We start from the raw sequence: 57,671 nt of genomic DNA, 5'->3' as shown, positions 1-57,671 counted from the left end.
ACATATTATTTAGAATTTGAAAATATTGAACGCGTTGACGGTGAAACGTCTTGGTCATTCTGGGATTTATTACAATATTCAATTGATGGGATTATCTCTTTTTCTGAATTTCCACTAAAATTATCGACGATTTTAGGATTTATATCCTTCGTTGCTTCCATCTTCGCACTGATTTTTATTGTTATTCGTGCACTTATATTTGGTGACCCAACTTCTGGTTGGCCATCACTTGTCTGTATTGTTTTGGCTTTAGGCGGATTACAATTACTTTGTTTGGGTGTTGTAGGACAATATCTAGGGAAAACTTTTTTAGAAACAAAACAGCGTCCTATATACATCATAAAAGATAAAAAAATATCATCTTTAAAGGAGGATTGATGGTGCTACTGAGGTTTAAAAATATAGGAAAAAAATGTTTTCCTTTTATCACTATTGTACTAATTGCACTATTTATTTTGTCACCTCAAATTAATATTCGCTTCATTCCTATTGGTTCTGATATTTCCTTTCATTACAATCGATTCTATGATTTATCAGAACAAATAAGAAGTGGCAACTACAATTATTTCATGTCATTATATGGTTTCAATACTAGTGGGAGAATTATTAATGCCTTATATGGGTATGATATCGCCTTTTTAAATGGGCTAATACTTTTCTTTACACAGTCATGGTTAAAATTTCAACTCATCTCGTCCTTTATTTGCCTTGTGATTGCGGGGATAACCATGTATTTTTTAATGCGAACATTTGACTGTGACAAACGATTATCAACAGTTGGTTCAGTAATTTATATGGCATCTTCTCCTATTATGTATTACGTTAGAGCACTAGGTTTCTCTGGTTGGGGAGCGGCATTTCTTCCTTGTATTTTTATTCAAGCTATTCGCTCGATAAAAAATAAAGAAAAACCAATTAATCCCATTTTTTTGGGACTATCAATGAGTTTACTAGTGAATACACATATACTTAGTGCTGTATTAGCTATATTGGCTATTATCCCTTTTTATCTAGTTAGTTTTATTCAGTCAGATAAAAAGTTAAATTGGATAAAACAATTATCCCTATCTATCACTATTTTTACTCTACTATCTTTAAACACTTTAGCGGCTTACATTGATGTTTTTTTATCAAATAACATCTTACAACCTTTTATCCCAAATTCATTCATGAAAAATTCTACTTACATATCTATTACTGAAATGTATGGCAACCGAAATATTGGTATCTTTTTTGGGTTCATTTTTTTATTTCAACTCATTTACTTTATACGACATATAAAATATACAGATACACTAGATCGATTAATGACTACTATAGGCGGTGGATTTTTATTACTTTCAACTTCCTTATTTCCATGGGATAGTATCATAGATACCTTTCCTTTTTTATCAATCATTCAATTTCCATTTCGTTTTTCAGTTATCTCTTATATTTTATTAATTCCGGTTTTTTTAAAAACCATTCATTCTATCGAACAACATATTTCTATTAAACAATTTAAAGCTATTTCCCTTTCCTTGATGATTCTCGTTAGCTTTATTCTGTTTGAAGCAAACAGTATCATGGTAAAAAATGCTCAAAGGTGGCAAGATGATCCTGTGGCAATGGGGAATAATCGTCCCAATCTAATTGAAAAAGACCCTGATATGATTCGAAATAATCTTAGAGGAGCTGATTTGACAAAAATATTTGAGACGATTGAAAAAGGAACACCTGATTATCTCCCTATACCAAAAGAGACATCTAGCCAAGTTATTTATAGTGAAATGGACCCTTACGAAGTATATGAACAGGAAATCTTCAACAATCAAAAAAATATCACAACGACTGTACTGGAGAATGGATCCATAAAACTTACTTGGGATAATAAAAAAAATGTGACTACAAAGAAACAACTTCCTTTAATTGTTTATGATCATAGCATCATTGAACTAAACGGTAAATTATTAACTAAATCAGATTATGAAACGTCAGATATAGGAAGTTTGATTATCACACCTAAGAATGGAAAAAATACTGTCATTTTATCTTACAAACCATTTGTTAATATGACTTATGTTATCTTTATTAAAATAGCGGCAACATTGCTTGTTCTCCTATACTGTGCAAGATATAGCTATCAATATTTTACCGATAAAAAGAAAAGAGAGATCTTATGATTAAACTAAAACATTTTTTTACCCAAACGTTAGGTTTATCTGACACATTATTTGAATTATTTATGTATGTTGTGATGGGAGTCTTTACAACAATCATCAATATTGTCATCTTCTATATAATGGAAAATTTGCTTCATGTTAATTACATTATTTCCAACGTGATTGCGTGGGTTTTTTCCGTTTTATTTGCTTACTTATCAAACAAAAAATATGTCTTCGCTCATGAAGATAATACATCATTCATTAATATGAAAGAGATGATGTCCTTTTTTTCATTTCGCTTTCTATCACTTGGAATTGATACAGTTGTATTATTTGTACTAGTCCAATGGCTCAACCAACAACCACTTATCGCAAAAATTATTAGCAATATTGTCGTATTAATCGCCAATTATCTATTTAGTAAATTCATCATCTTTAAAAAACCATCCAACTAGGTCTTATAAACCTAATTGGATGGTTTTACTTTTTGGATGTTCTTTTTTTATATTCATCAACTAATTTTCTTGATTCTCGGATATTATCCATATTTTCATCATATTCTTCTAATACATAAACATGGAATAATAAATCAATTAAAATAAATTGAGACATCAACGAACTCGTCGCAGCGCTTCGAAGTTCTGCTTCTTTTGATTTCACTGTCTGCATAGAAACGTCCACATGCTTGCTTAATGTATTCATCCCAAATTGAGATATTCCAATCGTTTTTATCTCCTGCTCTTTTGCAATACGGTTTATCTCTAATACTTCAGAAGTTTCACCAGAATGCGATATGCCAATAAAAATCGAATCTGGTGCAGCAGATGTTAAACTGGCTATTAACAAATGAATATCTGCTATGCAAATACACACCTTCCCTATACGATTCCACTTTTGAGCGATATTTTCAGCTACAAGATAAGATGACCCTATCCCATAAACATATACGAACGGTGCTTTAGAAATCAATTTTATCGCTTCTTTTAAAGTTTCTTCATTCACTAATTGAATGGTTTCTTGCATAGATTGATAAGCATTTCCTAATAATTTTGCCTTCACATCAGCCATTTTTTCAGTTGGTAAAATATCTGAATATTCTTTTGGGACATCCCACTGTCTCTCTGCAGATAACGCAATTTTTAACTCAGGAAAACTTGGAACATTAATGGATTTACAAAATCGAATCACAGATGCAGGACTGGTCTGAGATTCTTTAGCCAGCTCACTAGCTGTCATTTTTGTGACATCTTCTGGTCTTTCTAACACTAAGTTGGCAATTTTTTTTTCTGATTGTGTTAAATCATTATAGATACTCTTGACTCTTTGATGAATATGTTTGCTTTTCATAAGTATCCCTCCAACCTACATAAGTTATTTACTTCTATTATACTATCATTAAATAGATAAAACTATCCAAACAAAAAACTAGATACTTGATGTTACCTAAGTATCTAGCAAATTATCTTATTTATATGCTGTTTCTACATCTTCCATCATGATTCTTGTTGACTCAATTCCACCTGCAGCTAAATACCAAACATCTGGTGTTAAACTAATCACTTTTCCTTCTTTGCCTGCTGTCGTTTCTTTTACTAAAGCATTTTCTGCTACATTATTTTTACTTGTATCCCCACCGATAGCTTTCGTACGGTCCACTACAAACAAAATATCTGGATTTTTTTCTAAAACATATTCATAGGATACTTCTTGTCCATGGGGAGACGGTTTTATGGTCTCATCTGCTGGTAACACACCAAAGCCTTCATAAACAATACCAAAACGTGATTCAGGTCCAAAAACTGATAATGATCCTTCATTCACTAGACTCATCAATCCTTTTTTACCACTTTCTTTTGCTGTTTTTTCTAATGCTTCACGTTGTTTATTTAATGCGTCGACTTTTTCTTTAGCCACATCTTCTTTATCAAATACTGTTCCTAATGTTTCAATATTCGTCATTGTCGATTCCCACGCTTTTTTACTATCTACAGCAAGATACAATGTTGGCGCGATTTTTTCTAATTCTTTTTGCATATCTTGTTGACGTCCAGAAATAATAATTAAATCTGGTTGCATAGCATTTATTTTTTCCATATCCGGTTCTTTAATACCACCTGATGATTCCACATTTTTGTAACTTGATAAATAACTAGGTAATGTTTTTAGTGGTGCACCTACAACAACGTCTGATTTTCCAAATTCTCTAATCGTATCTAATGCTCCCATATCAAACACAACCACTTTTTTAGGGTGTGACGCTAACTCTAATGCTTTTCCATTACTGTCTGTCACCTTAACAACTTCTTGTTTTTCACTGGAAGTGTTGGTTGTTGTATCGGATGTTTTGGATGTCCCACATGCCCCCAACATCACTAACCCTATTATGGCTAAACTAACTAAACGCCATTTTTTTAATCTCTTCATCCATCTATCTCCTTTTATCTATTCATTAAAATATAAACAAAATCGTTTTCCCTCTAATTCACACACACGCATGTTCATATCATATAAGTCATCTAATACTTCTTTTGTGATAATCTCAGCAGTTGGTCCTGCTTTAAATACCTTCCCAGATTTCATCGCCACAATGTTATCCGCATAACTCGCTGCAAAATTAATATCATGCAACACAATCACCACAGTCTTATTTGCTTCATCAACTAACCGACGAATAGTTTTCATCAACATAACAGCATGATTCATATCCAAATTATTTAGTGGCTCATCTAAAAAAATGTACTCTGTATCTTGAGCAAGCACCATCGCAATGTAAGCTCGTTGCAATTGACCACCCGATAATGTATCAATTGTATCACTTGCCAAATCATCTAATCCTAAATAAGACAAAGACTCATCTATTTTTTTTTCATCAATTTGTGTCAATCGACCCTTACTATGTGGAAATCGACCAAAGGCTACCAGTTCTCTAACTGTTAAACGTAACTGAATCCCATTTGCTTGTTTTAGTATTGATAACTTTTTAGCAAGTTCATGTTGATTCCACGCCTTCACCTCCTCTCCATCTAAATAAATGCCACCTTGATCTTTATCAAGAAGCCGACTCATCATACCTAATAGTGTACTTTTCCCAGCACCATTTGGCCCAATAAAAGCTGTCAACGTTTGTGGCACAATATCATAATCAACTGTATCAACCACACGTTTTTCACCATATTTTTTAACCACTTTTTCAATGTTCATTGTCGTGTTTTCCCCCTTTCAGAGAGCAATTTCCATATAAAGTACATGCCACCACTAAACTCAATCACAACACTCAACGTTGTGTTCATATGAAAGACATGTTCCACTAAAAACTGACCTAACACAAGCATTAATATACTAAGTAGAGCGGCTAATGTAAACAGCCAGTAATGTTTGTATACAGGCAACCATTGATACGTCATGTTAGCCACTATAAAACCTAAAAAAGTAATAGGACCAATTAAAGCAGTTGATAAAGCTACACTCAAACTAATTAAAACTAAAATAAACCAACGAAATTTTTGGACATTAACCCCTAAATTTATTGCCTGACAAGTCCCTAAATGAAAGACATCTAAAATAGGTGCTACTAACCAAAATAACAAAACAATTCCAATCACAATTGGAATGACAATATATAACAAAGACACGTCAACATTAGAAAAACTAGCAAATAATTTTCCTTGTAATTTATCGTATTCATTTGGATCCATTAATACTTGAAAAAACGTGCTAACACTTTTAAAAAATGTTCCTAAAACCATCCCTATCATGAGTAGTAAAAATAAATCTTGAGTTTCTTTCTTCAATAAAAAACCAAACAATGTAACACTAAAAATGACCATTAGGCTAACATTTACCGCAAACATTAATAAGGGATGTGATGGTGATTGACCAAAATAAAAGAATAAAATAGTTTGAACTAATACATACAATGAATCAAATCCTAAAATACTAGGCGTTAAAAAATGATTTTGTGTAATGGTTTGAAAACTAATAGTCGATAAACTGGTTAATAATCCCACTATAATAAAAGCTAGTAATTTTTTCCCTCTAATAGATAACGCAAATTGCCAATTACCATATGTTTGATAAGTCATAAAGAAAGCGATACTAATTAATACGATAATAACTAAGCAAATCACCCTTATATAAAGACTTTTTTGGCTCATCTCTTTGCCCCCTTAACAAGTAATACGACAAAGATGATACTCCCTAAAGCACCAACAATTAAACTAACAGGTATTTCATATGGCGGATAAACTACACGAGATAAAATATCTGCCATCACTAAAAAAATACTCCCCGTAATAGCCGTCAACCACAACGTCTCTTTCATATGATCACCTAGAAACACAGAAACAATATTTGGGATAATCACACCCAGAAATGGTAATCCACCAATTGTTACTAAAATTACACTACTAGCAATAGAAATTAATAATAGACCGATTAAATGAACAAATCTATAATTCATACCAACGGAAATAGAGAACTCTTCTCCCATTCCCACAATCGTAAATTGATAAGCATACGTATAACAAATCAAAAGAACTGGTACAGTGACATAAATCAATTCATAATTTCCTTTTGAAATAGTTGAAAAACTGCCTTGTAACCAAGATGTCATATTTTGAATCAATTGGTATTGATAAGCAAAAAAAGTGACAACTGATCCGATAATATTTCCAAACATAACCCCTATAAGTGGTACCATCAATTGATTTTTTCCTGGTAATATACGAATTAATTGTATAAACAACATCGTTCCTAAAAAAGCAAAAACAAAGGCTATTATCGATTTTGTCAAAATAGTGCCATTTGGAAAAAATAACATGGCCACTAACATACCTAGACGTGCACTATCCATTGTTCCAGCTGTCGTTGGAGACACGAATTTATTTTGAGTCAGATGTTGCATGATTAATCCCGACACGCTAATTGTTGCTCCTGCTATGATTAAACTAATTGTTCTAGGAACACGCGTGGTCCATAACACTAGTGACTGCATTTCACTTAGCTGAAAAATATCTTGAATAGGAATGCTTTGAACGCCAATAAACAAAGACAAGGTAGCTAGTAATAATAAACTAACTATCGGTATACATTTTTTCATCCAAAACCCTCCTAATTGATAATGATTTTCATTTACAGTTAATTTTATCCAAATTTTAACTTAATTGCAATATCTTTTCACAAATTTCCCATGAGATGATATGTTATACTAAAAGTAATTGGCCAATAAAGGAGTGAATAACGATGGGAAAAGATATTCAAGACTATTTAGATAAAGGACTATATGGTAGTCCCAAATTAAAACCTGATGAACAAAGGAAGTTTCTAGGTACTTTTAGAGAAAGAGTTGTCTTTATTTTATCCTTGTCTGATTTAACCTCTGCTTCTTACGAAAATTTTGCAATCAGTCAATTTCAAAAATATCCTGGTGGGACATTGCTTGTTAATGCGTTATTAAAACCAGCTATTCAAAAACAGTTAATCCATCTCACACAAACCAATCACGTATCTCTAAAATTAGTGGACACAGAAAACACCCTATTAGCTGATCAAGCTATCGTGGTGGTTTATACTCTCAATCATGCTGTTAATAAAGAAAATATTGAATTACCCTTACAAACTAAATTTTCAAACACCACTCACGATATAAAAAAAGCACCGACTACAACAAAATCTGAAAGTTTTTTTAAGTCCTTATTTTCAAAAAAATAAGATATTAGTTGCTTTATAAAAAAAGTAGTGTTAATACTACTAACAATAATAAAAACGAAAGGATGATCATCATGGTAGTAGCAAATCACACAAAAACATGGCAAAACTGGCAAAGATGAAGTTGTGTGTATGCTACATTTGGCATAGATGCAACTTTTAGATTACTTTCTAAAAGCATCTATGTCGGTGATTATCTTTAAAATAGATAAAAGACCACACCGTCAATACAAGGACGGTGTGGTCTTTTTTAGAAGTACTCTCTTAATGGAACAAGTAACAAAGTATTTAAATATAACTGTTTAAATATTTAAGTTAAACCAAACGTGATTTTTAAAAAAAATTCTTTAAAAAACTGTAAAATCCGTTTACTAGACAACGAATTTTACAGGATTTTTCATTTCAGAACACGCTTAATCCATTTTAAATGGTTAGTTGTGTAAGGTGGGTAAATAAACGGAGTATCTATTTTAGGGGAAGATAATATGGCTCGTTTATGTGAAAAAGTATCAAAACTATATTTTCCATGATAGTTTCCTATACCAGATTCTCCTACCCCACCAAAAGGCAAATGACCAGAGACAAGATGAAAAATGGTGTTATTAATACTAACACCACCTGATGAGGTATGAGATACTATTTTTTCTTGTTCCTTCTTATCTTGGCTAAATAAATAAAGTGCTAGCGGTTTAGGTCGAGTAGTTATCTGATGAATCACATCATCTAATGACTGATAAGAAATAATAGGTAAAAGTGGTCCAAAAATTTCATCGGTCATTAATGGTGATTCCCAAGTAGAATCATATAATGTCGGTTCAATATAACAAGAATTAACATCATACATCCCACCACTAATTAGATCGGCTTTTGATTCTTCCATTAAACGAATCAGACGGTTTGTATGTCGTTCGTTGACAATTCGTGAAAAGCTTTTACTTTGTTTAATATTCCTTCCATAAAATCGTGTCACTGTTTTTTGACACTCATGAATAAATTGATTTTTAACGGATTCATGCACTACCACATAATCAGGGGCGACACATGTTTGTCCTGCATTCATCATTTTTCCATAGATAATCCGTCTTGCCGCTAACGAAACGTCAGCTTTTTCTGTGACAATGGTCGGACTTTTCCCTCCAAGTTCTAGCGTTACAGGGATTAAATGATTTGATGCAGCTTTCATCACACTTTTTCCAACGGTGGTACTTCCTGTAAAAAAGATGTAATCAAATGGTTGAGCTAATAGTTCAATCGTGATTTCTTTTTCACCTAAAAAAATATCCACATAAGACGAAGGAAATAAATGATGAATCATTTTTTCTATCACTTGCGAAAAAGTTGGTACCAGTTCAGATGGTTTTAAAATAGCCGTATTACCTGCAGCTATCGCTCCTACTAATGGTTCTATTAGTAATTGAAATGGATAATTAAATGGACCAATAATCAAAGCGACACCATAAGGCTCACTAATAACTCGGCTTTTGGAAGGAAGTAAGAATAAAGGAGTTGGCTTTTTTTCTTCTTTCATCCATTTTTTTAATGACTTTTGAGTTGTACGAATACTATTTAAAACAAATCCTATTTCTGTCGCATAAGTCTCTAATGGATGTTTCCCTAAATCTTGTTGTAACGCTTCAATTATTTCTGTTTCATAAGATAATATAGCCAATCTTAATTTTTCTAATTGTTCTAGTCGAAAACTTAATTCTTTAGTTTGCTGTGAATAAAAAAAAGCACGTTGGTTTTGTAAGACTGCTTGAATCGTTTTAATCATCATTCTCATTCTCCTCATTTTATGATGCTTACTTACAGTGTAGCAAATAAAAAAGAAAAAAACGAAAAACAGTTTTTTTCTTTAAACGTTATTTAATTATAGCTGACCATTTCTCTTTAAGCTGTTTGCAATACCATCCTCATAGGCACTATCGGTAGAATTTAAATCACCTCATTTAAGAAATAAAAAAACACCAAACCAAAGTAGTTCTTCTACAATGGATTGATGGTGCCTGATCGTATCAGTTACACTCCGTCTGTTTTATAAATAAACTACAACACCATTAGAAAGCGATTTAGAATATAAAAGATAAAAAAATCTAGACTTGAATCTAGATTTTTTTGAAGATAGTAGTTATTTTTTTAGTTCTGGATATAATAACAACAACACATCCATCGTGAGTCGTTGTCCTGCACCGGCATAAGGGTAAATATGCATATGCATTGCTGGGTTGAAATTTGCTTCAATAATCCCATACGTTTGTCCATCTTCCTTATTCCCATTGATTGAACTATCAGGAATAATTAAATCAATACCACATATTTTAGCTCCTAATGCTTCTACAGCAGACTCAGCTATCTGTTTATAATGTTCATTCATCTCTTCTGTCACATCTAGTGAATCGCCACCTGTACTGACATTTGAATTTTCACGAAGGTAGACACGTTGATTTTTTTCAGGAATGCTTGATTTAGTCAATTTTTGTTCTTTTAACATCAGCTGTTCAATATCACCTAACTGAATTTTTTCTAAAGGCGCTCTATGGTGCGTCCCACGTAGACTATCTTTATTTTTTTCAGCTACCAATTCTTCAACAGTATGTTCCCCATCACCAAGGACATTAGCTGGTGTTCGCAACATAACCGCACGTGTTTTTCCATCTAATACAAAGAAACGATATTCAGTACCTGGAAGAAATTCTTCAACTAAAATGCTATTGTCTTCACTAAATGCAATTCGAACCGCTTCATCATAATCTTCCTTTGTCGCACCATCTTTGAAAATAGAAATACCTAAACCATAATTCGTTGTTTTAGGTTTGACAACAATCGCACTATCTTTAAAAATCGGATAAGAAATAAGCGCCTCATCTACTGTTGAGAATTCTTTTCCTAAAGGAACATGAAATCCTGCTTTATCTAATACTTTTTTAGTGACTGTTTTATTCTCCATCATAAGAGGGACAACATAAGAATCACGACTCGTCATATTCGCATTTTTAACATACTCAACTTGCCCGTTTAATGATAATTTTAAAAACTGATCTGTTCTATCTAACACATCAACTTTGACACCTTTTTGTATCGCATCAAACATAAAAATTTGTGTTGATAATTCCATGTCTCGGTAACCAGCTAACTGATATGGTTTAGCAAATGCTTCATCATAATATAAATCAGCAAAATAACGACCTAAGTCTTCGTTTGTCCAACTTTTTTCTGCCATTAATTCTAACATTTGTCCTGCTAATGTTTTAGTCGGATAATCCATAACATGTTTCATTTCATTAAGTAAATCCGTACAGTCAAATGGTGTCGTTAATTGCTCGTTTAATTCGGTCATTTTTTCTAGCAACCAAGACCCTTCTTCATGTAAAAAGGTCTTATCTAAAGGATGCTCTAATGACACTTTATTGTTATACTCAGTTCCTAAATCTAACATATGAGTCGCATCTGTTGATTCTTCATCTAAGAACAATAGTGTTAGTAAGAACAAGTGCAAGAACCTCAATGTTTCTTTTGAAATACCAATACGTTCAAATGGATCTAAATCAATATTTCGAATTTCAATATAACTTACACCACGAGTTAAAAGTTCCTCTACTTTATCACTGCCACGTAAACGAACAGACGAATAAAATTCTTTCGTTTCGATTAACTCACCCTTATCTACTAATTCTTCTAAATCAGATACATATTGATCAATTGTTTGATAGGACACAGCAATCTCTGGCCGATTTGTATAACCATACTCGCTATTTCTAATACTTCGAACAGGTTGTTCTGGTTCTTTATCTGTAAAATATCTTTTATCAGCAAACGGACTTGCACCAAATAAATAAGTAATTAGCCAACGATAGCGTAAATATTGACGAGATACTTTTAAGTAAACATCCGTTCTAAACGCCACAAAGTCAGTGTAATCTGTTTGCAATTGGAACAAACTCATTAATAAATCATGTGAGAACTCAAAATTATAATGAATACCACTCACCATTTGTTTTCTCTTACCATAGACTTTCGCTAAGTAACGACGGTAGTTAATATCTCCTTGATGTTCTAATTTTGCAATTTTAATATCACGATCATCTTCTGGTAAATCAGGTGGCATACTAATTGGCCACAATCTCTCGCCATCTTCCATCGAACGCATCACAACGTCATGTAAGGCTTCTAATTGCTCGATAGCACCTTGATCTGTATCAAACACTTGAGTGATTAATTCAGTTTGTGTTTCACTAAAATCAGTTTGGATGTATGGATGAAAACTACGACTTCCTAAAGAAGACGGATGATCAGTTGTTGCCAATTCGCCATTAGCATCGACACGCTGACTTTCTTTTTCTAATCCTATTTTAAAACCAGAAAGAACGGATTGGATTCTTTCATCTGTTAAATATGTTTGTAAACTTTTCATTGTTATTGACCTTTTCCCTTTGTCATTTCTATGAAATATTATATCATTCTATGTTTTGAAACCATAATTTTTTGTTTATCCCACATAAAAAAGCCAGCCATCAAATGTGATGACTGACTATAACATTAAGCATTTGCTTTTGCATGTTTTCTCTTAAGTAATGTTCCTAAAACAAGGGCACTAATGAACGCTCCTAAAATAATGAATAATAGATACATTAATGGATTACTTACTAATGCAATAACGAAGATACCACCATGTGGCGCCATTAATTTAATTCCTAATGACCCAACTAAACCACCTGTAACAGCAGCTCCAATCACAAAACTTGGAATCATACGTAATGGGTCAGATGCAGCAAATGGAATAGCTCCTTCAGTTATAAATGAGAATCCCATGATTAAGTTTGGTAATGCTGATTCTTGTTCTTTTTTAGTAAATTGATTTTTAAATAACATAATCGCAATAAAGATTGCTAACGGTGGAACCATACCACCCGCCATAACGGATGCCATCACCACACTACCACCACTTTCAACAGTTGCTGCAAGTGTTCCTGTACCAAATAAGTAAGCTGCTTTGTTGATTGGTCCACCCATATCAATAACCATCATACTTGCAAGTAACGCTCCTAATAACGCCGCATTTCCACCTGAAAGGTTAGCTAAGAAGTTGTTCAATCCATTATTAATAGCAGACATTGGAATATTAATAAATAACATTAAAAATCCGGTAATCAATAACCCAAACACTGGATAGAACAAGATAGATTTAATCCCATCTAATGCTTTTGGTAAGCCTTTAAAGATATATTTCAAGAAAACAATTACATAACCGGCAAGGAAACCACCAACTAAAGCTCCCAAGAAACCTGAAGGAATAGTGTCAGTTAATTGACCAAATGCCACCCCACTTGCTGACATAGCACCTGCAGCAAAACCAACAACCAAACCTGGTCGATCAGCAATACTTGACGCAATAAATCCAGCTAAAACTGGTAACATGAAACCAAATGCAGTGTCCCCAATAGTTTTAAAGTAAGCCGCAATTGGATGATACGTCCCTAATTGACTTAATTGATTTTGTGGCACACCCATCATTTGGTCGATTAGGAAGGCTAAAGCAATCGCAATCCCACCACCGATAACAAATGGTAACATGTGACTAACACCGTTCATTAAATCTTTGTAGATTTTAGCTCCAACTGAACCTGACGTTGTTTCTTCGCTGGATTCTTCATTTCTACTTGATGAGTGGTGATAAACAGAGGCACTACCGTCAGTTGCTAAACGAAGTAATTCTTCTGTTTTCTTGATTCCATCACTTACTGGACGGTTAACTAATTTTTTACCTTCAAAACGAGCCATTTCAACATTTTTGTCAGCTGCGACAATAACACCTGTTGCTCTTGCGATTTCTTCATCAGTTAATTTGTGTTTAACCCCTTCAGAACCGTTTGTCTCAACTTTAATGTTAATACCCATTTCTTTTGCTTTGTTTTTCAATGCATCTTCTGCCATATAAGTATGAGCAATACCTGTTGGACAAGCAGTAACAGCCACAACAAATGGGGCATCTTCTACTTCTTCAACGACTTCTTTTTCTTCTTCGTCTAATTTTTTCTCTGCTTTATCAACAATTGATAATACTTCATCAGGTGTATTGGCTTCTTTCAAATCAGCAATCATTCCTGGATTTAGTAATAAACGAGAAAGACTAGCTAATGCTTGTAAATGGGTATCATTTGCGCCTTCTGGAGCCGCAATCATAAAGAATAAATAAGTTGGTTGCCCATCTAATGCTTCATAATCTAAGCCTGCTTTGCTTCTAGCGAATAAAACAGTTGGTTTAACTACCGCTTTATTTTTAGCATGAGGCATGGCGATTCCGTCACCTAAACCTGTTGTTGTTTGTGCTTCTCTAGCTAGAATCCCTTCTTCAAACACTTCTTTATCATCAATACGGCCTGTTTCATACAATTTGTTTACCATCTCTGTGATGGCACTTTTTTTATCAGTGGCTTTTAAGTCCAAGATCATACAATCTTTAACTAACAAGTCATTAATTTTCATTTTATTTCCCCCTAGTATTCTTTTAAAACGTCAATTTCAACACGTGATAACTGGTGTTTAATTTCTTCAGCTGTCGCTAAATCGGCACTAAATGCTGTCGCGCTTCCACACGCAATCCCTGTTTTAAATGCCTCTACAGCATCACTACCTTGACTTAGCTGACTAACAAACCCTGCAACAACAGAATCTCCTGATCCTACTGAATTAACTAATGTTCCTGTTAATCCTTTGGCACGATAAATACCTGTTCCATTAAATAAGACAGCTCCATTGGCACCCATTGAGATAATCACATTTCTAGCACCTTGTTGAACTAATTTTTCCCCGTAAGGCAACATGTCTTCAAATGTTTTAAACTCAACATTGTATAAATCGGCTAATTCATGTTCGTTTGGCTTAATTAATGATGGTTTGTACTGTAATACATCGAACAGACTAGCATCACTAATATCTACTACAAATGGAACATTTTGTTCATGTGCCATTTTTGATAATGTGACATAAATATCTTTTGGCACGCCCATTGGTAAGCTGCCTGATAAAATCAACCAATCTTCTGGTGTTAAACTACTGATTTGGACATTCAAATCATCTAAATCTTCTTGTTTAATAGAAGGTCCTAAACCATTAATCTCAGTCTCTTCTTCACCTTTTAATTTGATGTTAATTCGTGTGTCACCTGATACATGGATAAAGTTATTTTGCAGACCATGATTGATTAACTGCTCTTCAATAAATTTACCTGTAAACCCACCAATAAAACCAAGATTTTGAGATTGGACACCTAGTTGTGACAATACTCTTGAGACATTAATTCCTTTACCACCTGGAAATTTGTACTCTTTCGTCGTTTTATTCAACTTACCTTCTTCAAATCCTGGTACGCTAATCACATAGTCAATAGCTGGATTTAATGTTAATGCATAAATCATTTTATTACCTCCTTTATTGTTGCAACCCCTTGATACCGTGAGCGTTGTTTCTTTGTTAACTGATTCGTTATGATAATCCCTGTATCAATTGACTCGATTTGAGAAAAATTTAGCTTATCAAACTTTGTATCATCAACTAAAAAATAAACTTGTTGTGCTTGATGAATCGCTGTTCGTTTCATCATGGCTTCTTCTGGGTCAGCTGTCGTTAATCCATAAACTGGGTGAACGCCATTCGCACCCATGAAAGCCTTATCAAAAAAATACCGTTTCAATTGCTCGCCACCAAGCTGACTCACTGATGCTGTTGTGTTCTTTCTAATATTTCCACCGATTATAATCGTGTCGAAACCTAAATCAGTCGAAACGCACGCATGATGCACGGAATTTGTTACGATTGACACATTTTTTACTTTTATAAGTGATAATAATTCCAAGGTTGTCGTGCCAGCATCAATATAAACAACATCGCCTTCTTTTATTAATGATGCCGCATACTGAACAATTTCTTGTTTCTTTTGAACGTTTCTGAAAGATTTTTCCTTCATCGTTAATTCTGGTTCTAAACGAAATGTTAACTTTGCCCCACCGTGAATTCGGATTAGCCAACCTTCTGCCTCTAATTCCTGTAAATCTCGACGAATTGTGGATTCAGACACCCCAAGTTCTTCAATTAATTCTCGAACTTTTATGACCTTTTTTGCTTTTAATTCATCTAAAATTTTTTCTTGTCTTTCTTCAGTCAACATAACTCTCACTCCATACCTGTATTATACAATCAAAAACTGTCAAAATCAATCAAAAACCGTCAAAAAAATCCATAAAAAAGAAGAGGTTTCCCTCTTCTTTTTTATTACATGTTATCTGGTGATTGAATACCAAGTAAACGCAATCCTTCTTTAAGTACAACGGATACTGAATAGACTAAAGCAAGGCGTGCATCTTTTTGACTGTTATCTTCTAAGATTTTTGTTTTTGAATAATACTTATTAAATTTTTGAGCTAAATCGATCACGTATTTAGCCACTACAGAAGGCTCATATTTACGATAAGCTTCTTGTACTTTATTTGGGAAATTATATAAAGCTTTCACAACTTCCCATGATTCATCATCTGATAGTGAGTAATTTGCCTCACTAGTTGGAGCGATCCAGTCGGCTTTTCTTAAAATACTTTCACATCTTGAACGAGTATACTGGACGTATGGTCCTGTTTCTCCCTCAAACTGGATAATATGGTCTAGGTTGAAGTCAAAATTATTTAGACGATCATTTTTAAGGTCATGGAACACAACTGCCCCAACACCCACTTGATGTGCTACTTCTTCTTTGTTTTCTAATGTTGGATTCTTTTCATTGATAATGTTTTGTGTTGCATTAATGGCTTCATTCAACACTTCTTCCAACAGAATAACATTTCCTTTACGTGTCGATAACTTTTTACCATTTGATGTAATCAAGCCAAATGGAATATGTTTAATGTCATCTGACCACTCGTAACCCATCTCTTTTAGCACAGCTTTTAATTGTTTAAAATGAATAGATTGCTCGTTTCCTACAACATAAATTGATTCGTCGAAATCATAATTTTCTTTACGATACATAGCTGCCGCTAAATCACGTGTAATATAAAGTGTTGCGCCGTCTGATTTTCTAATCAACGCTGGATTCAAGTCATATTTTTCAAGATTTACAATATCTGCACCATCATCAGAAACTAATAATTCTTTCTCAAGTAACCTATCTATAACTGGTTGCATTTTATCATTGTAGAAGGCTTCACCATTATATGAATCAAACTCAATCCCTAACATATCATATACTTTTTGGAATTCTTTTAGTGATTCTTCACGGAACCATGTCCATAATTCGATAGCTTCAGTATCACCATCTTCTAGCTTTTTAAACCATTCACGTGCTTGGTCATCAAGTTCAGGGTATTTTTCGGCTTCTTCATGGAAATGAACATATAAAGCAAGTAACTCACTAATTGGGTTTTCTTTGACTTTTGCTTCGTCTCCCCATTTTTTATAAGCCACAATTAATTTACCAAATTGTGTTCCCCAGTCACCAACGTGATTGATTTTAACAGGTGTATAACCCACTTTGTCAGCTAATTCGGCTAATGAATTTCCAATAACTGTTGAACGTAAATGCCCCATTGACATTGGTTTCGCAATATTTGGTGAAGACATATCAATGACAACATTTTTCTCTTGACCCAAAGTTGAATCACCATAATGATTTTTTTCAGATACTACTTCATTTAACACTGCGTTACTCACTTCTGATTTTTTAAGGAAGAAGTTGATATACCCTCCCATTGGAGTAATTTGTTCGTAATTTTTTGTGTCAATTTCTTTTGATAATTCTTCTGCAATGACATTTGGTGCTTTCCTTTGAATTTTAGATAAAGAAAACACTGGGAAAGAATAATCCCCATGGCTACTCATTTTAGGTTTTTCAATTAGGTTTAAGATTTCCTCATAACTCAATTGCTCACCTAGTACTGCTGCTAAATCTTTAGCAATCATTTCTTTAAAATCCATAAATAAACCCCCTCGTTTTAATAAAAAAACGTCTCCTATTAAGTTAATATCTTAATAGGAGACGTCATAAATATTCATAAATCAAGTTTTTTATTCAATATAGTATCCTTAAAAACAGTCTACGATTCGATTGACTAAAACTTATTTTATTATCATTTATAGTTATTAATGAACATCATTCCTACTGTGTTCATTGTATCAAGAATTATCATAAAAATCTAACTAAAAATAAGCATTGCCCCAATTAAAATAATTAGATTTATAATCGTCATAATTATCAATGGTTTTGTTATAAATTTCACCCAAGTTGCATAATTAACTTTAGAGATTTCCAATCCTCCCATAACAACACCTGATGTTGGTGTGATTAAGTTAACCAACCCACACCCTGAAGCAAAAATCATTACCATAACATCTGGGCTTAATCCAACTTCTTTAGCTAACGCTCCCATAACTGGAATTGATACATACGCTAATCCTGAGGTAGATGGAATAAGGAATGACAAGAATAAGTACAATACAAATGCCCCAATGACAAATAATACTGGAGATAAATCTTTTAACATATTTGCCGCACGGTCTAAAATTAATAAATCTAGGTGGGTAGTAGACATCAATACTGACGCTCCACGAGCAACAACGATGATTAATACAACAGATAACATGTCTGCACACCCTGCAACAAATTCGTTAACAATATCTTTTTCTGGAATTTTATTAACAACAGCAATGATGACTGCCATAATAAAGAACCACATTGCCAAATCACCAAAGTACCATTCACCAAAACTATTACCTGTAAGAACCGCTGTCCAACCATCAAAAATCTTAATACCAAAGTCTTGCCAAGGAATTAATGATACAATCATGACAACAAACGTTACAGCAAATAACATCAAAACAGTTTTATGTTTTTTGGTAAATTCTAATTCAGTAGTTCCTTTTTGACCATAAGTTTCTTCCATTTCTTCTCGTTCTTGAAGAGATAAAATGGAAGAACCTTTATCTGCTTTTACTTTTTTCGCATAACCAGTCACAATATAGATAGAAAACGCAGTAGTTGTAATCCACAAAACAGTACCCACGCCTAGGATAACACCGACATTCGGTTGAATGCCTATCCCTTTTAACGCATCCATCGCTGTACCGGTTGAGAATGGGTTGACAGTTGATCCAATTACTCCTGAGCCAGATCCTAAAAGAATCGTTCCTACTGTCACAATGGAGTCAAACCCCGAAGCAACCATCGTTGCTCCAAGCAAAGCATAAAATGGAATCGTTTCTTCACTCATACCATAAGTTGATCCACCGATTGAGAATAATATCATCAAAATAACAATAATAACGATTTCATTACCTTTTAATTTTTTTACAACATTTTGAATTCCGGCTTCAAGAGCCCCTGTTGATGTTACAATATTTAAAAAACCACCCAATACTAAAATAAACACGCAAATGTCAATTGCTTCTTTAAATCCATTAAATGGTGCCATGACAACATCTGACACTGTTGCCCCAACAACATGATCAATCATTTCTTTTCCGCCATCAATCATTTGTGGCGTAAATGTTTGGCCATTTAATAACTTTGTGATAATACCTAATACAATGATAATAATAAACAAAATACTAAATGAAGTTAGTTGTTTTTTTTGCTTTTTCTGTTTTGTCTCAGCCATGTCTTTTTATGTATAACAGCTTGTCGTTGTTATACCTCTCCTCTCCATAAATTATTATTAATCGGTTAGAATCTTTTTGAAGAAATCAATATCTAAGAAACTAAAATACTTTCTGTTATATTTTATTTTTTTTTCTTTTATCAATTGTTTAATGACACCACTGGCTGTTTCTCTGGTCGTTCCACTTGACTTTGCTATATCACTAATTGTAATAGGATAAGGAACAGTCACTATTTTTATAGGGTACTGAACCTCACCTAAATTTTTAAAAATAATAGCCAGTGTAGTAACTACTCTGTAATACGAATTACTCATGTTACTTTTTTGTACCTTAATTATTTGAAGTTTCATAATTTCTGATTGATCATTTACTAATTGGATAAGTTGCGAACTATTTTTCCCAATAATCTCTTCATAAGTTTTAGTTGGAATCAAGACAATATCAATATCTGAATAGGCGACACAGGACAAAAAATATTTTGCATCGCTAAATAAACCAATCTTAGGGATTATGGTTTTAGGCTTCACAAAATCTAAACAAGAAAAAGAATCTGTGTTATCTATTTTTTCTAACCGTATAACACCTGATTTTAAGAAGAAAACATGATTACGTTCATCGCCTGGATAAAATAAAACTTGTCCTTTTTTATAATGGCGAACTAAACAGACATCATTTAATTTCGTTATATCTTGTGCTGATAAGTATTGAAATTCTCTATATTGCGTACTAATTTCTTTTTCTACACTCATCTAACCAACCTTTACAAATATTATAGTGTAACGATTGTTCCGACAGAATTTGATCCATTAAACTCGCCTAAGCATTCTAATGAGGTAATCACTGCTTGTTTACCTGGATTATTTTTTGCAAATTGAATAGCCGCTTCAATTTTTGGTAACATACTACCCGGTGCAAAATGACCTTCTAATTTGTATTTTTCTAAATCAGCAACAGTGACATTCGTTAATTTTTCTTCATTTTCTTTACCATAGTTAATATAAACATTATCGACACCTGTCAAAATAACAAACATGTCAGCTTCGACAAGATGTGCTAATTTTTCTGATGCAAAATCTTTATCGATAACTGCTTCAACTCCTTTTAAGTTGCTTCCAACAACTGGAATTCCTCCACCACCACAAGAAATTGTGATAACATCATTATTTACTAAAGTGTTGATTGAGTCTGCTTCACAAATATCAATAGGTTTCGGACTAGCAACCACTTTACGCCAACCTCTACCAGCATCTTCTTTGAATACTGAACCAGTTTTTTCCTCTTCTTCTTTTGCTTGTTCTTCTGTTAAGAAGGGGCCAATTGGTTTTGTTGGGTTTTTAAATGCTGGATCATTTTCATCTACAACAACTTGAGTTAATAATGCTGCCACATCTTTTTGAATATTTGCATCTCTTAATTCATTTGCCATAGCATTTGACAACCAATATCCAATACTTCCTTGAGTCATTGCCACACATGTATCAAGTGGTAATGCAGGATTACTTGGTGAATCTGCTGCTTGTTGTTGTAATAACAGATTTCCTACTTGTGGACCATTACCATGTGAGATAATTAATTTAAAACCTTGCTTAACTAAAGCTACTAGGTATTTTGATGTTTGAATCAATGCTTGTTGTTGTGCTTGTGCACTAGCATCATCGGATAGAATCGCATTGCCTCCTAAAGCTACAACGATTTTTTGTTCCATAAAGAAAAACTCCTCTCCATCAATTAAATTTACTTTTAAAAAAAGCAGCATGTAAAACATGCTGCTTAAACGTTTTTTATACTCGTGGTATGAATAGATTACCTAGAGTAGCAGCCATAATAGCTTTAATTGAATGCATTCTATTTTCTGCTTCTTCAAATTGACGTCCATATTTACTTCTGAATACTTCGTCAGTAATCTCCATCTCAGAGATTCCAAATTTTTCTGCAACCATCTGTCCATATTCAGTTTCTGTGTCATGGAATGCTGGTAAACAATGAAGAACAATTAATTCACCATCTGTATTACCTGTTTTATTTACCATATCCATATTAATTTGGTATGGAGTTAATAAGTTAACACGTTCTTCAAACTTATCTTCTTCACCCATAGATACCCATACGTCTGTGTATAAAACATTCGCATCTTTTACTGCTTTATCTACGTCATCAGTAATCATTAATTGACTTCCTGATTTTTCAGCAAATTTCGTTGCATAGTTTACCACATCATCAGCTGGGAATAATGATTCTGGTGCACAGATTCTTACGTTAACACCTAAGATAGCTCCAGTTACTAATAAACTGTTTGCCATGTTGTTACGTCCGTCTCCAACATATACTAATGTTATACCTTCTAAACGACCGAAATTTTCTTTTATTGTCATAAAATCTGCGATCATTTGTGTAGGATGCCATTCATCTGTTAAACCGTTCCATACTGGGACACCAGAATATTTAGCTAGTCCTTCTACTACTTCTTGGCTAAAACCACGAAATTCGATTCCATCGAACATGCTTCCTAAAACAATTGCCGTATCTTCAACTGATTCTTTTTTACCTAATTGAATATCATTTTTTCCTAAATACTCAGGATGAGCCCCTAAATCAATTGCAGCTGTTGTAAACGCCGATCTAGTTCTTGTTGAAGTTTTTTCAAATAATAATGCAATATTTTTTCCTTCTAAGTAATGATGAGGGATATTACGTTTTTTCAAATCTTTTAAATGAATTCCAAAGTCAATTAGATATTCTAATTCTGCTTTCGTAAAGTCCTTTTCAGCTAATAAGCTACGTCCTTGAAATACTGATGATGTCATTTTAGTTCTCCCCTTTAATTTAATTTTTTTAAATTTCTTCTCTTTCTAATGGCATGCTCATACATCTTGGGCCACCACGACCACGGACTAATTCACTTCCTGGTACATAATTCAACTTAACGCCTGCTTCTTCTAATAATTTATTTGTAATTAGGTTTCTATCATAAACAACTACTTCACCTGGTGCGATAGCTAATGTGTTCGAACCATCATTCCACTGTTCTCTAGCAGCAGCAGTTAAGTTACCGCCACCACAACGGATTAAATGTACTTTCCCTAATCCTAAATATTTACATAAAATATTTTCTAATGTATCTTCTTCTTTAACTATTTGCATTTCACCATTATCATCTTGTGAAATAGAGTAAACTGTCAATTCCCCCTCAATTTCTGGGTGAATTGAAAATTTATCATAATCAACCATTGTAAACACTGTATCTAAATGCATAAATTTACGATACTCACCGATATTAAACGCTAAAATATGTTTGAATCCAATATTTTCATCAAAAATATTTTTTGCCATTTTTTGGATAGACGCTGCATCTGTTCTTTGAGAAATACCTATCGCTAACACATCTTTACTTAAAACTAATTCATCTCCACCCTCGATACGAGTTGTTTCTGTTCTATTGTATACTCGAGGAACATTTTTTCCTGCAAATCTTGGATGATAATCAAATATATACTGAGCGAATATTGTTTCGCGATTCCGTGTTTCTGCATACATATGGTTAATTGATACTCCGTTACCAATAGTAGCAAATGGATCACGAGTGAAATACAAGTTAGGCATTGGATCAATAACAAATGGATAAGATGATTCAACCATGTCTGTTAAGTTATTCATTTCAAAATCTGGCAACTCAACTTTTTGCATACCTGCCATTGCTTTGTCAATTAAATCGCGATTAGTTGGTAATGATAATAGAATTTCTTTTGCTTTTTCTTTAGCAGTTGTGCTCTTAATGTCTGCTTCTTCTAGGTATTGATCAACAAATTTCATTTTAACTTCATCATTAATCAACGCCTCCGCCGCTAAATCTTCTAAATAAACTACCTCCACGTCTTTGGATCTTAACAAGTCAGTAAATGCATCATGTTCTTTTTGTGCTTGTTCCAAATAAGGAATATCATCAAATAATAACCTTTCTAAATAATCAGGCATTAAATTTTCTAATTCTCCACCTGGTCGATGCACCAAAACCGTTTTCAATTTACCGATTTCTGAAAAAACTTTGATTGGACTTTCCATGTCAAAAACCTCCTTACGTTGTTTACATTCATAGATTAACAAATAGTTTATTTTTGAACAATCTTGAAGTTAGAATTATAAATGCGAAGTATGCATCATTATGTCAATCACTGGATATAAAATACACAAAAACCTATTAAACACCACTAACTTCCCATTATAGATAAATATTTACCCATATTTATTTTTTTTATTCATAAAAAATATCAAAAAATGTAAGCGCTTGTTTTTTTAATTTTATACAACACTTTTTTCATTAATACATTTACATAAATTGTTAATCTATATATATGTCGTTAATATAGTTATAGTAAAATAAATAAGCCGATATTATTTAAAAGTAACATAACATCAGCTTATTTTAAAAAATATGTGAATCTTTTATCAATTGACGCTTAATTATTAAAAATACTATGCTGGAAAAAGGAAGCGTTCAAAATATTCATTTACAACTGCTGCATCTTCTGGGGACTTCGATAAAATCAAAATCGTATCATCTCCTGCAATACATCCCACAATTTCATCAAATGATTGTCTAACACTATCGATCAGCACACCAATTAGTTGTCCATTACCAGGTAAAACTGTTAAGACATTTGTAAATTCAATCTGATTTAGCGAGACACCTGTTTCAGAAACGGCGCTAATCAAACGTTCCTCATTGGTTAATTTCTTAGAAGTCAGAACCGAGTTGTTTAGCAGACGATAGTAAGAACTGCCATTGGTATTATGACTTTTTATTATATTTAACTCTCTCATATCTCTAGATATCGTTGATTGCGTAGCATTTACATCGTGTTGTTTCAATAAATTAATTAAATCTGATTGTTTTTCTATGTTATGTTCGGAGATAATTTTTTTTAAAACGGCTTGACGTGTTTGCTTATTCACCTTTATCCTCCTTGATGATTAGTTTTTCCAAATAACAGTTCAAATATTTTTATAAAAATCTCATACTAAGATAACTTAACCCAGTTACAATACTAATCTTACTAGATAAAATTTAAGTCATCAATCTTTATTTAAAGGTTATTTTCAATTAAGCCTATACCTTCAATTTATTTGTTAATTTATCTGTATTTAAAAAATCATATTGTGAGAAGAATGAAGACAATTTTTCTAATACTAATTGATTTTTTCCAACTTCATCATTTTCAACTTGAAGAACTAATAATGGTTCATGTAAACTCATACGTAATAAAAACCATCCTAGACCAAATTTTCCACTCACATTGACGCGAATTCCTTCTTCATTATCCATATCAATACTAAAACCTTGCGTTTCTGACACCAAATCATGCATCGCAGCAATAACCGATTCTCCTGATATTCGGTAATCTTCACCGCTAATTTTAAATCGAATTTCAGTTGTTTCTTCAGGTTGTTTTAAGTTGGCAATCAGGTTACTCAATTCTTGATTGTTTTCTTTTAATTTTGGTAATAACATCAAGATTTTTGCTACAACATAAGCTCCATCATCTAAGAAATAATTTTCTTTAAACGCAGCATGGCCACTTGTTTCAATAGATAGCGGTACATTGATTCCTTGATTATTTAATTCAATTCCTTTATTAATAACATTACGATACCCACATAAGTAACGAACTTGTTTTCCATCTAAACTTTCAATAAAATCTTTTAAGTGGCTAGACGTCGGTGAATTCGTTACAATTGTTGCCCCAGGAGACTCTTCTAACACAATATGAGATAATACCGCTATTAAATTATTACGATTAATCACTTCACCTGTTTTGTCCACTACAGCTGCTCTATCAACATCCGTATCAAAAATCACACCTAAATCAGCTTGTTGATTTAAAACAGCTTGTTTAATACTCTCCATAGCTTCTTTGTTATCTGGATTTGGGATATGATTAGGAAAATGACCATCAGGATTTAAAAATTGACTACCTGTTGTGTCTGCTCCTAATACTTCTAATACTTTTTCAGCAAAAAAACCTCCCGCCCCATTTCCAGCATCTAAGACAATGCGAAATCCTTTAAGCGGCTCTTTGCTTCCAGTTTCTTTTTGTATTTTCTCTACTAAATCATTTGCATACGCTGATATCACTTCTCGTTTTTCAAGTGTTCCTTTTATCTCATTGTCTTCCATATGTGCGAGAGCATGTTCTAAAATGAACGCGATATCTTCATGCTCTGCTCCACCATCTTTGGTAAATAATTTAATCCCATTATAATAAAAAGGCAAGTGACTTGCTGTGATCATGATACCAGCGTCTGCATTGAATGAGTCAAATTGCGTAGCCATAAACATAGCTGGAGTTGTTGATAATCCTGTATCTATCACATGAACATCTTCTGTTAATAACGACTGAATCAGTCCCTCTTTTATCAAGTCTCCAGACAAACGGCTATCTTGTCCGATAGCAATCCTAATAGGTGAATGTGTCACTTTTTTCTCTGTTCTTAACCAAACAACTATTCCTTTAGCAATTTGTTTTGCTTGCTTTGCTTCTAAATTAGCTTCAAACCCCTCAGCAGAAATTGCTATACCTCGAATATCAGAACCATTTTGTAATCGTTTTAACTCTGTCATATAGACATCCTCCTAGTTAGATACTTATTTCACCTTAACACTATATCTATGATTTATATAGTTATGTGTCATACAAACATTATATCAAAAAAACACCTAACTTTTCCTTTTTACTTTATTTTCATAAACGTTTAAAAAGACAATAAATTTTGTTTTAACAAACCTTATCGTCTTTATTATTATTTATCGATAAAAATATTATCATAAACTTGATTAAATTGGGTCTCATCAACATAACCTGTCGTTTCCTCCATTGCAGTCAACATTCATAAAGTCATTTCATACTTTAAAATGTCTTCTATGGATAACTATTTAGCTAACCCAATCGTAAGCCCCGATAAATTTAAATCGCCACTTCCTGCCGGATTTGTTAGGAATTTTAACTCGGTAAAATGAGTCTTCGTATTTCACAAACGCCCCACTTTTACCTAGTGACAAAGTGATTAACATCACAGCCTTAAATAAGGGATGCCTTAACCTGGTACATTGGCATAATCTTCTGTTACTTTTTCTCCAATTAAAGCCTGTAATTCATCATTATGAGATTTGATGGCATGAGGTTTATATTTCCTTGTTAAATACTATCTCCTGACGTGTCTAAGATTACTTTTATTTGACTGTCAGATAATAGCATCCAACAATTGTGAATAGTAATATTCTGACACACCTTTTGGTAAGCTTCCTGATAATGTCACAACATGTCTTAGTTAAGTTTAAAAAATGGTTTCAAACGCGACAAGGTCTTATTCAGTGATAATCGGACCAAAATCCAACATTTCTGTTTGTTTATGGTTATCATGCCATATTGCAATACAATTTCGTGTGTCACCTTGTATATTGGAAAAATCATGCTTAATCCCTTCCTTGGAGAGTTTCTCTCGAATAAAATCACCTCACACACCACCTAACAGTCCAGTACTAATAACTTCTTCTTCCATTTGATGAATCACTCGTGTCACCTTTAATCCTTTACCACCCGCTGTTTTTTTACCTGATCACAACGATTGACATCGTCAATTATCAATGTACTTAATGGATACGAAATGTCGACTGATGGGTTCATCGTAACTGATACAATCATTTTTTCACCCACTATGATAATTTATTATGCCAAGATGAAGCTGTCGCATTTAGAGCATCATTTAGCTCATCCATATTTTGTTTACCTTGTGTGTTTAACCACTCAATAGCGGCTTTTTTTCCTTCTTTGACAAATACTTCGACACTGTCTTTCCATGTTGCACGGCCACACAGAACCCCATTAAATGTTGACTCTGCCTCTTTTGCAAAATACAACGTGTCTTGGAATAATTTCGCACTCACGCCTGCACTTAAAAAGATAAACGGCAAGTGTGTGCTGTCACTTTGTTCTTTGAAATAGTTTAACGCTTCTTCTTTTGTATATACTACATCAGTTGCCTCTTTAGCGAATCCTTCCACATAATTCATGTTCACTGGCACTTCTACTTTTAATACATCCACTTGATAACGATTTTGTGAGAATTCTTTCATCATCTCATTGACTTTATGCGGTTTAACTTTTGCGTAATCTTTTCCTTTTGCATCATCTATTAGAGCATCATAAGTTAATAATTCAAGATAAAACGGCATATCTTCAGCCACGCATTCTGACCCGATACGTTCCACAAATGCTTGTTTACGCTCATTAATCTCATCAGACTCATCCACATCATAATAAAGCAAGAATTTCACCGCATCAGCTCCAGCTTCTTTCAATCGTAGCGCTGACCATTCAGGTAATAAATCAGGGAAACGTCCTGGTTCAGTCGCATCATATCCTGTTTTTTCATAAGCTAATAACAATCCTGCATCATCTACTTTTACTTTTGAAGCAGGCAAACCGTATTCTGGATCTAATAAAATCGAAGAGGAGTAAGGGGTTAAATATTCAGAAATAAGTTCTTTAAACTCGACAATCGCCGATTTAACATCTCCATTAAATCCTTGTTCTGACAACATACGTTTCAATGCCCCACGTTGGTCAATAGCAAGAGCCGCGATGATGCCGTCTTTTGTCGATAAATGAGTCATACGCGCTAATTTGTTTTCACTGATTTTTTTCATGATAATAATCCCTCTTTCGTATTAGTTAAATGGATGAATCGTAACACCTTGAACAACGCGATTAACTGTTCCTGTGGGTGATGGTGTGTCTGGTTTATTCTTAACTTTCACTGATGTTAATAAGGCAATGATTTGTGCAATCATCACTAAAGGCAACGCTAAAAATCCGTCTGCCAATTGATAATCATTTGTGAGCGATATATTTTTTCCGCTATATTGTGTTTTATTTTGTGATAAAGCAATTGTTTCGACTGCTATAGCGTTTCCATTAATTTCTTCCAAAATATCCACATCATACTGACTAGTGTATGTGTCATTGCTAATGAACCCAAATAATACTGTTTTATCATCCACAAATGATTTAGGGCCATGTCTAAACCCTAATGAAGAATCAAATACTGTTGCGATTTTTCCTGCTGTTAATTCTAGTAATTTCAACTGAGCTTCTCTTGTTAAGCCTGATAGACTCTCAGATCCTAAATAAACAACTCGATTGAAATCTTGCGCTACAATATTAGACAGCGTATCTTCCATCGTGACTACTTGTTCTCCCATATTTACTATCGTCGATACAATCGTTTCGTGATCAGTGTGAACCAAATCAAAGATTAATAAAGCAGCCAAGGTCATACAAGAAAAACTTCCTGTCATAGCAAACCCTTGATCATTCGAACGAGTTGGCATTAACATAACAAAAGAATTTTTATCATCTTTAGCATTAACTGCAAGTTTTCCCTCAGGAGCACAACTAATAATCAAATGCTTCACATTTTTTACAACTTGATTGGCTAAATCTATCGTCGCGACACTTTCAGGACTATTCCCACTTCTTGCAAAAGACACAAGTAACGTTGGAGAATCTTCTTTAAAATAATTTAAAGGCGCTGACACGATATCAGTTGTTGGGATAGCTTCAAAAATAAAATCAGATGTATTCCCATAACGTGTTAAATGGGGTTTAACAAGATCTCCCACGTATGCAGACGTTCCTGCTCCCGTAAAAATCACACGAATTTTTTCAGTTGTTTCTTTTTTAAACCCTTCTAAAAAAGCCTCTAAACTTTCTTTATGAGAATTAAAAATTTCAAGTGTTTCATTCCATAATTCTGGTTGTTGCTTAATTTCATTTGTTGTAATCACTGCACCTATCTCTTCTAACTGTTGGTTAGTCCAATCTAACATGTAAAGCACTCCTTCTCATTTAATTTTTATGGTGTAATACTTTGTATCTAAATTGATCGGCTCTTGCCACACTTAATGTGTATTCAATGATTTCATTTTCTTGATTCACTGTTTTTCTGACTAAGTTTAAAGCAGCTGAACCTATTGGGACTTCAATGTATTCGGCATCTTTATCACTCACAATGCTGGCATAAAATTCTTCTTCCGCGTATTTTATTCGTTGATTATATGTGTCATAAAACACATCATACATTGGCTTTTCTTCCAACATCTCACTTGTTAACCCTTCAAAACGTTTGTATGGTAAATACGTTCTTTCTAACATCATTGGCTCCCTATCGGCTAATCTTAATCGTTTAATTTTAATTAACTGACTTCCCTTATGTACTCCCAGTTGTTCACTTAAATAGTTATTACTTTCAACAACTAAAAATTCTAAAATTTTTGTTGAGGGTTCTTTTCCTAAAGACTTCATTTGTTCTGTAAAACTGTAGGCTCCTGTTAGGTTTAAAATGCTATCTGATACACCAGAAACAAACGTTCCTTTGCCATGTTTTTTATAGATAAACCCTAAATTTTCCAATTCTTGTAAAGCTAATCTAACGGTTGTTCGACTAACACCGTGAATCTCTGCTAACTCTCTTTCTGATGGTAATAAATCATGCGCTTGATGTTCTTTTTCAATAGATTCTTTTAATTCATCAACTAGTTGACCATATAATGGTTGCTTCTTATTTTTCATATTCTTCTCCTAATACCACTTTTAATACCAACTGGTAGTAACCACTTATATTATCAATTATTTGTTATTAAATGTCAAGGGTGACATGGATTTAAAACAGACTTATTTACTCTAAATAGGGGATAAAACTGGTTATTCTGCTATAATATAACCATGAAAAGGAGTGTTTTAATGACGTACTTTAAACATCTATTTACCACAAGAAAAACAAATGATTCCTTTCTCCGTCTTTTAGGAGCTGGATTGGCCATGTTTATCACACTTTTATTTGCTATCGTATTAGATAATACTTTGATTGCGACAATTGGCATTATAGGGGCCTTCTCTTATTTGTATTTTCAATATACATTGGTTAAACAAAATTTTATTTATATATTAGGACACGGTGTTAGCTTGTACTTAGCATTTACACTAGGCATACTATCTAGTTATAAAACGGAAATGATTCCCTTCTTAATAAGCAATATCTCTTTTATCTGTTTCATTACAACGAAATTATTTAATGTTCCAAAACCTGATTACTTTTTTATTTTAATGTTATTTGCTACAGGAACTAACTTAAAGAATACTCATAATGTATTACAAACAAGTCATTATTTATGATACGGTATTTTAGGAGCTATTATTTCTGGTATCATTATTTCGTTATTATTAAAATTACCATTCAACCAACAATTAAAAACTAATAATAAACTGAGTGTACAAGACAAGTATTATATTATGATCTATAAAGACCCTGATATTATATTAAAAGCATTGCAATTTTCTTCTATCATTTTCTATTCAGCTTACCTTTCAACTCTGTATAATGAGCAAAACGGCTATTGGATTTTAATTACTTCTGTCGCTATTTTAGGTGGAGAAAACATGGGTGATATCAAAATCTGTTCTCACCAAAGATTAATTGGTAGTATTGTCGGTTTAGTACTAGGTGTTATTTTAATTAACTTATATTTACCAAAAATCATTATCTATTTATCGGTTGTGTTACTAAATATTGGTGTTGTATTTTTCATACCAAGAAATTATGCCATCGCCAATTTTTTTACTAATCCACAAATCTTATTATTAAGTACCTTGAACTCTACCTCTGTCAACCTATTAATCGTACCTTACCGTTTACTTACTACTCTTATCAGTGTCTTCATTGTGTTAATACCCATGTATTTATTTGATTACGGGCTATCTATTTCAAAAAAACAATACTAAAAACCACCACTTTACGGCTTAAAGCATAGTAAAGTGGTGACTTCATTTTTAAAACAATCTCATATAATTCTCTTCATTGTTTCTATCTATTTTCACAACACCGAATTGTCCATAGACTGGATGTCCATCTATTTTATATAATTTGTGGCCTGAATAAGTATCTTCAATCATCGAATAAATCAACCACTCTTGTCCATCTATTGTGATTGCCATTCCGTAACATTTTTCCTCTGAGCATAACTTATTATCAGTTTTTTGTACTGTGGTTTCTTTGACTACAACATTACTGTATTTAGTCAGAACAGTATATTGAGTTGGTTGACTACTTGTTGCCATAATTTTTTCATTAACAACTAAATCATTGTATGTTGGGGCAAAAAAACTTTCTTCTACATGTATTGATTCTTCACTGAAATAGGCATAATATCGCTTATTTTTTATATCCAAGCTAACATGATCCTGTTCTTGTCGTGCTTTTATCTTTGGATTTAAATTAAAATAGCGCGTCATATTAGAAAATGCATTATCTCCTATATCAACAACCTGATCTAAAATGATAAAACTATCTAATTCTTTTATATATAATACTGTCCGCACGACTTTAAAATCTCCATTAACTTGAGTGTCGATGTACGCACTTCTTACGGACCAAAAACGATCATCTTCATAGACACGGTTAGATAAACTTGTTGGAACAGCTTCAAATCCCCATGAATCCACGACCTCACCAAATGGATGACTATTTATCACAACGGTATTGTGTTGCGGTGCTTCTTTTAATAAATATCTAAGCGGTGACTCGACGTAAGTTAAACGTCCGCTATCTACCAAGATATTATCACCACCAAGTGTGACATCAATGTGGCATAAACTAAGATGCCCATGCCCGCTCCCTAATGGGCCATTGTATAAATGGGCGTACGATGACATAGAATCCCAATCATTGTGGTAATAATAATTCCCTGTAAAATCATCCGTCATTGTCTTAGGAAATTCCTCATCTACACACTGAATTATATTTTTTTCCCATGTTGAATAATCTATCTCACGGTGACTAAAGTAAAGAAGTAAATAATCAACCGTTACATGATTGGCAAAAAGCGGCGGCAAAGATTGTTGGTAGAGTAGCGATAAAGTTTGCATCACATCATCTATTCTCATCTCATCTGTGTCCCCTTGTAGAATAGTCGTCCCTTCTGGTGTCACAAAATGTGGCATAAAATGATACATAGACAAAATCTTTTCTTCTAATAATATTTGTACGGGATAATCTTTTAGTACATCACTTTGGTGGATACACACAATACTTCGTAGCACTTCCATAAAATATAATGGCGACTGTTCCCAGTGATTACCAGATGGTTGGATTTGTAGGTGTAATTGATGTGTTAAACGACTAAGCATGCGTCGGTACACACTTGACTCACACATGTCACTCGCACGATGAGAAATGATAAAAAATCCAGCAACAATCAATATCCCCCAATTACTCAAATCATACTTCTCGATATAGTCATCATCCAAATAGTTTAATTGTTGATAGATACTCTGTTTTATTTTTTCATTATCAGGTACACTGAGTAACAATTCTTGGTCCAAATAGCGAATCATAATCTCCCAATACATCAAACGAATTCCTGTATCAATGGTTCGCCAATTTTCGGACGTTTGATTTTGAGTAATCCAATCTAGCAATAAATTTTTCCCTTTTTGTAAATAAATACTGTCCCTTGTGATATCAAAACTTAGACACAAATCTAGTAAATATTCTTGACGATTAAGCATATAATTCCACTCTTCATCTTCAAATGGGACATGTGTCCAGTCAATGCCATCAACAAACGCAATAATGTCACGGCATGGTTCCATATCATATGGGTGAATAAATTGAAATTTGTTTTCTAGTAATAACTGACTATTCGTATGCATCAACATGATATTTGCCTCTTGTTTATCAAAAAATGTCCTCTTCATTCTCTCGTCTCCTCTAACAAAAAGAAGCCACGTTCATCTATATAATAGAGTTATCGTGACTTCTTTACTTGATTATTTTTCTTCGTTGTATCGACCAATGAGTGAGTGTTTATCCACTCGAATAATGGTATCTTTAGCTATTTTTAGATGAACAATATGTTCGTCAATTCGACTAATTTTTCCAATAATCCCACTATTCATCATGACTTGGTCACCAACTGATAATTCATTTAAAAAAGATTGCATATCAACTAATTGCTTTTGTTGATATTTTTTCTTTGCAAGGGGTAAAACAACAACATAAAGTATGACAAGCAGTATGAGTAAGATAATCCCGAATGTTTTCATATTTTAGATACCTTCTTCTTCAGTAACCGATACATCTTCCACTTTTTCTTCAGAAATATCAGGCATTACCATCAACATTTCTTTGCTTTCAGCCATACTATTTGACAGCTCAACAGAAACATTATCTGTCGTTAAAATACCCATGCTGTTTTTCATATATAAATCTAAAATTAGATTTAAGGACACACTAGATAAGATAAATTGATTTTTTTTGCCTAGTTCTAATAACAAACGTGTTGCGATTTGATGAGGCGCGCCCCCTGTCATATCAGCAAAAATCAAGACATTGTCATTTTCTGTTAAAAAGGCTGTTAATTGTTGTTCGTACTCTCCATGAGTTAAATTGTGATCTAAATCAAAATAGTGTAACTGTTCATTACTTCCTGATAATAATTTTAAAGCTGAACAAATACCTGACGGGAAATTCCCATGACCGACTATGCATACTTTAAACATTTTTATTCCACCCTACTATTTTAAGATTCCTAGCATTGATAAAGCGATACCTAATACAATAAGCAATGCAATCAAACGGTATGTTGACCATTTGTATTTTCTGATTAAGACATATACCCCTGCTGTAACTAAAACTGGTAAAAGATTTGGTGCAATTTTATCAAACACTGTTTGAAGAGCCACTACTTGATCTTTACCTTCAACTTTTGTCACATATTCAAGTGCTAAATTAGCTTTAACAAATGATACAGATAATCCTGAGATAACCGTTACACCAATTGTTGTCGCAATTTTTGCGATACTTGCCATTTTTTCACTCAATGTATCAATGACATTTGTTCCTAGTTTATAACCTAAGTAACCCATCAACATACGTAAACCAAATGTGATACCAAACATACACACGATGAAGAAGATAGGACCAGCTATTAAGCCATCTAATGCCATACCTGCTGCAATGGTTGAGAATAATGGTGCTAAACCAAATTGAGATAATGAATCCCCAATCCCTGATAAAGGTCCCATCAACGCAAACTTAATGGCACGTGTGTCTTCTTCATTTTGTCCACTATCATACATGGCTAATTGCATGCTTGTAATAAATGGAACTAACTGAGGGTTTGTGTTATAAAACTCTAAGTTAGAAATGGTAACGTCTTTTAATTTTTCTTCGTCATCTTTGTAAATTTTTCTAAGAGAAGGGAAAAGAATATTAGCATATCCTGTTCCTTGATAATTTCCATAGTTAAATCCATTTTGTAACACATATGAACGTAAACTTGCTTTAAAATAATCTTTTTTCGTTAATACTGGTTGTTGGTTAGATGCCATCTTCGATTACCTCCTCTTGTTCGTCTGCTTGTCCATTGCCTTTGTTATAGAAGTTGTTTAATGCAAGAATTGCGCCGGCAAATGCTAACCCAATAACTGGCATTGCTAAATAAGAAATACATACATAACCTAATAAAATAGCTGGAATGAATTCTTTTTTCACCATAACGTTTAAAATCATCGCAAAACCAATAGCTGGTAACAAGCCACCTGCAACAGATAATCCTGAAATAAGTGCTTGAGGAATAATGTTAACAAAAGCACGTAATACTTCAATACTCATTGTTGCAACTAAACCAATGATAAATCCAAATACTCCAAAACCGATAAATGTTAAGTTTGATGTTAATTTAAATGATTTGTAATTTCCTTCTTGGATAGATTTTGTTGCCCAAGAAAGTGATCCGGCATTTAATGAATAGATAAATGTAATCACAAATTGAATCATCACAGCAAATGGGAATGATAAAGACAATGCTGTTGGCACGTCCATTCCTGTGTCTTTTAAAGCAATTGCCATAATAGTCCCAACAACACCTGGTCCGATTGGGTTAGGTGGAACAGTTCCTCCAGCCCCAACACCAAATCCCATAAAGGCTAATTCAGCTGTCGCTCCCATTAATAACCCCGTTTGAACATCACCTAAAATAAGTCCGACACCAAATGATAAAAAGATTGCACGGTTAGTATAAATACCAATTAACTGACCGATTAAACAAAATGAAACAAATAACCCTACTAATAATGCCTGTACGAATGTTGCATCCATTTATTTTACCTCCAACGATTAATTTTCTTCAACGTATTTGTTTAGATCTAATCCACCACCAGCGTCGCCGCCCATTGGTGTTGTTTGTGTATTGAAATGTATCCCGTGTTCATTGTGTAATGTTTTCAAGGCAGCTAAATCCTCTTCACCAAGTGAAATGTAATTAGTTAATTGTTTTTTACCTTCTGTAAAGTGAATGTTTCCAACGTTTAATTCTTTGATTGGCACGCCTCCTTCAACTAAACGTAAAACATCTTTAGGATTTTTAGCTACTAGGAAAATCGATTGTTTAGGTGATGCTTTATGGATTTTGTCACATGTTTCTTCTATGCTGAAAAAACGCATCCCAATTGATTTTGAAATTAGTGATTTCATTAATGTTTGTTGAATACTACTTGTTGATACCTCATCATTGGCTACAATTACTAAGTTTGCTCCAAGTGAATTAATCCATAATTGTCCTTGTCCATGAATCAAGCGTTCGTCAATTCTCACCATTTTAATATTTGGTTCTGTCATTGTTTTTTCCTCCTACCAGTATAATGTCCAATCTTTATAAAAACGAAGAAGTGCTTCCATGTAGAAATAATCTCCCCAGATATTTGCCTCATCCACACCTTTTCCTGAATGCCATGAGTAAACACCATGAGTTAATAACCCATTTTCTTTTGCTAAATCAGTGTACGTGTAGTTCTTAATCAAACTACCTAATATAGCGTGAGAAGCGTAACGATACGTCATTGCCAATTCATCTGACTCTGGTAAATATTTCAACATCTCATTCATACCACATACCGCAATCGCTCCAGATGATGAATCTCTTGATTGACCACTGCCATCAGTAAAGATTAAATCCCAATATGGAACTAAATCCTCTGGTAAACGATTTAATAAATAGTTTGTAACAGCTTTAAAATCTTCTACAATGTAATCATTGTGTGTTTGATAATATTGAAGTGCCATACCATACACAATCCATGCCTGTCCTCGTGCCCAACTTGAATCGTCTGAATACCCTTGACGAGTCACGCCTTTTAATGGTTCACCTGTTTTAGGGTCGAAGTAGAATGTATGGAAACTTGAAGCATTTTCTCGAATCGCTGTTTTTAATGTTGTTTGATAGTGCTTGTCCGCAATATCTGAATACGTCATATCTCCCGTTTCTTCTGATGCCCAGTAAAGAAGTGGGATGTTTAACATGCAATCAACGATTAAACGGTAATTATCTTCTGCACCTAACTCGCCCCAAGCTTGAATGAATTCACCTTTTTCTTGGTATCTAGAAATCAGTTGGTCTGCTGCTAAAATGCTAGCTTTTTTAGCCTCTTCATTTCCTGTTAATTTGTATGCGCTCACACAAGACGGGATGTAAAGAAACCCTAAATCATGATGGTCAACTTCTATTTTTTCTTCAATACGATGTAAAAAATCTGTGACATGTTTGTCAGCTAATTGACGATATTTTTCATCACCGGTGTATTCATAAGCCAGCCATAACATTCCAGTCCAAAAGCCATTTGTCCACTCAATGTTTTTCATTTTCTCATAAAAACCATTTTTAGTAGCAGGACTTGGATACGTCTCACCAAATTTTTTAATATTCTCATCTACTAAAGCCACTGCATGATCCAGTGCATCGGTAATGTCTTTTTTAGATAGTAATCCTGATCCATAATAACGTTGTGCATTTAATAAATCTTCTTTTATCATCGCCACTTCTCTCCTTTATTAGTCTCACTTTATATAAAGCAAGTCACGTGCCAACTTTTTAAAACGCTTTATTTATAACGTTTTAAAAACGATAAATTGGATGTATAACCAAAAAAATTGGATTTACTTTATTAAAAAGTAAATCCAATTAGATTTGCTTGAAACAATTGATGCAAGTAGGATATTTCCCCTAAATCAACCGAGACATGATAGACTGACTCAAACTTTTCCAACCCTTGTTTAATAACATTTATAAAATAGGAGTGATTTTTACTAAACTCTTCTTCATCCATTAAAGTGTTTTGAACATACTCTCTAGTAATCACACGCTCAATCATACAACTGATATGAATATATAACGCTGTCTTCAAATTATTGGGAATTTTTATATCAAAAGCTTGTTCCCAATAATCAATCATCTCTGAAATTAACTCAATGGTTTTTTCTGGATTTAAAATACTTAACATTGTAACCAAATTCTCTAATGACAAGGTCTTCATGACACCATTATTCAAATATTGAATGTCCAGTGGGTCTAAATAACGCTCAAATATGGTTGCCAAATGCTTGTACCCATCTTCAGATACCACATCATCAATCCCAATATATTTCACACCGTCAACTTGTGGATCAGCTGTGCCTAAAATGCCAATAATATCATAACGATTAAACATCGTAGTATTGGTTTTCATTTTTTTCAGATGTGCATAATCGGATAAAACAAGTTGAATTGGCGTATTTTTAGGTAAATTTTCAGAAATGACTTCTTGTAATTTCTTGGCTGTCCCCATACCTGATTGGCACGAAATAATTAACGCTGGGACTTTTTTCTTATCCGGTTGGAACATAGAATAAGTTGAAAAATGCTGACGAGAAGATTCTTTTCCAATCATTTCAATATGTTCATTATTCACAATTCTAAAACCAACATCTAGCGCTAGTTGAGTTGAGACATTGTTGATAATCACAATTGATCCGTCCACACGATGCTCGAGCGCTTCTTTTAAGTCTTGTGTATGACCAATATCAATCAATATAATCGTGCCATTGGCTGTTTCATGCAAGGAAAGATAACGTTGCAGCTTCACGATAATCTCATTAAAACTCACATCTAATGACATATCAATTCCTTGATACACCTTTTGACCAATCATAGCGTTCGTTGTTTCCGCTAGACTAGATGCCGTGCTTTTTCCATGGCAAATTATCACACCATTGATTTGTTCTTTATGTTTCAAACGACGATAATAAGTAAAAATCATATTTAAAATCAAATAGTCCCACTCATTTAATTCAATATGGCCGATATTTGACATCTCTTTAAACAAATAAACAAATAAATCAACGGTATTCGTAACATACTCTAGCTTTTCTTTAAACAATTGATTGTACTGTTTTGCTCTATCGACTGCATACTCACTGTCTGATTCTCTAGCTAACAACAGCTCGATAAATAATAATAAAATGTCACGTGTTTCTGGCAATACTTCGATTTGATGCGTTTCATACATCACACGACAAACCTCATCAATCATGGAGACTAACTTGATTTTTAATGGCTTGTCTATCAACACTCGGTTATTAATTGATTTAAACTGTTCCTCTATTTTTTCAAACGACACATTAATCCAGTAATGCGAGTTAAGTTCTTCTCTCAAATATTGCTTACCAATGCTATCAAGCTCTCCATATAACACATCAAAAAACGTCGCAATCGATCGATAACTTGGGTCAATTACCGTCCCAGTCGGTGTGATTTTTATTTTATCTTTTGGCGTTAAATCAATTGCTCGAAACGCTTCTTTTTTCATATTATCAGGTAAATCACTAATCGAAACCGTTAATTCTTCCCCTAACCCTTGACGAACAAAGGCATTACCACAAATGTAACGGATTAAATTTTGTAATTCTCCTACGTTTCCAACAAATTTATAAGCTAATAAAAAATGAAACAGGGCATCTTCAATTAAAATATCTTTTTTCAGTAACAAAGCTTCTTGTCTAAAAAAATGATACAAGAATTCACGTTTTTCTCTAATACCACGACTTTCTAGTGACGGTACTTTCGCTACTATCGGAATACGTCTTGTGAATGTATCAAGCAAGTAATCATCCAATGTTTCAGTTGTCGCAAACATTAATCTCACATCTGCATGTGACCATGTTTCATTTTCTCCTACTGGCTTGTATTTTCCCTCATCAATAAAATAAAATAATTTCTCTTGATTTTCTGGTGTTAAACGATGGACTTCATCTATGAATAACACACCTTTATCAGCTAATGCTAATAGTCCCTTACTATCCTCATCGGCCCCTGTGAAACTTCCCTTTTTGTGTCCAAATAATTTAGAAGATAATAATTCTGGATTATCTGCATATTCTGCACAGTTAAACGTAATTAATGGGGCTGTGTCATCTAATAAATCCATTTGTTTTGCATAATCATAAAAGCGCTTAACTAAATATGTTTTCCCAGAACCTGTTGGCCCAGTTAAAAGAAACGGCATTCCTTTTGGTGGATAACTTAAAGCAATTTTCCCTTGCTTAATCACATGATTCAAACTACTTTGACTGCCAATCAACTGATCAAATACGTCGGTTTTATCTGCCAATAATTCCTCAAAAGAGTCATAAACAGATTTGGATAATTCTTGATTTAAAAAATCTGAGACCAATTGTTTTGGTAAATAATAGACTGGTTTAGAATTAATTTTGATTAATTCACCTTCTTTAAATAAATTATTTAAGTGGTGATTGACAATATTTGTTTTCTTTCCGGTCACCTCAGATATATGATGAGTTGTTGCAAAGTCACATGATTCTTCATTTAATATATCGACTAATTCAAATCCTTGTTCTAAAAGCAGTAAATAATTTACTTTATTCATCCCTATCATCCTATACTCTGACTTTCTAGTGAAAAAATCCACAAGATGGTTATCTTGCGGATATAACATTAGGTAAAAAAATTATAGTTCATCTCAATCTATTTGTAAATTACAAATCAAACTCTTGACTATATTCTTTTCCAAATACTTCAATTTGTGTTAACGCTGGAAACGGTGAGTCATCCTCATGTTTGATGAGATTTTTTAATGTCACACTCGTCACAGCAGTTGATGGAATGTCAAAGAACTGACGATCAAGAGCATTCGTTGTTTCAAGCACATACTCATCCCCTGTCGATAACTCTAAAGTCACACGTGTCCAGTAACTATCATGTGGATAATCTCCACGTAACACAAGTGCTACTTTATCAATTAATACTTCACGCGCAAAATCAATGGTAATTTGAGCGTCGACACGTTGATTGATGCCCCATGACTGGTACGGATATGACCCATGATTTTCATTAGCAACTATGCCATCAATCGCATTTCTAGCAAAGAAAGTTGAATCATTTCGTGTTTCAACATTTGCATAGGCATGAGGATAGCCTTTTGAATCATCTTTCTGATCGTGCGAATTTTTAGCTAAATTTCTGTAGGCGTTAATTTCATCTATTGTCGGTAACCAGGCTTTAACAAAATGTCTGGTTCCTTTAAACACGTTTGGCGAATAAGCTAAACCTAACTTTTCATCTAAAATCACTTGATAGCGCCACGTGGTACCCTCTACATAAATCAAACTAGGCTCAATTGCTGCATCCATCTGTACCCACACTAGTTGATTTGGCTCACTTAAAGTCAACTCAAAATAATCTCCTAATTGATAGGGATAATTCTTAAAAACTAAGTACGTCTCACCTTCTCTAGAACGTTCTTGTTTTATTGTTTCTTTATTTTTTAACGATAAAGTTAACATGTTCTCATCCTTTCGATTAACGATTTATTTTACTTGAATCACTATTGATAAACTGCTCGACTTCGTCTTTTGAAATATATAGCGAATCTCCTGAATAAGTATGCTTTAATACAGACATACCCGTAGCCAACTCTATACTGTGTTGTGGGTCATCTTGTGTGAGTAACCCATGTAACATACCAGAAGAAAATGCATCTCCCCCACCAATTCGGTCAACAATATATGGTATATGGAAATTTCTTGATTGATACAGCTGACCATCGTGCCACAAATTACCTTGAAGATAGTTTTCATCAGTTGATACCACGTCACGTGTTGTCGAATAAATCACTGAAATATTTGGATACATCTCTTGCATTTTTTGACTATAATAAGTCAATTCATCGACAGTTGAAGCTGCGTTCTCAAGCGGTGTGACACCGAGTAGATTAATGGCATCTAATTTACCTGCAGAAAAAATATCAACAAATGGTAAGATTTTTTTATAAACATCTGATGCTTTTTCTAACGACCATAATTTTGCACGATAATTGCTGTCAAAAGAAACTGTTACCCCTCGTTCTTTTGCTCGTTTCATCAAATCACATGTTATAGTCACTAGATCCTCACTTAAAGCAGGTGTGATACCAGACACATGGAACAAGTCTACTCCGTCAAATATCGTATCATCTGCCCACATCGTTTCTTTTAGTTCTGCTAAACTTGAGTGCTTTCTGTCATATACCACACTTGTTGCTCTAGGACCTGCTCCTACTTCAACAAAATAAGCACCTAGTCTGTCTCCAGAATAATAAACATCTGAGGTAACCACACCATATTTACGAAAATGCTGTAATGCTCCTTGACCTAATGGGTTTTTGGGAACCACCGACAAAAGTGACACATCATGAGATAACCCACTTAGACCAATACTCACATTGGCTTCACTGCCACCATAATGGAAAAAAAGGCGTGAACTATCTTCTAAGTGTTGACCTTTCTCAGTTGAATAACGAATTAATATTTCACCTAATGTGACAACTTTTCCCATGCTAGTTCCCTCTTATTTCATTTAGTTTTCTCACGTAAGTCTGAGCATTCTCAGTCACCACGTCATAATTATCTCCAGTTAATCCTTTAGTTAAATTGCTGCCAATTCCAACTGCAATCACACCATTATCAAACCATTCTTGCATGTTATCTAAACTCACACCACCAGTTGGCATTAAATTCACATGAGGAAGTGGTCCTTTCACGTCTTTAATAAAGCGTGGTCCCACAATATCTCCAGGAAACACTTTAATAATATCAACTCCATAAGCTAATGCTGTATTAATTTCAGTAATAGACATACATCCAGGTAAATAAGGTATCTGATACAAATTACATATTTGAGCTACATCGGCATCAAATGATGGACTCACGATAAAATCGGCACCTGATAAAATAGCTAATCTAGCTGTCGTCACATCTAAAACGGTACCAGCACCAATTACAACCGAATCATCTTCTTTGTATTCTTGTGCTAAGTCTTCAATCACACCACTCGCATTTGGTGTCGTATACGCCACTTCAATAGCTTTAATATTACCTGCAACTGTTGCTTTTGAAATATTAACACCATCTTCTTTTGAGTTTCCACGAATCACGGCTACTAACCCACATTGTTGTAATTTTGATAATACTTGTACTTTTTTCATCAAATTTCCTCTTTTCTTTGATTAACAAATTGGTACCAAAAGACACCTAATAACATCATAAAAATGGCCAATATAATGGCTACCATGCCCCAGAATATGGTAAATGTTTGGGCAAGATACCCTGTAACGATTGGCATAGTGATACCACCTAATCCACCAATCACTAATATCCAACCTAGTGACATTGGATGTTTTTTAATGGATGAGCCTGCTATTGTCATAGCTGTTGGGTAAATCCCACCCATTGAAATACCTAAACCTAATACTGATACTAAAATCATGGTGATACTGTTACTGGCAAGTAATAGCCCATAAAAAATGGCACTACCAATACTAATAAGAGTAATCAATGTTCCCCGTGACAGGCGACTACCTGAGAAAACACAACCTAATCGACCAATTAAAATTCCTACCCATAATAACGACGAAATCATTTGAGATTGTTGGATAGTTAATAAATCAGACTGAATAAAATATGTCACCAACCAACCTGTGATAGCAGATTCTGCACACAGATAGAAAAAAATAATGATAATCGTATTCCAAAACAGTGAATCTTTAAAAAACGTATAATCTTTTTCTTTAGTTGTTTGATCTTTTGCTAAGCTGTCTCCTTCAATTGGCATATTAAAAAACATCATTTGAGAGACTACAATCAATCCTATAATTCCGACTAATAACCAACGCCATCCATTTAACCCAAATAACTGACCAAATAGCATCACTAAAAATGGCGATAACAATGCCCCAATTGCAAATAAACTATGTAAAAAATTTAATGCTGAAGGGTTACTATCTGTAATATCATTGACCGTCTTATTGTTAAAATTTGAAATACTTCCTCGACTAATTCCGGTAAAGAAAAAAGCAAATAAAAGTATCCACGGTGTTCCTACACCAATTATTAATAAAAAACCAATAATTACAAAACTACTTAAAAACAAAATCGATTTTTTCCGGCCATAATACAGCGGTAATATTCCGGCCACAAAACCTGCAATCAAATTTCCAGCCTGATGACTTGATAACAACATCCCACTGACTGTTTCGTTTACTGAATAAGCGTCACTCAATAACGGTAAAATCGAACCAAATACCATTGAGTACAATCCATTAACAAAAAATATAAAGAAACAACACCATAAAATATATTTATCTACTGCATTTAATTGTTTATAAAACGACATTTTTTCTACTCTCTACCATCTTTCTATTTAAAATAAAAAAGTAGCACGAGAATCGTGCTACTCGCGTGATTAAGGTTGTTTTCCTATATACGCTAAAATTCCACCGTCTACATATAAAATGTGTCCGTTAACAAAATCAGATGCTTCAGATGCTAAGAAGACTGCTGATCCTTGTAAATCTTCAACCGTTCCCCAACGCGCAGCTGGAGTTTTGGCAATAATAAAGTCATTAAATGGATGACCTTCTTCACGTAATGGAGCTGTTTGAGGTGTTGCAATATAACCAGGGCCAATTCCATTACATTGAATGTTATGTTCACCAAACTCGGCACAGATATTTTTCGTTAACATTTTTAGTCCGCCTTTAGCGGCTGCATAAGCACTAACTGTTTCACGTCCTAATTCACTCATCATTGAGCAAATGTTAATAATTTTTCCATGACCTTTTTCAATCATGCCCGGTAACACAGCTTTCGACATAATAAATGGGCCATTTAAGTCAATATCAATAACTTGTCTAAAGTCTTCTACTGACATATCTAACATTGGCATACGTTTGATGATTCCAGCATTATTTACTAGGATATCAATTGTTCCAACCTCTTCTTCTATTTGTTTAACTGCTGCATTTACGGCTTGTTCATCCGTTACATCAAACACATATCCTTTAGCGTCAATTCCTGCTGCTTTATAATTTTCTGCTCCTTGAGCCACTGATTCTTCATTAATACTATTGTAGACAATCGTTGCTCCAGCTTCATGCAACGCTTGAGCAATACCAAAGCCAATACCATAAATCCCACCAGTTATTAATGCCACTTTGCCATCTAATCTAAATGAATCCATTGAAAATTTTGTCATTTTCTTACACCCCTATTATTTTAAGTCATCCATAGCGACCATATCCATGTCACCGTATGTGATGTTTTCGCCACACATTGCCCAGATAAATGTATAATCTGCTGTTCCCACACCTGTATGGATTGACCAACTTGGTGAGATGGTTGCTTGTTCATTTCCCATAACTAAATGTTTTGTTTCATCAGGTTTACCCATAAAATGGAAAACTTTTGTATCTGGATCCATATCAAAGTATAGGTAAGTTTCCATACGACGCTCATGTGTGTGACATGGCATTGTATTCCATGAAGAACCTTCTGCTAAAATAGTGTATCCCATTTGTAATTGACAGCTTTCACAAACGTTTGGATGAATATATTGATAGATTTTACGTTTGTTTAATGTTGTTGATTCACCAGTTTCCATCGGTGTGATATTATCAATGCTGATTTTCACATTTGGATAAATTTTATGTGCTGGTACTGACACACAATAGAATTTAGCTGGATTGCTGGCATCATCTGATTTGAATTGAATTTGTTTTGTTTCTTTTCCAATATAGTAACCATCTTGTTTCTTCATAGGTTCTTCTGTTCCATTGATAATAATAGAACCAGGTCCACCAATATTAATGACACCTAACTCACGACGTTCTAAGAAGTAATCAACACCTAATTCTGTTGATAATTTAATTTCTAATGCTTCATTGGTTGGTGTTACCCCACCAAAAATCATACGATCATTATGTGTGTAAGTTAATAATACTTCTCCTGGGACAAATAACTTTTCAACTAAAAATTCATCTCTTAATTGTTCTGTTGAAAAATGACGAATCATTTCTGGACTGCTTCCGTATCTTGTTTCCATCTTCATGCCAAATTACCCCTTTTCTTATTTGGAAATAATATTTCTTATTAAGAAATCTATAACCTGATTATAGCGACTTCACCAAAAAAATGCAACCATTTTCATCAAGAATATGTATTCATGAACTCTTTATGCTAATATAAATCGAAAAAAGATATACAAAATGGCTGATTCTTCTGCTTCAACAGATAAACAATGGTACACAAAAGAAAACAGATAAACTTTATAAACAAAGAAAAATTGATATAGAACCAGCCATTAGAAATCTGAAGACTAATTTGCCGTTCACTCGTTTCTCTGTTAGAGGAAAAGACAAGGTAGTTAATGAATTAGTTTTTACATTAATGACAATAAACATAAGAAAATCAACTAGCTATAGGTAGTTGAAAAGTATGAATGAACTCAGAAGGGGCTTCCTCAAAAGTATTAGAATAAAAAAAGTCCCATGAAATCCGTTAATTACAACGTTGGTTTCATGGGATTTTTATTTTTATAGTTAAGTAATTTTTATTAAAAAGTTACTTTTGAGTTAGCCTATTTCTCAATGGGAGGAAATTGAAAATCTGCTTAAAACAGCATAGACCATTACACAAAATCAGAATGTGTCTGTCTATTGTTTTAACATTGCAACAGAATCGTATAAAGCAAAAAAATCTTTTAAACTTAGCTAAAAATAAAAAGGGATTTTTTATTTTATAGCATTGATTTGTTTTTAAAACGGTTTTTTATTGTATTTTTTTATAAACGCTGATTATAAAATTAAGCTAGACAACTAAAAAAAATCATTTGTGATACACTCAAATTGGATTTCCAACCAAAGTGAACAAGGAGAGTGATCACAATGACCTATACACATCTGACTACAGACGAGCTAGTTTTGATAGATTCTTATTACCATCAAAAGTTGAAATTTAATCAAAACAAACTACTAGGCTATTAATATAGCTAACAGCTTTTGACTTCCGTATTTTGATGAAGTAGGTTGACAGATTAACGAGATTTTATCTAGTTTTTAGATTTGCAACACATCCATACTATCTATGTTGGATAAGGGAAAAATTTTAATTCGCCAGAAACATATTCACCAACAAATATTTGATTAATATTTTTCAATCCAGCCTTATTTACTTCTGAGTTTAGCCAATCTAGATCTTTATGAATCATTTCAAGTATATCCATATCAGGTTGTCCATCAATAATCACAGGATATCTAGTTGATTCATCACCGTATTCTGTAATTGTTAATTGTCCATTTTGCTCTATAATTGCTCGTTTAACTTGAGACACGTCACTAATCCCATTTTCTCTCAACTTTAACATCAATTCACGCCCCTGTATTCCCTGCTTCATACATTGACCTACATTAATCATCCCATCTTTAATTAGTACTGAGGTCTTTCCATCAACAATTACTTTCATAAAATGAAAATTTTCTTTTAAATATTTAACTATCATAACCAGTATTGTCCAAATTAATAAAACAACTAGAAATTGTAGTACTGTAACAGATTCATTATAAATAACGCCTCCTATAATCCCCCCCAATACATAATTTTGAATCTGATCCATTGGAGATGATGGAGCTAAGTTACTTTTTCCCATAAGATTAATCTGAAATACAAGACAAATAATGCCTAAAATAAACTTAATAACAATTCCATTCACATTCATTTATTTTCAACTCCCTAATTTTTTTTGATAATTTCTCCGTTTAACAACGTAACTTTTTTCAAACTAAATGCAGACTTATCAGCATTTAGTTCAACCGAATAATAGGATTCATTCAATTTTATAATCGTGTTATCATTTAATTGATATGAATTTATGTATATATTATCTTTATCAATTTTTTCCTTTTCTGATAAAACATTAATAAAATTTAGAACTTCAGAAACTTGATGTTTTTGATTTAAGGATTGAGAATAATCCATGTATTGCATACAAGAAATTAATAATAGTGACAAAAAAGCTATAACTGCTAGATCTCTATACTTTGTTTCAAATCTTTTTTTTAAGAATACAATAATAAGAATAATAAGGCCAAATAGCAAAAACATACCTATGTATCGAATAATGTTATTTATACTTACTTGATTTTCAAGAATATCAACACTGTAAAAATCCATAAAAATTTCCCTCCTTCATAAAATTAACTTATTTCTAAAAATTGTTCATGATGCATGGGCACTTATTTTAAAACATAGTCTTTCCACTAATTTATTATCCTCTCAATTCTCTAGTATGCTCTGCACATTTGATTCAAGTTGAATCTTTAATAGTTACTTTGATATGAATATTTTTTAAAGGATGATCTATGAATAAAAGCAGTAATAGCAATATCCAAATTCCTTGTACAACATCTGTTAAAATCATTGGTCACTTTTTTACGAAGCGTTCTACAAATGAGTTAGCGAACATTCCTCCCAACAATTTAGTTAGTAAAATGGACACGCAGCTAAGAATGAAAGTAACACACGTCTTTTTTCTTAATATATCCAATTTTAGATTGTAAAACTAGACATTTTACTACCAAAAGACGCAATAAGTTGATGATTGTCCTTTTGTCATTCCTAGTGTGCTATTCTAATCAACATGATATTATTTCCTTTTCCCTACCTACATCCGTTAGTTTAAGTTTAGAATTATATATACCTAAATTGTACTAGTAATTTTAAAAACGCCCCTGTCAATACCCCAAAGGCTAGCGAAAAATATGGTTATGTTGCAAAGGTTAATGAAGTGTGATTTTTCGATATAATGACTTTAACTAAAATGATTGGAGGAACGATGGTGAAATAATATTTTAAGAGAAAACCATACAACTATCGAAATATTATTGAGCCCGTTGACGTATACTGTCATTTTCCTTTAAATTATCGTGATTGTTCTATTATAATAATGAAGTTAGCCACACAACGATTAAAGAAATTGAGGTTGTTTCGGCACTATATAAAGAAAGTCGAAGAGAAATTAACCTCTTCGACTTTTCACGTGGGATAAAATTGAGCTCTGCTTAAAGCAGCATAGCCCATTAAACAAATTTGGGATGCGTCTGTCTAATTTTTTAACTTTGCAACACAAATACTATCAATTTATTGACACTTCTACTTAGCTTTAATTTATTTGTTATCAAACTTTTCTTTAACGTCACCAATAACTTCTTCTGTTTTGTCTTTTATATCAGAACCAACTTCTGTAATTTTACCTTCAACTTGTTTTAAAACACCTTCACCTTTTAATTCTTCATTGTCTGTAACATCACCAGCAGTTTCTTTTGCTTTGCCAACTAATTTATCTGTTTTTCCATTATTTGTCATAATAATAACCTCCTGTTCTTAATTCAATATCGTTATACTATCTTCTAATTCTTACTACTTGCTGAAGTTAATCATCTACTTTACTCTTGAACCCATAACATTATCCTCAATATTTGATACTTGATCGCTTAATTTATCTCTAACATCTGAAGTAGCTTCTTTTACGTTATCTGTCTTTTTAGAAACAAAATTACTCGTATTTTCTGCAGCTTCTGATAACTTATCTTGTACTGTTGTATTCTCTTCTTCGTATTGTTCTTTGGATTTTACATCCACAACATTTACATTTACCTCTACAACATTTAGACCTGTCATCTTTTTGACTTCTCTAGTAGTAATTTCTTTTATGCTATCATAAATGTTATTCATATTTCGACCGTATTCACAAACAACATCTAAATCGACAGCGACTTGTTCTTTACCAACCTCTACATCAATACCCGATGTAACATCATCTGTATTGACAATTTTTCCTGCTAAATTAGATAAAAAACCGCCATCAACAGTTAATAACCCCTCAATTTCTTCCAAAGCAATACCTATTATTTTTTGTATTACTTTATCATCAAACGTCAAATCTCCTTTTATTGTTTGATTTTGATTCTGTCCTTTAGTATCTGTTACTTTACTTTTTTTGTCTTCATTTTTATTACTCATTGTAATTCCTCCTTATATTGTATTAATTATATTAATCAACCTAAAAAATTTTAGATTGTAAATAAAAACCGATATAGCATCCAAGTAATGTGAATATTAGGACAAATAATGTTTTAAAGAAACCAACTATTATAATTGATAAACTAATAAATAGCCCTATAATACCAAATAAAACAGTAAGTTTGTAATCGTTCAAAAGTTCTTGTAACAAAGTTATCCCCTCCTTTAAATAACCCGACTTTTATTAGAATCGCTAGATTTATAGTTCTGAAAATTTACTCGAACTGTCATATTTTCCTCTATACCAAATAGGGTAAACAACCTATGTTCAATAGTCTTTGAAATACTTTCTTTTCTCTTAACTAAATCATTAGTGGATTCGTTAATATTGGCTTCTATATTAACGATAATTTTATTTTTTTTAAGAATAGATGTTACCTTCGGATCATTTAAAAAATACTCCTTTTTTAAAACATTTAATACAAAATTATCAATTGCTTTGTTTTGAACTGATAAATACCCAGAACTTTCTTTAATTTTTATTTGGTTCTTTTTAATAGGGATAAAAAGAAGAACGACTATGGAGACCAAAGACATACCAATCCAAAAAATACTTAACCAAAAAATAACACTTGATAGATAGGTGTTAAAATATGGATAGTTTTGAATTTTAATTAAAGAGAAAGGTAAACTAACGGCATATTGTGAGATAGTAACAGCAGAAAATAAAGGAATAATTAAAGTCAAAATTAGAATAGTCAAGAATATTTTTATACTAGTTTTCAAACTACTCACCTTCTTTCGAAATGTAATTGTTTAATTAATTGTACTATATTTAAAAAAAAAAAGAAAGTAATTTAAGTGATAATGACAATAGAGATGATCAATTGATGGTTGTGTTACCCAGTTTAATTAAGGGTTGTTTTTCGATATAATAATTTAACTAATATTACTGGAGGAACGACGATGAATAAACATTTTAAGGGAAAATAAAACGACTATCGAATTATTATTGAAGTCATTGGCTTATACTGCCATTTTCCTTTAAGTTATCACGATTGCTCCATTATAATAAATAAAATGCAGCATTAAAATTAAACAAACAACGATTTATTACATGGTAAATTGTTGTATTATATTTGGAAAAAAAGAAATAGAAGTAAAAGGTTTAGTGATTCCTGGAGAATTTACGAGACGTATGTCAAAATGAAAGGGAAGGAGTATTACCTTTATCGTGCGATTGATTCAAATGGAAACTCTCTAGATATGTGGTTGCGAAATCATCGCGATATAGTCTCTACTAAAACTTTTATGAAGCAAATCATTCAAGATTATGGTCAGCCCTATTATATTGTGACGGATAAATGGGATTTTCTTCACTCAAGGTAATTAAAGAACTAAAAGAAAAAAGTATTCTTGATTAAACAGTGAGTCATTTTATACTGTTGCAGCAACGATTAAAGGATTTGAGGTTGTTTCGGTACTACATAAATAGGCTGTACACTAAATTGTGTTAATAGACTAAAATTAGAAAGTAGTCTAATTATGTTACAAAATGTTATTAGTTAGATTTTCTACAGATAATGAATCTCTTGAACCTCTCCTGACTTCTGTCATGAGAGGTTCAAATACTCTTTGTTTTTCGAAACGTGATAAAAAGGTTAAATTTAATCAAAAAAGACTGCTAGTATATTAATACATCTAACAGTCTTTTAATTTCTTTATTTTGTTTAAGTTTCGTGAACTGAAATGTTAATGATTATATAAAAAAGCAGATATTAGATAAAGTAAAGCAATGTGTGCAGGATAGAAGATATAGAAGAAGTACTTCATCCCTTTACCTTTTTGTCCGTTATACATCATAATAGGTATAATAGCAAATATCATAATCCATTGTGTAGACCCCATAAATAAATAGAATAACGCTGTTATTATAATCATCAAAATTTGTATGTTTCGCTTGTTTCTAAAAATATATAACAACGGTATCAATAACACCCTAATACCATTCTCAGCTAAAAATATTGCAGGCACAAACGTCATAATGAGTGTCATGATACTAGAATTTTGTAAAATGGTTGGATTAGATAAAGCAATACTTACTAGAATAGAAGAAATAAATGGTAACAAAATCAATAAAAAGCCACACAATATGTTTAATACTTTCTTATGTTTCTTTCCAGAAATAATTAAATCTATCCCCGCCATCATTAAAGTTCCGATAAATAAATCTCTGAAAATATTATTTATTAAAACCACTTGATCGTAGTGTACAATTTTTTCCAAAAAGAATGTAAGGAAAGACATTAAAATCATTGAAATATAAAGTCTTAGCATGTATCTTTTTTTACTTTTTGTATGAGAAAAACCAACAACACTTACAAAAAAGAACAGAGTTGCTACTGGTCTTCCAAACCAATCTACCCAGTTTGGAATACCAAATGGTACAAACATTTGATGTATATGATCAATAAACATCAGTATAATGCCTATAATTTTAATATCAAAAATGGATAACCTCTTAGTCTTTAAAACATTATTCAAATTAATTCCTCCTAAAAAATCATGAGTGTAATATATAACAAATTCAGTAGTAAATACAAATTTAAACCTATTATTCAGATTAAATAATAGGTTTTTCATCTACCAAATAAACAAAATTAACTAACACTCTTGTTATTCATGTAATTTATTTAATACATTTTTGGGGATTTTAGTTTTTGATATCTCGTTAGGTCCTTTAGTAACACGTTTTTTACTTATTTCAGCTTTTACATATGAACCAGGTGTTAGTGGTTTTAATTGATCACTCTCTCCAGTTAAATCGTATTCCATTTTTTGTACACTTCCATCTTCTTTAACAAAATAAAAATCATAGCTGTAAGTTTTGCTTCCAGCAACTACACTTCCATCTTGATATGTTGCGTCTTTTATTTCTGGAATTTTATCTGAAACTTTGGCGTAAGCAACCTCACTTTTATATGTTTCAGCATAATATTTATAACCTTTATATCCTACAAATACCATTACTACTAGTAATATACTTAAAATAACTTTTTTTATCATAAACTATCGCTCCTTTATAATTCATATAAAATATTTTTTTAAATTAATTAAACCTTCCAGACATATATAAGAGTATTAATCCTATGATAGATAGGATAGTTCCATAAAACATCTGAGAAATCATGGAAATGTCACCCAATAACAAACGAAAAAGGAACCACTTCCTACCAAAAACAAACAGAAAAACACCGATTAAAAATATAAAGACTCCTAAAATAACTAAAGGATTATCTACATAGTTAGCATTCATTGAATTCTCCCCATTTCTTACCGATATTACATAATAACGTGTAGTATTTTCTAATAATAAAATATATTTGATTGATCTATATTTTTTTAATAATCATCTAATTCTTTAGGTATAACGATACTGCTATATAAAGCTACGGTTAATACATAATAAATAGTATATAAAAATATAAATATAGAAAAAGGTATCCAAATTCCTTCGTATGGATTACTTATAAACTCTTTGAACATTTGTAAACCAAACAGTACATGGATAATACCTAAAATGCCAGGTAAAAAGAATAAAACACCGATTTCTTGTATGACTGCTTTTTTTAGAAGTGATTGTCTAGTTCCTATTTTACGTAACATTTGGAAACGTGCTTTATCAGTGTTAGCAGATGATAAAATTTTAAACATTAAACAACTTGCTAACATCGTTAAAAATGCTAATCCTAAAAAGAATCCCATAAATTGAAATCCAGCAGAGATAGAATTTATTGTTTGATATGTTTCATATTTTTGTGATACGTTATCCATTTCATTATTCGAATTCATACTTGGGTTATTACGATTATTTTCTAAAACTAATTTTTTGATTTGTGGCAAACTGTCTTTAAAGTTAACTACTTTGATTAGTTCTAGGTTTGTCTTAGGTAGATTTAGTATGTTAAACTCCGCATTAGAGACAAATTTTATCTCTTTATTTCTTTGGTCGGGTGTCATATATTTTTTTAAAATGGTAATCCCATCTTGATTTTCCTTTAATTGATTTCCAGTGTATTCATTAATTTTTTGATTATCTACATTTTTATCTTGTAATGGCTGCTTATTAAATTCATCTGAATTATAATATAAAGTATTCGAATCTTCTTTTTGACTATATTTTGCATCAAAATTTATATCTAAATCATTTATTTGTTTTTGATTTATCTTATCTGAATTATTTAATACCAAGTCATATGTTTCACTATTATTAGCTATTTTAATTGGCTGAGATCTAAATGCCAGACCAACGGTAATAGCCCCCATCGCTAGTGCAAATAAGATAGACACCATTGTTAAAATTTGAGTGTATTCCCTAATTCTAAAAGTTAATTGTGATAGTGTAAAGTTTGTTAGTTTTTTCATTGATATGGAATCAATATTTTTCATTAAACTCAAAACAACAATAGCAATCGCATGAAACAAGCAATAACTTCCTATTACTATAGTGACAAGTGCTACCTCAATTGAAAATAATTTATATGTTTGAATATTATCCAGCATATAATATCCAAGACCTAAACTTAAAGATCCGAATATTGCTTCAAGTATAGAGAGAATTGGACGTCTCACTAATTTTTTCGTAGTTGATTGTTCGTTTAATAATTGTAAAATTTGTTTACTCATAACAGAACTCGAATTAATAAGTGATGTTATGATAAATAAAATACTAAAGATTGAAAGTGTCCAAACAATAGCTAGTAAGTTAAATGGAGAAAATCCTGTAACCACTATATCTAATTGACTCATTAAAAAATAATTAACAACATAAGTAAGACACACGCCTAATAAAATACCGATTAATGTAGCAGATAATCCTATAATAAATGTCTCTAAAAAGATTATTTGAGCAATTTTTTTAGTTTTTGCACCTAACATCATGAGCATGGCATACGTTCTTTGTCGTAATGTCATCAAAAAAGAATTGGCGTAGAGTATGTATACAATTGTAATAATAGTTAATAAAATAGTTCCTAGTTGAAAAATCATCGTTGCCATACTGATACTGGTATTTCCTTCTAAAAAAGCTTTATTTGTTGCAAGACTTTGAAACATGTAAAAAATAGCTGAGGCAATAGTTAAACCCGAAAAGAGAATCATATAATCTCGTAATCGACTCTTTATACCTGTCATAGATAACTTCCAAATCATCGTTTTTTCTTTCCTTTCTATTGCTCTAAATTACCTAAAGAGACTAAAATTTCTCGGTAAAATTCATCGCGCGATTTTTCTTCACGATTTAATTCTTGGTGTATTACACCATCTTTTATAAATAAAATACGTTTACAGTAGCTAGCCGAGAATGGATCATGCGTTACCATTAAAACCGATACATTATCCTCATAATTTAGCTCATTCATCATATCGAGCAAATCTTTTGCACTTTTAGAATCCAAAGCACCTGTTGGCTCATCTGCTAATAAAATGCTGGGGTCAGTGACTAGTGCTCTCGCTGCAGCGACACGCTGTTTTTGTCCGCCAGACAGAGCAGTAGGGTATTTGTCTAAAATGTCACTAATTCCCAAATGATGTGCTACAGTATTTATTTTATTTTTAATGATTTTAGGCTTTAAATTTTGTAATGATAGAGGAATCGCAATATTTTCTGAAGCAGTCATGGTTTCTAATAAATTGAAATCTTGAAAAATAAACCCAATCTTTTGTCCTCTAAAATCAGCTAATTTATCTCCTCTTAGTTTCATAACGTCTTCACCAGCTATTTTTACGTCACCGTTAGTTGGTTTATCAAGAGTGGACAAAATGTTTAATAAGGTTGATTTTCCTGAACCAGATGCTCCCATAATCCCAATGAATTCCCCTTCTTCTACATCAAACGTTACATCGTTTAAAGCAGTTGTTTGTTTTTCATTGTTTTTTCCATATACTTTTTTTAAATTTTTTACACTTACTACTAATGCCATATACATTCCCCTTAAAGTTAGATTTAAATAATAAAACCAAAGATATATATAGACCTTACACTAAATAAAAAAAATAATATATAGTACTTTAGTATGATTTATTTAAAACAACGTAGTTTAAGGTGAATACAAGAGATTTTTTTATATAAAAAGCTTTATAATTTAAAATAACTAGAAATACAAGCAGGTTTTTAGTCAGAATGATTAATTGTTTTTTTAACGATATTTTATTGGTATTTTTTAAAATTTTCATTGATTAATGAAGCTAGATAAAATATCGTTTGTCTACATAACTCAAAAATACTACTTCCAATAGTGTTTTATAATTTAATGATTTTCTAGGAATATTATTTCTTTTAAATGCGATAGATTGGATAAAAAATTCTTCAACTTTGTTGAAATCCATTTGTTTAGGCAATCCATCTTTACGTAATAAGCCATTAGAGTGTTCATTTAAGCCTTGTTGTGAGGATATTCCTGGATTGGCAAAATAACTATCAATATCATTTAGATTGCTGATTGATTTCCAATTAGAAAACTCTTTACCACAATCGAATGTGATTGTTTTAAATACATGGCATGGAAACTTTTTAAACCAATTATTTAAACTATTTTCGATACCTATGCTCGTCTACCTATTGGTTTTAACGTAATAATCACTTTCGACAGCCTTTCAATGAGTGTGATAACAGCACTTTTATGCCCTTTCCCAACAATTGTGTCACCTTCAAGGTGACGTAAGTCATTATTAAAGAGTTGATAATCCTTATGACGTTGATGTATGGTTCTTTTAAAGGCTTGTTTGTCATTTTTTTCTTTATAACCATTCGCTATAGATAGTCTGTTTTGCTCGTTTCAATTGTTTCGCAATGTATGTTCCTTTTTAACTTGATGGTAATAAGATGCTATCAAAACTAGCTCGTCTGTAGTCAGATGTGTATAGGTCATTTTTGATCACTCCCTTTGTTTTATTGGGGTGGAAAGACCATTTGAGTGTATCACAAATGATGTTTTTTAGTTGTCTAGCTCAATGTTACAATCGGCGACATTTAAAAAGCATCGAGAAGAAATTAAAAATACAGTTGAAACATCTTATTCAAGAAGTTTTTATAATTTTAAGCTACGACTACGACTATAAATTCAATTTACTTAAAATAATCTGTCTTTAAATCACCAAAAAAGATCTAGAAAACCAAATGGTTTCTAGATCTTAAATTCTAACGTATTACTCTCAACAACAGTAGTTGACAAAGAGATGATATTTTCATTCTTAAATCCTTATTTTAGAGACTTTTAAAAAAACTTAGACGGAACGAGTATACTACGAATTTAAATCATTTAATAATGTGAGAATAATAATTTTCTTCCAACACACTAATTAATCTCATTTCATGTTTGAGACTTTTTTATCTACATTATTGTCCATCAACATGATTTGGTGTACAGCCATTTATTTTTTACTTGTCAACTTAAATTGCAGCAAACTTGATTATTACCATTAATCAATAAAAATAGATTCATAGCTGTTTAGTTTATTTATTCCGTTTCAATTTCCACCCTAACAATCCTCCTGCTAACGTTAATAATAATAGTCCTGTACTTAATAATGATTTATTATCATATTCACCTGTAGATGGTAATTTTTGTTTACCTACGGTTCCTTTTCCAATCACCTTATTGTCTTTATCTTTGATCGTGATTTTATCGCCACCAACCCCTTTGCCGGATACTACTTGCTCTCCTTCTATTGGTTGGTTGACGGTTGGTTTATGGGCGTCTTTATCGAATGGTTTTTCAGCCACCGTTGTGGTCCCTGGGGTCCCTTCTTTGCCATCGGTCGTTGGGATCACCGTTAATTCTTCCCCTTTTTCTAAAGGTCGATCGGTTTTAACAGTAAACGTACCATCTTCCGCTACGGTTCCTT

The 57,671-nt window shown here is 32.7% G+C and carries 53 protein-coding genes and 2 pseudogenes (1 of these 55 running past the window's edge); 8 read left to right on the top strand and 47 right to left on the bottom strand.

Features of this window, described 5'->3' with window-relative positions; translation table 11 throughout:
* The 3 genes in view from MN581_RS07565 to MN581_RS07555 are tightly spaced (at most 2 nt apart) and all read left to right on the top strand, a layout consistent with a single transcriptional unit that may run on beyond the window.
* Positions 1-378, top strand: partial view of a glycosyltransferase family 2 protein gene (locus tag MN581_RS07565; protein WP_117973598.1) — the final stretch only. Its footprint begins 576 nt before the window's first position; only the last 378 of its 954 coding nucleotides appear in the window; its start codon lies off the left edge, out of view; it ends in the stop codon at positions 376-378.
* Positions 379-380: 2 nt separating this feature from the next.
* Positions 381-2,162, top strand: a complete 1,782-nt coding sequence (locus MN581_RS07560) for a hypothetical protein (RefSeq protein WP_147340783.1) — start codon at positions 381-383, stop codon at positions 2,160-2,162.
* A complete protein-coding gene (locus MN581_RS07555) occupies positions 2,159-2,599 on the top strand; it encodes a GtrA family protein (protein WP_117973602.1) in 441 nt (146 codons plus the stop codon). The genes MN581_RS07560 and MN581_RS07555 overlap by 4 nt, the downstream gene beginning before the upstream one ends.
* Positions 2,600-2,624: 25 nt before the next feature.
* Here the strand turns inward: MN581_RS07555 and MN581_RS07550 are convergent, their stop codons facing one another.
* From MN581_RS07550 to MN581_RS07530, 5 genes are all read right to left on the bottom strand, one after another.
* On the bottom strand, positions 2,625-3,491 hold the full coding sequence (locus tag MN581_RS07550; protein WP_241699542.1) for a MurR/RpiR family transcriptional regulator: 867 nt from the start codon (positions 3,489-3,491) through the stop codon (positions 2,625-2,627).
* 117 nt (positions 3,492-3,608) lie between these two features.
* A complete protein-coding gene (locus MN581_RS07545) occupies positions 3,609-4,568 on the bottom strand; it encodes a siderophore ABC transporter substrate-binding protein (protein WP_117973606.1) in 960 nt (319 codons plus the stop codon).
* An 18-nt stretch (positions 4,569-4,586) separates the two neighbouring features.
* Positions 4,587-5,345 (bottom strand): ATP-binding cassette domain-containing protein, encoded by a 759-nt coding sequence (locus tag MN581_RS07540; RefSeq protein ID WP_117973608.1) that lies wholly within the window; start codon positions 5,343-5,345, stop codon positions 4,587-4,589.
* On the bottom strand, positions 5,342-6,298 hold the full coding sequence (locus tag MN581_RS07535) for an iron chelate uptake ABC transporter family permease subunit (protein ID WP_117973611.1): 957 nt from the start codon (positions 6,296-6,298) through the stop codon (positions 5,342-5,344). The genes MN581_RS07540 and MN581_RS07535 overlap by 4 nt, the downstream gene beginning before the upstream one ends.
* On the bottom strand, positions 6,295-7,242 hold the full coding sequence (locus MN581_RS07530; RefSeq protein ID WP_117973613.1) for an iron chelate uptake ABC transporter family permease subunit: 948 nt from the start codon (positions 7,240-7,242) through the stop codon (positions 6,295-6,297). Before MN581_RS07530 ends, MN581_RS07535 begins: the two co-directional genes overlap by 4 nt.
* 143 nt (positions 7,243-7,385) lie before the next feature.
* On the opposite strand from MN581_RS07530, the gene MN581_RS07525 reads away from it, so the two are divergent.
* Complete coding sequence (locus MN581_RS07525; RefSeq protein ID WP_117973615.1) at positions 7,386-7,853, top strand: DUF1694 domain-containing protein; 468 nt, start codon at positions 7,386-7,388, stop codon at positions 7,851-7,853.
* A 394-nt stretch (positions 7,854-8,247) separates the two neighbouring features.
* On the opposite strand, the gene MN581_RS07520 is transcribed toward MN581_RS07525, so the two are convergent.
* The 16 genes from MN581_RS07520 to MN581_RS07445 form a co-directional block, all read right to left on the bottom strand.
* The gene (locus MN581_RS07520) at positions 8,248-9,627 is read right to left on the bottom strand and encodes an aldehyde dehydrogenase (RefSeq protein ID WP_241699541.1); all 1,380 of its coding nucleotides are present in this window, start codon (positions 9,625-9,627) and stop codon (positions 8,248-8,250) included.
* Between the two features lie 351 nt (positions 9,628-9,978).
* Positions 9,979-12,261, bottom strand: a complete 2,283-nt coding sequence (gene gshAB / locus MN581_RS07515; protein ID WP_241699540.1) for a bifunctional glutamate--cysteine ligase GshA/glutathione synthetase GshB — start codon at positions 12,259-12,261, stop codon at positions 9,979-9,981.
* A gap of 125 nt (positions 12,262-12,386) precedes the next feature.
* Complete coding sequence (locus tag MN581_RS07510) at positions 12,387-14,333, bottom strand: fructose-specific PTS transporter subunit EIIC (protein WP_241699539.1); 1,947 nt, start codon at positions 14,331-14,333, stop codon at positions 12,387-12,389.
* 11 nt (positions 14,334-14,344) lie between these two features.
* Positions 14,345-15,265 (bottom strand): 1-phosphofructokinase, encoded by a 921-nt coding sequence (gene pfkB, locus MN581_RS07505; protein WP_117973623.1) that lies wholly within the window; start codon positions 15,263-15,265, stop codon positions 14,345-14,347.
* Positions 15,262-16,014: a DeoR/GlpR family DNA-binding transcription regulator gene (locus tag MN581_RS07500; protein ID WP_117973625.1), complete on the bottom strand. Its 753-nt coding sequence runs from the start codon at positions 16,012-16,014 to the stop codon at positions 15,262-15,264. Before MN581_RS07500 ends, pfkB begins: the two co-directional genes overlap by 4 nt.
* A gap of 104 nt (positions 16,015-16,118) precedes the next feature.
* Entirely contained in the window at positions 16,119-17,813 is a 1,695-nt protein-coding gene (argS, locus tag MN581_RS07495; protein ID WP_117973627.1) for an arginine--tRNA ligase, read from the bottom strand.
* A gap of 218 nt (positions 17,814-18,031) precedes the next feature.
* Positions 18,032-19,492, bottom strand: coding sequence for a YfcC family protein (locus MN581_RS07490; RefSeq protein WP_117973629.1), 1,461 nt, complete (start codon positions 19,490-19,492; stop codon positions 18,032-18,034).
* A 57-nt stretch (positions 19,493-19,549) separates the two neighbouring features.
* Positions 19,550-20,242 carry a Crp/Fnr family transcriptional regulator gene (locus MN581_RS07485; RefSeq protein WP_117973631.1) on the bottom strand — a complete coding sequence of 231 codons (693 nt, stop codon included), beginning with the start codon at positions 20,240-20,242 and terminating at the stop codon, positions 19,550-19,552.
* 20 nt (positions 20,243-20,262) lie between these two features.
* The gene (gene arcC, locus MN581_RS07480; RefSeq protein WP_117973633.1) at positions 20,263-21,198 is read right to left on the bottom strand and encodes a carbamate kinase; all 936 of its coding nucleotides are present in this window, start codon (positions 21,196-21,198) and stop codon (positions 20,263-20,265) included.
* Between the two features lie 76 nt (positions 21,199-21,274).
* On the bottom strand, positions 21,275-22,297 hold the full coding sequence (gene argF, locus MN581_RS07475) for an ornithine carbamoyltransferase (RefSeq protein ID WP_117973635.1): 1,023 nt from the start codon (positions 22,295-22,297) through the stop codon (positions 21,275-21,277).
* Positions 22,298-22,325: 28 nt separating this feature from the next.
* Positions 22,326-23,552 (bottom strand): arginine deiminase, encoded by a 1,227-nt coding sequence (gene arcA / locus MN581_RS07470; protein WP_117973637.1) that lies wholly within the window; start codon positions 23,550-23,552, stop codon positions 22,326-22,328.
* Positions 23,553-23,963: 411 nt separating this feature from the next.
* Complete coding sequence (locus MN581_RS10165; RefSeq protein ID WP_117973639.1) at positions 23,964-24,443, bottom strand: ArgR family transcriptional regulator; 480 nt, start codon at positions 24,441-24,443, stop codon at positions 23,964-23,966.
* Positions 24,444-24,597: 154 nt separating this feature from the next.
* On the bottom strand, positions 24,598-26,109 hold the full coding sequence (locus tag MN581_RS07460; protein WP_241699538.1) for a phosphomannomutase/phosphoglucomutase: 1,512 nt from the start codon (positions 26,107-26,109) through the stop codon (positions 24,598-24,600).
* A 1,092-nt stretch (positions 26,110-27,201) separates the two neighbouring features.
* Positions 27,202-28,194 carry a tagatose-bisphosphate aldolase gene (gene lacD, locus MN581_RS07455; RefSeq protein ID WP_241699537.1) on the bottom strand — a complete coding sequence of 331 codons (993 nt, stop codon included), beginning with the start codon at positions 28,192-28,194 and terminating at the stop codon, positions 27,202-27,204.
* A 21-nt stretch (positions 28,195-28,215) separates the two neighbouring features.
* Entirely contained in the window at positions 28,216-29,376 is a 1,161-nt protein-coding gene (locus MN581_RS07450) for an SIS domain-containing protein (RefSeq protein ID WP_241699536.1), read from the bottom strand.
* Positions 29,377-29,395: 19 nt separating this feature from the next.
* On the bottom strand, positions 29,396-30,118 hold the full coding sequence (locus tag MN581_RS07445) for a GntR family transcriptional regulator (protein WP_117973647.1): 723 nt from the start codon (positions 30,116-30,118) through the stop codon (positions 29,396-29,398).
* Positions 30,119-30,289: 171 nt separating this feature from the next.
* Between MN581_RS07445 and MN581_RS07440 the strand changes: the two genes are divergently transcribed.
* Positions 30,290-30,721 carry a hypothetical protein gene (locus tag MN581_RS07440; protein ID WP_117973649.1) on the top strand — a complete coding sequence of 144 codons (432 nt, stop codon included), beginning with the start codon at positions 30,290-30,292 and terminating at the stop codon, positions 30,719-30,721.
* Between the two features lie 117 nt (positions 30,722-30,838).
* Entirely contained in the window at positions 30,839-31,327 is a 489-nt protein-coding gene (locus MN581_RS07435) for an FUSC family protein (RefSeq protein ID WP_241699535.1), read from the top strand.
* Positions 31,328-31,375: 48 nt separating this feature from the next.
* Here MN581_RS07435 and MN581_RS07430 read toward each other — a convergent pair whose 3' ends face one another.
* From MN581_RS07430 to kduI, 14 genes are all read right to left on the bottom strand, one after another.
* The gene (locus MN581_RS07430) at positions 31,376-33,301 is read right to left on the bottom strand and encodes a heparinase II/III family protein (protein ID WP_241699534.1); all 1,926 of its coding nucleotides are present in this window, start codon (positions 33,299-33,301) and stop codon (positions 31,376-31,378) included.
* A 72-nt stretch (positions 33,302-33,373) separates the two neighbouring features.
* A complete protein-coding gene (gene yajC, locus MN581_RS07425) occupies positions 33,374-33,649 on the bottom strand; it encodes a preprotein translocase subunit YajC (protein WP_117973655.1) in 276 nt (91 codons plus the stop codon).
* 3 nt (positions 33,650-33,652) lie between these two features.
* Positions 33,653-34,105, bottom strand: coding sequence for a PTS sugar transporter (locus MN581_RS07420; RefSeq protein WP_117973657.1), 453 nt, complete (start codon positions 34,103-34,105; stop codon positions 33,653-33,655).
* A gap of 15 nt (positions 34,106-34,120) precedes the next feature.
* Positions 34,121-34,936: a PTS system mannose/fructose/sorbose family transporter subunit IID gene (locus tag MN581_RS07415; RefSeq protein WP_079346280.1), complete on the bottom strand. Its 816-nt coding sequence runs from the start codon at positions 34,934-34,936 to the stop codon at positions 34,121-34,123.
* Positions 34,926-35,705, bottom strand: a complete 780-nt coding sequence (locus tag MN581_RS07410) for a PTS sugar transporter subunit IIC (RefSeq protein WP_079346282.1) — start codon at positions 35,703-35,705, stop codon at positions 34,926-34,928. Before MN581_RS07410 ends, MN581_RS07415 begins: the two co-directional genes overlap by 11 nt.
* A gap of 18 nt (positions 35,706-35,723) precedes the next feature.
* Positions 35,724-36,224 carry a PTS sugar transporter subunit IIB gene (locus tag MN581_RS07405; RefSeq protein WP_117973661.1) on the bottom strand — a complete coding sequence of 167 codons (501 nt, stop codon included), beginning with the start codon at positions 36,222-36,224 and terminating at the stop codon, positions 35,724-35,726.
* Positions 36,225-36,236: 12 nt separating this feature from the next.
* On the bottom strand, positions 36,237-37,415 hold the full coding sequence (locus tag MN581_RS07400; protein ID WP_117973662.1) for a glycoside hydrolase family 88 protein: 1,179 nt from the start codon (positions 37,413-37,415) through the stop codon (positions 36,237-36,239).
* A gap of 131 nt (positions 37,416-37,546) precedes the next feature.
* Entirely contained in the window at positions 37,547-40,303 is a 2,757-nt protein-coding gene (locus MN581_RS07395; protein ID WP_241699533.1) for a sigma 54-interacting transcriptional regulator, read from the bottom strand.
* 109 nt (positions 40,304-40,412) lie between these two features.
* Positions 40,413-41,219, bottom strand: a complete 807-nt coding sequence (locus MN581_RS07390) for a hypothetical protein (protein ID WP_117973666.1) — start codon at positions 41,217-41,219, stop codon at positions 40,413-40,415.
* A gap of 16 nt (positions 41,220-41,235) precedes the next feature.
* Complete coding sequence (locus MN581_RS07385) at positions 41,236-42,249, bottom strand: sugar kinase (RefSeq protein WP_241699532.1); 1,014 nt, start codon at positions 42,247-42,249, stop codon at positions 41,236-41,238.
* Position 42,250: 1 nt separating this feature from the next.
* Positions 42,251-42,898, bottom strand: coding sequence for a bifunctional 4-hydroxy-2-oxoglutarate aldolase/2-dehydro-3-deoxy-phosphogluconate aldolase (locus MN581_RS07380; protein WP_241699531.1), 648 nt, complete (start codon positions 42,896-42,898; stop codon positions 42,251-42,253).
* Positions 42,898-44,085 (bottom strand): MFS transporter, encoded by a 1,188-nt coding sequence (locus MN581_RS07375; protein ID WP_241699530.1) that lies wholly within the window; start codon positions 44,083-44,085, stop codon positions 42,898-42,900. The genes MN581_RS07380 and MN581_RS07375 overlap by 1 nt, the downstream gene beginning before the upstream one ends.
* A 69-nt stretch (positions 44,086-44,154) precedes the next feature.
* Positions 44,155-44,946, bottom strand: a complete 792-nt coding sequence (locus MN581_RS07370; RefSeq protein WP_117973674.1) for a gluconate 5-dehydrogenase — start codon at positions 44,944-44,946, stop codon at positions 44,155-44,157.
* Positions 44,947-44,961: 15 nt separating this feature from the next.
* The gene (kduI, locus tag MN581_RS07365) at positions 44,962-45,792 is read right to left on the bottom strand and encodes a 5-dehydro-4-deoxy-D-glucuronate isomerase (RefSeq protein WP_117973702.1); all 831 of its coding nucleotides are present in this window, start codon (positions 45,790-45,792) and stop codon (positions 44,962-44,964) included.
* Between the two features lie 143 nt (positions 45,793-45,935).
* Here kduI and MN581_RS07360 point away from each other — a divergent pair, with 143 nt between their 5' ends.
* On the top strand, positions 45,936-46,175 hold the full coding sequence (locus MN581_RS07360; RefSeq protein WP_347247405.1) for a transposase: 240 nt from the start codon (positions 45,936-45,938) through the stop codon (positions 46,173-46,175).
* Positions 46,176-46,830: 655 nt separating this feature from the next.
* Here the strand turns inward: MN581_RS07360 and MN581_RS07355 are convergent.
* The 6 genes from MN581_RS07355 to amaP form a co-directional block, all read right to left on the bottom strand.
* Positions 46,831-47,463 carry a DUF421 domain-containing protein gene (locus tag MN581_RS07355; RefSeq protein WP_241699529.1) on the bottom strand — a complete coding sequence of 211 codons (633 nt, stop codon included), beginning with the start codon at positions 47,461-47,463 and terminating at the stop codon, positions 46,831-46,833.
* 14 nt (positions 47,464-47,477) lie between these two features.
* Positions 47,478-47,918 (bottom strand): DUF3290 family protein, encoded by a 441-nt coding sequence (locus tag MN581_RS07350; protein ID WP_241699528.1) that lies wholly within the window; start codon positions 47,916-47,918, stop codon positions 47,478-47,480.
* 993 nt (positions 47,919-48,911) lie between these two features.
* The gene (locus tag MN581_RS07345; RefSeq protein ID WP_241699527.1) at positions 48,912-49,109 is read right to left on the bottom strand and encodes a CsbD family protein; all 198 of its coding nucleotides are present in this window, start codon (positions 49,107-49,109) and stop codon (positions 48,912-48,914) included.
* Positions 49,110-49,184: 75 nt separating this feature from the next.
* Complete coding sequence (locus MN581_RS07340) at positions 49,185-49,766, bottom strand: Asp23/Gls24 family envelope stress response protein (RefSeq protein WP_241699526.1); 582 nt, start codon at positions 49,764-49,766, stop codon at positions 49,185-49,187.
* 40 nt (positions 49,767-49,806) lie between these two features.
* Positions 49,807-49,962, bottom strand: coding sequence for a DUF2273 domain-containing protein (locus MN581_RS07335; protein ID WP_233519206.1), 156 nt, complete (start codon positions 49,960-49,962; stop codon positions 49,807-49,809).
* A gap of 29 nt (positions 49,963-49,991) precedes the next feature.
* Positions 49,992-50,552, bottom strand: a complete 561-nt coding sequence (amaP, locus tag MN581_RS07330; RefSeq protein WP_241699525.1) for an alkaline shock response membrane anchor protein AmaP — start codon at positions 50,550-50,552, stop codon at positions 49,992-49,994.
* Between the two features lie 219 nt (positions 50,553-50,771).
* Between amaP and MN581_RS07325 the strand changes: the two are divergent.
* A pseudogene (locus tag MN581_RS07325) lies at positions 50,772-51,184 on the top strand (DDE-type integrase/transposase/recombinase); the annotation flags it as partial.
* Positions 51,185-51,518: 334 nt separating this feature from the next.
* Here the strand turns inward: MN581_RS07325 and MN581_RS07320 are convergent.
* The 6 genes and pseudogenes from MN581_RS07320 to MN581_RS07295 form a co-directional block, all read right to left on the bottom strand.
* On the bottom strand, positions 51,519-52,310 hold the full coding sequence (locus tag MN581_RS07320; RefSeq protein ID WP_256463828.1) for a TraX family protein: 792 nt from the start codon (positions 52,308-52,310) through the stop codon (positions 51,519-51,521).
* Between the two features lie 132 nt (positions 52,311-52,442).
* A complete protein-coding gene (locus MN581_RS07315) occupies positions 52,443-52,832 on the bottom strand; it encodes a DUF1093 domain-containing protein (RefSeq protein ID WP_241699524.1) in 390 nt (129 codons plus the stop codon).
* A gap of 336 nt (positions 52,833-53,168) precedes the next feature.
* Positions 53,169-54,977 (bottom strand): FtsX-like permease family protein, encoded by a 1,809-nt coding sequence (locus tag MN581_RS07310; RefSeq protein ID WP_241699523.1) that lies wholly within the window; start codon positions 54,975-54,977, stop codon positions 53,169-53,171.
* Positions 54,978-54,994: 17 nt separating this feature from the next.
* Positions 54,995-55,747, bottom strand: a complete 753-nt coding sequence (locus MN581_RS07305) for an ABC transporter ATP-binding protein (protein ID WP_117973691.1) — start codon at positions 55,745-55,747, stop codon at positions 54,995-54,997.
* Between the two features lie 265 nt (positions 55,748-56,012).
* A pseudogene (locus MN581_RS07300) lies at positions 56,013-56,575 on the bottom strand (IS30 family transposase); the annotation flags it as partial.
* 704 nt (positions 56,576-57,279) lie between these two features.
* Positions 57,280-57,671: LPXTG cell wall anchor domain-containing protein (locus tag MN581_RS07295; protein WP_241699522.1), on the bottom strand; the 392-nt coding region annotated here is incomplete at its 5' end.

The sequence above is a fragment of the Vagococcus sp. CY53-2 genome, from assembly GCF_022604695.1.
Lineage (GTDB): Bacteria > Bacillota > Bacilli > Lactobacillales > Vagococcaceae > Vagococcus.
This window is presented reverse-complemented; position numbering and strand designations above follow the sequence as displayed.

What these genes read in the sequence shown, in the direction of transcription:
- MN581_RS07420 (WP_117973657.1), bottom strand. Translation starts at nt 34,105, where the DNA reads ATGTTTAAAGTATGCATAGTCGGTCATGGGAATTTCCCGTCAGGTATT.
- yajC (WP_117973655.1), bottom strand. Translation starts at nt 33,649, where the DNA reads ATGAAAACATTCGGGATTATCTTACTCATACTGCTTGTCATACTTTAT.
- MN581_RS07525 (WP_117973615.1), top strand. Translation starts at nt 7,386, where the DNA reads ATGGGAAAAGATATTCAAGACTATTTAGATAAAGGACTATATGGTAGT.
- kduI (WP_117973702.1), bottom strand. Translation starts at nt 45,792, where the DNA reads ATGGAAACAAGATACGGAAGCAGTCCAGAAATGATTCGTCATTTTTCA.
- MN581_RS07410 (WP_079346282.1), bottom strand. Translation starts at nt 35,705, where the DNA reads ATGGATGCAACATTCGTACAGGCATTATTAGTAGGGTTATTTGTTTCA.
- MN581_RS07550 (WP_241699542.1), bottom strand. Translation starts at nt 3,491, where the DNA reads ATGAAAAGCAAACATATTCATCAAAGAGTCAAGAGTATCTATAATGAT.
- MN581_RS07540 (WP_117973608.1), bottom strand. Translation starts at nt 5,345, where the DNA reads ATGAACATTGAAAAAGTGGTTAAAAAATATGGTGAAAAACGTGTGGTT.
- gshAB (WP_241699540.1), bottom strand. Translation starts at nt 12,261, where the DNA reads ATGAAAAGTTTACAAACATATTTAACAGATGAAAGAATCCAATCCGTT.
- MN581_RS07460 (WP_241699538.1), bottom strand. Translation starts at nt 26,109, where the DNA reads ATGACAGAGTTAAAACGATTACAAAATGGTTCTGATATTCGAGGTATA.
- MN581_RS07450 (WP_241699536.1), bottom strand. Translation starts at nt 29,376, where the DNA reads ATGTTAGATTGGACTAACCAACAGTTAGAAGAGATAGGTGCAGTGATT.
- MN581_RS07390 (WP_117973666.1), bottom strand. Translation starts at nt 41,219, where the DNA reads ATGTTAACTTTATCGTTAAAAAATAAAGAAACAATAAAACAAGAACGT.
- MN581_RS07545 (WP_117973606.1), bottom strand. Translation starts at nt 4,568, where the DNA reads ATGAAGAGATTAAAAAAATGGCGTTTAGTTAGTTTAGCCATAATAGGG.
- MN581_RS07485 (WP_117973631.1), bottom strand. Translation starts at nt 20,242, where the DNA reads ATGAGTGTAGAAAAAGAAATTAGTACGCAATATAGAGAATTTCAATAC.
- MN581_RS07440 (WP_117973649.1), top strand. Translation starts at nt 30,290, where the DNA reads ATGACGTACTTTAAACATCTATTTACCACAAGAAAAACAAATGATTCC.
- MN581_RS07500 (WP_117973625.1), bottom strand. Translation starts at nt 16,014, where the DNA reads ATGTTGACTGAAGAAAGACAAGAAAAAATTTTAGATGAATTAAAAGCA.
- MN581_RS07520 (WP_241699541.1), bottom strand. Translation starts at nt 9,627, where the DNA reads ATGATGATTAAAACGATTCAAGCAGTCTTACAAAACCAACGTGCTTTT.
- MN581_RS07375 (WP_241699530.1), bottom strand. Translation starts at nt 44,085, where the DNA reads ATGTCGTTTTATAAACAATTAAATGCAGTAGATAAATATATTTTATGG.
- MN581_RS07350 (WP_241699528.1), bottom strand. Translation starts at nt 47,918, where the DNA reads ATGGATTTTTACAGTGTTGATATTCTTGAAAATCAAGTAAGTATAAAT.
- MN581_RS07415 (WP_079346280.1), bottom strand. Translation starts at nt 34,936, where the DNA reads ATGGCATCTAACCAACAACCAGTATTAACGAAAAAAGATTATTTTAAA.
- MN581_RS07555 (WP_117973602.1), top strand. Translation starts at nt 2,159, where the DNA reads ATGATTAAACTAAAACATTTTTTTACCCAAACGTTAGGTTTATCTGAC.
- MN581_RS07355 (WP_241699529.1), bottom strand. Translation starts at nt 47,463, where the DNA reads ATGAATGTGAATGGAATTGTTATTAAGTTTATTTTAGGCATTATTTGT.
- arcC (WP_117973633.1), bottom strand. Translation starts at nt 21,198, where the DNA reads ATGGAACAAAAAATCGTTGTAGCTTTAGGAGGCAATGCGATTCTATCC.
- MN581_RS07310 (WP_241699523.1), bottom strand. Translation starts at nt 54,977, where the DNA reads ATGATTTGGAAGTTATCTATGACAGGTATAAAGAGTCGATTACGAGAT.
- MN581_RS07490 (WP_117973629.1), bottom strand. Translation starts at nt 19,492, where the DNA reads ATGGCTGAGACAAAACAGAAAAAGCAAAAAAAACAACTAACTTCATTT.
- argS (WP_117973627.1), bottom strand. Translation starts at nt 17,813, where the DNA reads ATGGATTTTAAAGAAATGATTGCTAAAGATTTAGCAGCAGTACTAGGT.
- MN581_RS07445 (WP_117973647.1), bottom strand. Translation starts at nt 30,118, where the DNA reads ATGAAAAATAAGAAGCAACCATTATATGGTCAACTAGTTGATGAATTA.
- MN581_RS07395 (WP_241699533.1), bottom strand. Translation starts at nt 40,303, where the DNA reads ATGAATAAAGTAAATTATTTACTGCTTTTAGAACAAGGATTTGAATTA.
- MN581_RS07315 (WP_241699524.1), bottom strand. Translation starts at nt 52,832, where the DNA reads ATGATAAAAAAAGTTATTTTAAGTATATTACTAGTAGTAATGGTATTT.
- MN581_RS07405 (WP_117973661.1), bottom strand. Translation starts at nt 36,224, where the DNA reads ATGACAGAACCAAATATTAAAATGGTGAGAATTGACGAACGCTTGATT.
- pfkB (WP_117973623.1), bottom strand. Translation starts at nt 15,265, where the DNA reads ATGATTTATGCATTAACATTAAATCCAGCTATTGACTATGTGATTAGC.
- MN581_RS07380 (WP_241699531.1), bottom strand. Translation starts at nt 42,898, where the DNA reads ATGAAAAAAGTACAAGTATTATCAAAATTACAACAATGTGGGTTAGTA.
- MN581_RS07510 (WP_241699539.1), bottom strand. Translation starts at nt 14,333, where the DNA reads ATGAAAATTAATGACTTGTTAGTTAAAGATTGTATGATCTTGGACTTA.
- MN581_RS07400 (WP_117973662.1), bottom strand. Translation starts at nt 37,415, where the DNA reads ATGATAAAAGAAGATTTATTAAATGCACAACGTTATTATGGATCAGGA.
- MN581_RS07305 (WP_117973691.1), bottom strand. Translation starts at nt 55,747, where the DNA reads ATGGCATTAGTAGTAAGTGTAAAAAATTTAAAAAAAGTATATGGAAAA.
- lacD (WP_241699537.1), bottom strand. Translation starts at nt 28,194, where the DNA reads ATGAAAAAAATCAGTGAAAACAAATTAGCGCGTATGACTCATTTATCG.
- MN581_RS07340 (WP_241699526.1), bottom strand. Translation starts at nt 49,766, where the DNA reads ATGAGTAATAAAAATGAAGACAAAAAAAGTAAAGTAACAGATACTAAA.
- MN581_RS07535 (WP_117973611.1), bottom strand. Translation starts at nt 6,298, where the DNA reads ATGAGCCAAAAAAGTCTTTATATAAGGGTGATTTGCTTAGTTATTATC.
- MN581_RS07385 (WP_241699532.1), bottom strand. Translation starts at nt 42,249, where the DNA reads ATGGGAAAAGTTGTCACATTAGGTGAAATATTAATTCGTTATTCAACT.
- argF (WP_117973635.1), bottom strand. Translation starts at nt 22,297, where the DNA reads ATGACATCATCAGTATTTCAAGGACGTAGCTTATTAGCTGAAAAGGAC.
- arcA (WP_117973637.1), bottom strand. Translation starts at nt 23,552, where the DNA reads ATGGAAAGTCCAATCAAAGTTTTTTCAGAAATCGGTAAATTGAAAACG.
- MN581_RS07435 (WP_241699535.1), top strand. Translation starts at nt 30,839, where the DNA reads ATGATCTATAAAGACCCTGATATTATATTAAAAGCATTGCAATTTTCT.
- MN581_RS07530 (WP_117973613.1), bottom strand. Translation starts at nt 7,242, where the DNA reads ATGAAAAAATGTATACCGATAGTTAGTTTATTATTACTAGCTACCTTG.
- MN581_RS07370 (WP_117973674.1), bottom strand. Translation starts at nt 44,946, where the DNA reads ATGACAAAATTTTCAATGGATTCATTTAGATTAGATGGCAAAGTGGCA.
- MN581_RS07430 (WP_241699534.1), bottom strand. Translation starts at nt 33,301, where the DNA reads ATGAAGAGGACATTTTTTGATAAACAAGAGGCAAATATCATGTTGATG.
- MN581_RS07345 (WP_241699527.1), bottom strand. Translation starts at nt 49,109, where the DNA reads ATGACAAATAATGGAAAAACAGATAAATTAGTTGGCAAAGCAAAAGAA.